Source organism: Staphylococcus sp. HMSC62D11, from assembly GCF_001839145.1.
Classification (GTDB): Bacteria; Bacillota; Bacilli; order Staphylococcales; family Staphylococcaceae; genus Staphylococcus; species Staphylococcus lugdunensis.
The window spans coordinates 74,894-117,856 of the sequence record NZ_KV840176.1; the positions used below are offsets into that span (position 1 = coordinate 74,894).

Consider the following 42,963-nt stretch of genomic DNA (forward strand, 5'->3'; position numbering starts at 1 on the left):
TAAAAAAGCTATACTAATACTTAACATAAAGTAAACCTCATTATATAGATTATGTATTTAATGTAATGGAATTCAAATAACTGCGCAAATATAAAGTTGAAATTTTGTAAATAAATAAGTTTCTTTATAGCCCTATTATTGATAAAATTATTTGAATACATTATTAATTCGGACAAAAGATAGAACATTCAAGGAGCGTATCATGAGTACAATATCAAAAAGTCATATTGATTTTATGAAACAGTTTATCGATGATGTGAACACACTTACAGCTAAATTGTTCAAAGACATTCAAAATGAATACGGTATTTCAGTGGAGCAGTCTAATGTTTTAAGACTATTAAGCAATCATCAGGCATTGACCATTACTGAAATCACAGAAAAACAAGGCGTAAATAAAGCTGCTGTTAGTCGACGCATAAAAAAATTAATCGATGCTAAGCTGGTTTGTCTTGAAAAGCCCAATAGTCATATTGATCAACGCTTAAAATATATCAAATTATCAACAAAAGGACAGCAATATATTGATGAGAGTAAAAATATACTTAGTCGAATTGCCAATGACATGGTCAAAGATTTTTCAAGTAACGAGATTGAACAAGCACTCAACGTGTTGTGCATCATTGACTCAAGAATAAAACAATTCAACAAGCAATTTGATTAAATATAAGATTATGATTATAAACGTGCAATACTATGGAATGACTACATAATAAAACATGTATGTGAAATGATGCTGAAAAGAGAAACGAGGTGACAATATGACTACGTGTCCTAAATGTGGTGAAGAAATAAAGAATGAACAAACCAATCATTGCCCAAACTGTGGTGCAACTATTAACGACAATGGCGAAAATAGCTCAAATCAAGCTTCAAACGAGGCAACAATTCGGCTTAAGAAAATTGTACCGTGGGCAATCGGTGGGTTTATTATCATATTGTTAATTATCGTCTTTGTATTGTTAAAAAATTTTAACTCTCCAGATGCACAAGCGAAAATATTAATAAATGCGATTGATAATGATGATTCGCAAAAGGTCGCTACGATGTTAACTACACGAGATAATAAAGTCGATGAAACAGAAGCACAAACTTATATCAAATACATTAAAAAGGAAGTCGGTATGACAAAATTTATCTTTGATATAAGAGAAACAGTTGAAAAGTTAAATAAAAGCGAGACACGTGTAGCTGCTTATTTACAAACACGTGCTGGGGAAAATGTGTTACGTGTCAGCAAAAATGGTCGACGTTATTTGATTTTCAATAATATGAGTTTTACGCCGCCAACAAAAGAAGTTACGGTTAAACCTAAAGAAGATACGAAGTATGAATTTAAAGATGATGGTCGCAATAAGAAAGTCGTTGCAGAAGCGGATAAAGAAACCACTATCGGTAAATTTATACCAGGAAATTATGCCATTGACGCTAAAAAAATTACCGACAACGGTGTGTTTACTGGCTACTTGAAGTTTGATTTTAAATATGCAAATAGCAATACGGTAGATGTGAATGAAGATTTTAATGAAGCCAAAGTTCACGTTAAGATTAAAAATGGAGAACAATTAAGCCGCAGTTCATTAAAAGTAAAAATTAATGATAGAACTTGGGATTATGGCAACGCCAAAGTATATGGTCCTTATCCGAAGAATAAAGATATTACAGTGTCAGCAACTGGTAAAGTTAAAGGTAAGACATTTGAAACAGAAACAAAGTCAATCAAAGCAGATAAATTAACGGATAATACCGATGTGACAGTGTCATTTGATGATGATGATATTTCAGATTATATAGAGAAAAAGGAAAAAGAAGATAACTCGTTGAAAAATAAACTAGGTAGCTTTTTCAGCAGTTATTCATTATCATTAAATCAAGCCATAGCTCAAAGTGATTTTTCACTTGTTCATTCATTTTTGAAAAAAGGGTCTAGCAGTTATGATAAAGTACGCAAAAATATTGCATCTAACACAAGTGCACGACTCGTGTCACCGATTATCTTAAGCGTAGATCAAACAGGCGACACGATTAAAGCTAAAGTGCAAGGTTTTGGACTCAATGGATTACCTGTTGTGAAAAATTATGTTTTAGAAGAAAGCAAAGATGACTTAGGTTATAAATTAGTTAAAGTAGATTAACAGCGCGGTGAAAGGACAGAAATCTTTTAAATATTAAAGGTTTCTGTCCTAGTTTTATCTTAATTATATTGAGAAACTTAACTATAGAAAGGTGTGATTAGGTGTCATCACAACAACGTGATAAGCAATCATTAATATTTATTATTATTTTAGGTGCACTTACGGCAATTGGGCCATTATCGATTGATATGTTCTTGCCTGGGTTACCAGAAATTAAGCATGATTTTAATACATCGACAGCAATTTCACAATTAACCTTATCCTTATTTATGATTGGATTAGCGCTCGGCAATTTATTTGTAGGTCCTATTTCGGACGCAATAGGTAGAAAGATGCCACTAGTAGTATCGATGTTTATCTTTACACTAGCCAGCTTTAGTATTATTTTTGTCAGTAATATATGGGTGATGATAGTACTACGCTTTGTTCAAGGGCTAACAGGGGGCGCGAGTGCTGTCATTTCCCGAGCAATAGCGAGTGATTTATATAGTGGTAAAGCACTTACCAAATTCCTAGCATTATTAATGTTAGTCAATGGCATCGCGCCGATTATCGCACCAACACTTGGTGGCATTATTTTAAGTGTGTCTATTTGGCGAACGGTCTTTATTGTACTTACTGTTTTTGGCATACTGATGCTGTTAGGTTCAGCCCTAAAAGTTACAGAATCACTGCATATTGAGCAACGTGAGACAAGTGGCATTAAAGTTATTTTTAAAAATTTTGGAAAGCTATTAGCTACACCAAAATATGTATTGCCAATGCTGATACAAGGCGTAACCTTCATCATGCTATTTAGCTATATTTCAGCATCACCGTTTCTTATTCAAAAAATATATGGTCAGTCACCATTTGCTTTTAGTCTTATCTTTGCATCGATTGGTGTTACGCTAATTATCTCAAGTCAATTAACAGGAAAATTAGTAGATTATGTTGATAGACAGCAATTATTAAGAATACTGACAGTAATCCAAATTGTAGGCGTGATTATTGTAGGTTTCGTATTAACTAATCATTGGTCATTTTGGATTTTAATCATAGGTTTGATTGTACTTGTTGCACCAGTTACAGGTGTTGCAACACTAGGTTTCGCGATTGCGATGGATGAGCGTACGACAGGATCGGGTAGTGCATCAAGTTTGCTAGGGTTACTACAGTCATTGCTAGGGGGACTTGTGACACCTCTAGTTAATTTAAAAGGTGAATATAACAGCACACCATATCTTATTATTATTTCTATTGCTGCACTTGCTTTGATGATGTTACAAATAGTTAACTACTTTGTTTTTAAAAAAAGCACAGAATAATAGTAGATACTTCGTAGCGTTTTTATATAAATAGTTGCTGACAAAGAAAATAATTGAAATAAAAAGGGAGCGGGCCAGAATTCATAATGAATTCGTAGTCCCGCCCCGACAAGGTTGACTAGGATTGAAAAAAGCTTGGTATTAGCGTATTTTCAATCCAGTCAACTACTGCCAATATAGAACTCAGAGCCTAAAATATAATTATGTCCCAGACTCTGACGAATGTTAAATATAACAAAATTTATGACTTTTTGGACGAATTTTTTATGCGTATGTTTTTCAAAATGTCGCCTACACCTATCGTCTTCTATGAGCACTGTTTCATTGCGAGTCAGCGTCCCAATACTGTTTAGCCATCCAAAATACGGATGGTTTTTATTTTAGAACTTATAACTCAGACTGTATTCCTATAATTACGATTCTGACCCATATTTGTGTATACTAGCGTTGTAATTTAATCGTATTAGCAAGTAGAATATCAGCAATTTTATGTGGACTTTCTTGACAACCGTCTTTCAGCCAACTTAACAAAATAGCAGTTTGTCCACCTAACGTATAAGTAACAAATGCACTTTTATTCTCAATCGTTGTATTATAGTCTGTTAAAATCTTTTCATACTTCACTTTTGTGAGCTGGAAGTATTCGATGGCAATTTCACGATTGGGATGGGTAATGAATACGGCATGAAAGAAAGCTTTTTTACGTTGTATGTACTTTAAGACAATCACAAAGAATTTATGAATCTTCATATTGTTTGATTTAACATCTTCAAAGTCATTGTACAATGTGTCTAACAAATTGATGTATTTCTTTTTATGGTAATTTTGAATAATATCATATAAATCATATTTATCTTTAAAGTTAGCGTAAAATGTTGAACGGTTTACATTGCTATGTGCACAAATTAATTTTGTAGTAATAGCTTCAAAAGGATATTGTTCAAGTAGATGGACAAAATTAAAAATAATTCTATATTTCGCACGATTTTTCATTTGTAAAGTCACCTGTATTTGTTTTGTTACGAAAAACCAACAATTTTGTTAGATGTGTTGGTGTTTTTTTACTGCTGATGTCTCTATAATAGATAAAGTGAATTTTAAAAGCAAATAGGAGGAAATGTTTAGATGAAAAAATTGATTTTAATCAATGTGATTACAATCGTTGTTTTAGCGGTTATTGGTATCATTGGCTTCCATTTTTATAACAATGCGACAAGCTATGTAACGACTGATAATGCTAAAGTTGACGGTAAACAAATTAAAATTGTAAGTCCAACATCAGGTCAAATTAAATCATTTGATGCTAAAGAAGGGGACAAGCTAAGTAAAGGTGACAAAGTAGCTACAGTCGTTGGAAAAAGCGAAAGTGGCGATACACAATCAATGGATATCAAAATGCCACAAAACGGTACAATCGTAAAAACAGATGGTGCTGAAGGTTCTATGGCACAAGCTGGAAATCCAATCGCTTATGCATACAATTTAGATGAATTATATATTACTGCGAATGTTGATGAAAAAGACGTCAGCAGTATTGAGAAAGGTAACGACGTAGATGTTACAATTGATGCGCAAGGTACAACAGTGAGTGGTAAAGTTGAACATGTTGGTCAAGCAACAGCAAATAGCTTCTCATTAATGCCATCTTCTAATAGTGACGGTAACTACACGAAAGTATCTCAAGTCGTTCCTGTAAAAATTTCTCTTGATTCTACACCATCAAAAGATGTTGTTCCTGGTATGAACGCTGAAGTTAAAATTCATAAAAACTAAGGGGGTCAAAATATGACTACGACCTTCATTATTGGTTATATTGTTGTAGCGCTCATATTTATTGGCCTTATTAACTTTTTCGTGGTTAAATCACGCAAAAAGAATAAAAATAAAGGGCAATTCAAGGAACAACGCAATCTACAAGATTCTAAGAGTCAACAATCTAAATTTAAAATAAGTGATTTAGACAAAGAAGAAATGTCTAAAAATGGGTTTAATCAAAGTAAGTCAAATGACATTGAAGATGATAAACGTAAACATCAATTCAATGATACAACAGAACACATTGCAACGACAGAAACAGGAGATACGTCTGATAAGCTACAACACGCTGATGAAACATCACATGGTGTCAATCAAGGAGATGATGCACATGATGCTATTAATCCGAACTCTGTAGAAGGACGTGTCAATGAACAAATCAAGAATCAAAATGAAGATTTTGTCTTTGGCAAAAATGTTACACGTGCTCAAATTATAGCAGCGATGTTATTTGGTATGTTTATTGCTATCTTAAACCAAACATTATTAAACGTGGCATTACCGCGTATTAATACTGAATTCAACATTTCAGCATCAACTGGTCAATGGTTGATGACAGGATTTATGTTAGTAAATGGTATCTTGATACCTATCAGTGCGTTTTTATTCAATAAATATTCTTATCGTAAATTGTTTATTATCGCGCTTACATTATTTACACTGGGTTCATTAGTTTGTGCGATTTCTACAAACTTCCCAATTATGATGACAGGACGTGTATTGCAAGCCATTGGTGCTGGTATATTAATGCCACTTGGATCTAACGTTATTGTGACAATTTTCCCACCTGAACGCCGTGGTGTAGCCATGGGTACAATGGGGATTGCCATGATTTTAGCTCCTGCAATCGGTCCAACACTTTCTGGTTATATCGTTCAAAACTATCACTGGAATGTGATGTTTTACGGTATGTTCATTCTAGGATTAATTGCTATTATCATAGGGTTTATTTGGTTTAGATTATATCAACGCACAACAAATCCTAAAGCCGATTATCAAGGTGTTGTATACAGTACAATTGGTTTCGGTGCCTTATTATACGGCTTCAGTGAAGCTGGTAACAAAGGCTGGGGCTCAACAGAAATCATCGTGATGTTTATTCTTGGTGCAGTATTTATTACGTTATTTGTTATTCGTGAATTAACAATGAAAGCACCGATGTTAAATCTTGAAGTTTTGAAATCATCAACGTATACATTGACTACAATTATCAATATGGTAGTCATGATGAGTTTATTTGGTGGTATGATTTTATTACCGATTTATTTACAAAACTTACGTGGTTTCTCAGCTTTAGATTCAGGATTACTTATGTTACCTGGTGCGCTTGTGATGGGTGCTTTAGGTCCAGTAGCTGGTAAATTGCTTGATACAGTAGGTCTTAAACCGTTAGCTTTATTTGGTATTGCAGTGATGACTTATGGTACGTATGAATTAACAAAACTTAATTTAGATACACCTTATATGCATATTATGAGCATTTACATTATCCGCTCATTTGGTATGGCATTTGTAATGATGCCATTGATGACTGCGGCAATTAATGCGTTACCACCACGTCTCATTTCACATGGGAATGCATTTTTAAATACGATGCGTCAATTGGCTGGATCAATCGGAACAGCGATATTAGTCACTGTTATGACTACCCAAACAACGCAACATTTTAATGCATTTTCTACAGAATTAGACAAAACAAATCCTGTTGTTCAAGACCATATGCGTGAACTTGCAACACAATACGGAGGAGAACAAGGCGCAATGAAAGTACTATCTATGTTCGTCCAAAAAATATCATCCGTAGATGGAATCAACGACGCATTCTGGATTGCAACAGCACTTAGCATACTCGCATTCATCCTAAGCCTATTCCTAAAAAGCAAGAAAAAAGCAGACGCAGAACACGACAAAATGATGTCCAAAGAACATATATAAGGGCCCCAACAGAGAGAATTTCGATCAGAAATTCCACAAGCAAAGCAAGTTGGGGTGGTGCCCCCAACACAAAGAAATGCAACAAGCATTTCCACGAACAACGCAAGTTGGGGTGGTGCCCCAACAAAAAGACCTTTCCAAAAGAAAGTCAACGAACAACGCGAGTTGGGGTGGCTGAGACGGCACCCTAGGAAAGCGAAGCCATTCAATACGAAGTATTGTGAAAATAGAGAACAGCAGCAAGATATTTTCTAATTGAAAATAATCTTACTGCTGTTTTTCTTAGATTTATGTCCCAGACCCACTCATTTTCATATTTAGTAGCTATATCATAGGTTTATAATCGCTTAATTTGACGTTTACTTCTAAAGAATAAACTTAAGAATATCAATGCTAAACAACAGATAAGTAAAATAATGGCATTATGTGTAGCATCTGCTTCTATGATAACTTGATCCGGCGTGATTTGTACGTAAGCATTATTTAACAACTTTGCTATACGTTGTGCCAAATAATCAATAGCAATCATAAAATATACGACTATTGCCAACATGCTTGCAATAGACAAAAAGTTAAGTAATTTAAGCAATGTACGATTAAATAGTAAAGTTAATATTGTTAATATTAAACTTAAAATGCATAAGCCAAAGAAAATATTGAATAACATGTTTATTTGTTCAATCACTGACTTTAATTGCTCTATATGTTCAGGTTTAATGGATAAGGCTTCTAATTGTTTGGCTATATCACTTAAACCGAGTCCATTTAACTTGGTAACTTGATCCGAGTTAATGCTCAATTCAGTTAAATTTGATAATGATTGCTTAAAGTTTTTGAGCTGTGTATAACCTACTTCTGTATCTTTTAAGCCAAAAATAAAAAGAGGTTGTTTATACATACTATAGCCACTTATGGCGGTAAGCACTAAGACGATAAAATGAATAATGATACTAACCCAAGAACGTTTCTTAGTCGTTTGTAACTGATAATCTGGTTGATATTGTGTACGTTGATACGTTGGGTGTTGTGAACGGGATTGTTCCATTATGATACTCCTTTTTAGTATTTGATTGTTTTCTATGTTGTATTATTTTATACTAGCTTTGATATAATAATAAAATATAACTAAGTTGGTCTTTTTAAATACTTATTTCAAATATATATCATACATTATATCGCTGAAAAAGCACGAAAAAAATTACGATAATATTAAATTCTGCAGAAAATCAGGCAATTTTTAGGGGTTGACATACATGAGAACTTATATGATGAATCGTGTGGTAAATAAGTATTTACTGCATAATCGTTCAATTCAATTTAAGGATGAGGGACAATTTAATCAATTTATGGAGAAAAGAAGAAATGCTAATCGCTTAAAGCATAAACAACCTTCAACATTAAATGTTAAATCAAATTTAGATAAATTAATGTTAGATGATATGCAAGTATTTCGATTCAATTTTAGACATGAAACAGGTAAGAAAATCCTTTATCTTCACGGTGGTTACAATACGTTACAACCCTCGCCATTTCATTGGCGCTTGATGGATAAATTAACATTAGCCACGTTATATGAGGTCGTGTTACCTATTTATCCTAAAGCACCGGAATTTCATATTGATGATACTTTTAAAGCGATACAGGCAGTTTATGTACAATTAGTGGATGAAGTAGGTGCTGAAAATATAGTAGTTATGGGTGATGGTACTGGAGGCGCGCTCGCATTAAGCTTTGTCCAATCTCTTATCAAACAGCAGTTGCCAATGCCACGTAAATTGTATTTATTGTCACCATTATTGGATGCTACATTAAGTAACCCAGAAATTACAGAAAAACTTCAACAACAAGATCAATTTGTTAATCGACAAGGTGTTCATGATATTTTATCAGTGTGGGCAGCTGGAAAGCCTTTGAACAATGCTGAAATATCACCAATTAATGGCAATCTTGAAGGCTTACCACCGATTGTTATGTTTGGTGCAGGAAAGGAAATCTACTATCCTGATATGGAACGCTTGGATTTTTATTTAAGTGAGCACCGACAACCGATTGAGTTCTTTAGATATCCCAAAATGATACATGACTTTTCGTTATTTCCTATTCATGAATCACACAAAGTAGTGAAACAAATTGCACAAACGATAGATAATGATTTGAGATAGGCCTATATAGGCTTATCTTTTTTATTGTTAGTTTAAAAAACGTCAATGCGTGTTTTAATATGCTTTAAAATAGAGCGTTGACCATCTCTATGTGCTTCTTGTGACAATTGTTCAGGCAATTCTTTAGCCATGATAGCCAAATTTTTTACTTTTGAGTCTTGTTCAGTCAACAGATGTAATTTGTCTTCAATTAGCGTCATCAAAGTATGTGAATCTTGAGATTCGACATTGTACTGTAGCCAATCTAGTGCCTGCTTTTGTCCTTGATAATAGCTCATATTTAGTGCTCTACGTAATAACTCTGTACTAGGTCCATTCATAAACATATCTTTAGTTTGATTCATATCTATAAGGTTGAGCTTTAAATCATCATGCAAATCTAAGAGATATGATTTTATTTTTTCTATGCTAGATTTTGTCATTGTGTTCATCCTTTATTCGGTATTCCGATTTGATGCCCTAATTGTTTAGGCCACTGAGATATGTCTTGTGTCTTGTAATATGATGTCATTTCTGTGAAATAAGGTTCTGGGAATGCTGCTGCCTTGCGCGTAGTTGAATCAATACCAAGCATCATAACTTCATTAGTCGCTGCCAAAGTGCCGTTCTCTTTTATTAATTTCAAGAAAAAGTGTATGCGCTTATCGTCATAGTTATATATGAAAAGTTGTATTATATAGTGTTCTCCTAGCGACATTTCGGCTAAATAAGTTGTATGTTCTTCGACAGTAAATATTGTATAATGCAGCGCTTGTCGTTCTGCTAGAGACAATCCGTGAGTGTAATTGAATTGGTTGATTGCATCGCTAAAAATATAATTGTAATCGGCATCATGCATATGTGCATTATGATCAATTTGTGATTGTTGTACCATGCCTTGTACTGTAAATATCATCGCTTATCCTCCATCTTTCTATGTTAGTTCTATCATACTAAATAAAATTAGCACATACACATGATTGAATTCATGGTAAAATAAACAACGAACGTTGCTGAAGTGGGAGGAAATATGTATGAGTATAACGATTAGATACCAAACACCACACACATCATTGACAACAGTACCTGATATTGCAGATGTACCTAAAGATGCAACGATTGTTTGGTATGATTTTGAAGATGCAACTGCCAAAGAGAATGATTTTTTGCGTGAAAATTTTGATTTTAACTATTTAGAAATTGATGATACAATTACGGGCGTCCCACGCGTGAAATATAAAGCATACGACGACTATCAATATATCGTGTTTCATAGTATCAATAGTGATGATTATTCACCACGTGCACTCAATGTCTTTTTAAAAAATAATGTATTAGTGACCTATCATCACAAGCATTTTTCATCATTGATGAAGGTAGCAAAATGGAATGCTTATCATCATGATGGTGAACTAGACTGCGCAGATATTGTTATTCATATATTAGATATGATGGTGGATAAATATTTTGATTTTGTGTATGACATTGAAGAAAAGGTTTATAACTTTGAAGATAAGCATGTGGATGATGCTTTAAGTAAAAAGGTGATGGACAACGTCTTTAAATTAAGATCTGACCTTATAAAAATTAAACGAGTCATGTTTCCAATGCAAGAATTGGTGGAAACAATCAAGAGCGAAGGTAATTTAATTGTAGATAGCAAGCATTCGATGTATATCCAACATATCGATGACCATTTGATTAAACAAAGTAATATTATTCGTACATCGCAAGAGATGACAAATGAAATCAGGGAGAATTATGAATCATATTCATCATTTAGAATGAATAGCATCATGCAAATATTAACCCTTGTATCAGTTATCTTTTCTCCATTAACTTTTATTGCAGGTGTTTATGGAATGAACTTTGATAACATGCCTGAATTAAGATGGCATTACAGCTATTATATTTGTTTAGTTGTCATGCTAGTTATCGCGATTGCATTAATTATCTTTTTTAGAAAAAAACGTTGGTTTTAATAATAGATATTGTACGGTAAACCTTTAATAAAGGATGGTAAATGAATGAGTAATTTTCAAAGAGAACAAAGAAAAAATGAGCACGTAGAAATTGCTATGGCACAACAGGATGCACCGGCGTCAGATTTCGATAGAGTGCGTTTTGTTCATCATTCTATTCCACACATTGATGTAGCACAAGTGAATTTATCGACACACACTTCCAACTTTAAGCTGGATTATCCGCTATATATTAATGCGATGACTGGTGGCAGTGAATGGACGAAACAAATTAATGAAAAATTGGCTACTGTGGCACGGGAAACTGGCCTTGCCATGGCTGTGGGATCGACACACGCTGCATTGCGAAACCCTGATATGATAGAGTCATTTCGAATTGCACGGCAAGTAAATCCTGAAGGTGTCATTTTCAGCAATGTTGGGGCTGATGTACCTGTTGAGCGTGCAGTCGAAGCGGTTGAATTGATGGAGGCTCAAGCATTACAAATCCATGTCAATGCACCACAAGAACTTGTGATGCCAGAAGGTAATCGGACATTCGCAAGTTGGATGGATAATATTGCTAAAATGATTAACCATGTTCCGGTACCGGTTATCATTAAAGAGGTAGGCTTTGGATTCAGTAAAGAAACATTTAAGGCATTAAAAGACATCGGTGTGACTTACGTTGATGTAAGTGGCAGGGGAGGCACTAACTTTGTCTCAATAGAAAATGAACGACGCAGTAATAAAGATATGAATTATTTAGCTAATTGGGGACAATCCACGGTAGAATCATTACTTGAAAGCCAAGCATATCAATCTTCACTCAATATATTTGCTAGCGGTGGTATAAGAACGCCACTAGATGCCATCAAGAGTTTGGCATTAGGTGCTAAAGCAGTAGGGATGTCTCGCCCATTTCTAAATCATGTTGAAAATGAAGGTGTGGAACAAACGATCACTTTTGTTGCACAATTTACAACCCAAATGCAACAAATAATGACGATGTTAAATGCGCCAGACATTGAAGCATTAAAGCAATCACAACTTATTTTTGATCAACAACTTTTATCTTGGATGGAACAGCGTCATATTGATATAGATAGAGGCTTATAGACCATATTAATACGGGGCCATGTATATTAATCATAAAATATAAAATAAAGCGCCATAGCACCTCATTTCAGCGTGTGTTACATGTTGTATGTGTGTGCTATGGTGCTTTATTATGTCAAAAAATCTATTTCCAAGTATCTATCGCTGCACGCATATTCTTTTTAGGTATTCTCGAAACATATGGATTACCTTTAACTGTATAACGTAGAGGTTTTGATGTCCATATACCTTTGTTAGGTATTCCAATTCGTGCACTTGCTTCAATTTCACGTGGATATTTACGATTTTTTGTGTCTATGGATAGGCGTCCGACGTTCAATAGTGTTCCATCAATGGCACGTGGAATATGAAATGCTTTTGTCCATTTTCCAGGTCCATTTGTTAATTCATAGCCGTGCTTACCACGATTTATTTTCATAGCTTCAATACCATCGACAGGTTCAATTGCACGTATGAGCACCCCTTCAGGTACACCCGCTTGTTGTGTGACAAAATTAATTAATAAATGGGTGTGCATGATATGTCCATAAATCGTGCCACCACGTTGGTATAAGGATGTAACCTTAGGAGTTTGTTTACCCCCAAAGCCATGTGCTGCACGATCATCAAAGCCTAAATAAGCTTCTGTTTCTACTATATATCCAGAATAAATTTGGCCATCATCATTATAAATCACTTTGACACCTAATAATGCTTTAGCAGTATCTATGGTACTAGGGACGATGAAATCCATTACATTCTCCTTTTAGTGAATTTGTATTATACCTTTAACTTTACCAAAGTCAGTCATAGAATTGTATTGAAATCGAAGTTTAGCAGTGAATTTGATCTTTTGTTCTTAAAAAGAGACACTTTATGTCAGCAAATGAATTGGTATAGAAACACAAGAAAAAATAGAATTATTCCTTGAAAATGTCATATATATTTGACTTTGGTTCGTCATTTACGTATGATTTAATTAAGAGTTAATGTGAAAGAAGTGGTGACACGCTTGAATAAAGTAAAAGTATATCGTGGTTATTCTAAAATATCTCAACTGGAATTAGCTAGAGCTGTTGGTGTGTCAAGACAAACAATAAATATGATTGAAAATGGCAAATACAATCCATCATTAAAACTATGTGTAAATATAGCTAAAACTTTGGGCACAACGTTAGATACATTATTTTGGGAAAATGATACTTAGAGATATTGTTATATAGTTAATAAGCTGAAAATTTCATTTTATTTAAAAGGCTATGAAAAATTGTAAGTGATTACATCGAAATTTGGAATAGGAAGTTGTAATTTTTTTACTAAAAAACCATGGAAGAATTGCGAATATTGGCGATAATTTGTGGCATATTAAGTAAAAAAGTGTAACAATGTATAAGTGTATAATGGCTTTTCACCATAAAGAAAACGTAAAATTATGAATAATAAGCTAAGTAGATAACGATAGCTCATGTTCTTAGTCACGGAATTATGTGATAAAGATGGGGCTAATTCGTTAGGTTATATTTTAAGGGTATGATTTAAGAAGTCTGATTTTTTAGTTGCAGTATAATTGTAAATTTTAGTTTTAAGTATTACAATCAATCATTTTCAGCATTAGGTAAATGGATGATGCCCAGATATTTATATATCCGCTTTGTTTAACGGGCTTTAATTTTAATACAAAATACAATTTGTATTCTGTGCGTGATGTCATTGCCTAACAGCACTTAGTTGGACATAGTTAAGAGGGAGACGTAAGTAATTATGATAGTTGAAGTAGAAAAGCAAAGACATGGTATCGACCTTATTAAAATTGACAATAATGAAACAAGCATCGTCTTTTCAAATTATGGTGCAAGAATTGTCGCTTGGAAATTTCATGACAATAATATCGTCTTAGGTAATCGTGTAGAAGCTGATGAATTTTATCTAAATAATCCATTGAAATTTGGTGCAACAATAGGTCGTTATAGCGGTCGAATTGAGGCAGGCGCTTTTAAGCTTAATCAAGATCGCTATCAACTTGAACAAAATGATGGGCTTAACCATATCCATGGTGGTTCAAATGGATGTGATCAAGTCCTATTTGACTATGACATCGTTGAAGGAATAAGCGATGTAAAAGTTATTTTCAGGGCAAAATTAAATGCTAGTGATGACGGTTATCCAGGAGATTTAGCGCTTAAAGTGATACATCATTATGATATAGAACATCGTTGGACGATTACTTATGAAGCTGAAACGACGGCTACAACTATATTTAATCCAACGAATCACGTCTACTTTAATTTGAATAGAGATAACAATGTTATTGATAATCATCAAATACATGCGAAAGACTTAAAGATGTATTTATTAAACCGTCAACATTTCTTATTGAATGACACACCTATAAACTTAACATCTCAATTTGGTTCAGACCATATTACATTTCAAGAAATTTTTCAGGCGTATCAAGATGATATTAAGCAACAAATGGAACGTTATCAAGGGTTAGACCATCCATTTGAACTAAGCGAACAAACATTGTCTGTAGAAAATGGAGAGTTCAAATTACAAATAGATACAGATATGCCTTATGTTGTGATATACACGATGAATCATCCAGAAACTTGGGAGAGCCAGTTAAATATATATAAACCGCATTCAGGTTTTACATTAGAAACACAATTTTTACCCAATGATATAAATTATTTTGGTCAACAAGCACCGTCTATTTTAAGAGCTGGCCAACAATTTTCTTCAACAACAAGTTATCAAATTAGTGAGCAATAAGAAAAAGAGCATGATAAGTGTCAACCATCAACAGTTGACACTTATCATGCTCTTTATTCATTTAATAGAATTATATTATTTACAGGCACGATGATATAGGCGAGATAACTTTTCCCGTCTGCTAGGAGATAGATAAGGATTATTTAAAGCATAAGATATACGTGAAATATTTTTTCGATCGTTGTAATAAATATCATTTAACTCATAAACAGATAATCTTGACGCTTTATTTGCTTGAGTAAGTAATTCTAGATTATCTTCTTGAGAAACATAGCCTTCCTGTATCACTCTAAAATAAAATCCTGTCTTTCCTGAAGCTGTCATGCGTTTGACTAAGTCAGGAATTTGATATTTAGCTTGAATTTTCCAGCAAGGTTCACGCATTTCTGAGACTTCTAATATCGCTTCACCTAAACGATATTGATTTCCAAAATAAACATCTCGTTCATCTAAATGCTTTACCGTAACATTTTCCCCGAACATGGCGTAGGTAGGTAACTGTGCTAAATCTTCTTTATACATATCGTAATTTGATTGACTAAAACAGCAAACTGCTTTATGAGGACCACCGTGGTCTTTATATGCTTGTTCATCTTCAGAAAATCCATCAATAGATAGCCACATGCGACCAGTAAATGGTATTTTATCTAACGCTGAAATCATGGGCTTTTTGGTACTATAAGGCAAGTGTTGGATTTTACCAGTAGAAATAGCAACAACAGGTATCATTGTTTGTCTCCTTTTTAAGTTTTATTGACAGCTTACTATAAATGTTCATAAAGTAGCAATGCTTTTAGTGAATTTGTATATATCAACTGTATCTTTTAAAAGTTGTCATGTACAATGAAAGGGAATACAACAATAGAGAAGGGGTTCCAATTACGATGCTAGACACAAAACAATTGAAACTATTAACAACTGATGACGCTGTTGCTCAAATCAAGGATGAAATGATTTTAGGCATTGGTACAGGTAGTACAATAGAACTACTTATTCCTAAAATCGCTGACAAAATTAAACGTGATCATTTAACAATTAAAGGTGTATGTACATCCAATAAAACGGCCATATTAGCAAAAGAGCAGCAGATTGATATTGTCGATATTAATGATATTACATATATTGATTTAGCAATCGACGGCGCAGATGAAGTAGATCCACAGTTGAATTTGATTAAAGGCGGTGGAGGGGCACTGTTCAGAGAAAAGGTGATAGATGAACTAGCAGCACGCTTTGTCGTTTTAGTTGACGAACAGAAAGTTGTAAATTATTTGGGTGAAACATTTCGATTACCAGTGGAAGTAGATAAATTTAATTGGCAATTAATAAAAGCAAAAATAGAAGATTATGGTCATATTCGTACGGAATTACGCATACGTGACGATGTACCGTTTATTACAGATAATGGGAATTATATTCTTGATTGTGAGTTGACAACAGAATTGGATCCTTATCAATTGCATGAATATTTAATTCATCTTACGGGTGTTTTAGAAACAGGATTCTTTTTAGATATTGCGGATCAAGTAATTGTTGGTACGCAACAAGGTGTTAAAATAAAAAATAAATAAAAAAACGGGAAGCCAACGTTTGTGTTTGGCTTCCTGTTTTTAGTTACTTGTCTTGCTCTTTGTCTGTTGCTGTGGGTGAAGCTTTTTGCGCGTCTTGTATTTCTTGATGCGCATCAGCAACGACAGAAGATTGTCGATTATTTTTAGAGTCTGTGTCATTGTTATGTTGTTCAGGTTTAGTATTATCAGAATCAGCTGTTTGTTCAGATGGTGTTTCCTGAACTTCGGTTGCTGTTTCTAAGTTATTATCAGCTTCGTGTTGTTCAGGTTGATAATTAGCTTCTGATTGATTTTCACTTGTTGGCGTTGATGTTGGGGTCTGTTCAATATCGTTCTTCATTTCTGATGATGTTCTACCTTTTTCAGAATCTTCACTTGGTGTTGTAACAGTTGCTGTTTCTTCAGTATCATCGTCTCCAATATGATCTAAATAATTATTGGGATCTACTTCGTCCAGACTTTGATCTGTTGTACGATAAATAAAATATCTGATAATCATAGTGAAGATAATATAGACGATTGCCACGGCTGCTGTTGTTAAGGCAATTACTTTCATTGAGAAAAGGTCTCCCGTTTCTTCACTAAATAGAAAGACAGGAATAAACGTCATCAAACCGTGAAAGGCTGTTGCGATATAAATAGTACGTCCATTTGTATCATGAATCAGCTCACCAACAATCATTGAAAAGGCAAAGGTATATAAAAAGTTATAGCCTGTATACTCTAAATTATATGTTGTATTAATTGTCCAAATTGCATACATTAAACCTACAATGATAGAAGCAATAAACGTATTTACTTTAGATTCTACAACTGTTTGTAAATATGAACGGAAGCCGAACTCTGCAAAGAAAGCCATCATTAGATGACCAATTAATACGGCTAATACAGTTACAGATAAATTTGATGCTTGTAATAAAATAAAGCTATCCGCCATTGTATTAAATATCACCATACCGATGATAAAAATAGCTAAAGGTAAAATAAGAGCTAATAACAGACGATTAATAACTGTTAAACTAATTGTAAATTTTAACCCGGAAAGTTGGGCACGCTTATTTTTAAAGATTAGAATACAGATAACTGCTGAAATAAAAGGTGCTAAACGAGATGCATCAAATAAAAAAGGTTTAACACCAAACATAGGTTGATAATCTCGAAGGATTAAAGTGAGTGCCATCGTAACAATAAAGAATACAAATATTGTTAAAGCCCACTGGAACCCGGAAATTCTATTGTTTTTCATTTATGTAACCTCCAATAGGGTAACCATCCAAATCTCTTTCTTTAACATTATACATATTAAGCCGATAGAAATAAATTATTCCATTAATTTATCATCAAACTGTAATAGTCTTGCATTATTTTACACATTTAAAAGTAAGATACTCAGCATTTGTGAGAATAATTTGACAATTGTGTTAATCTATTATACATAAGGGCAATAGATATGTCACAATCTCGATTTTCATTTTATATTGCACAATGAGCTGGTCAATATGGTCAAAACATTATGGCAGTGTTAGCTTCTGTACGAATTACAATATTTCTAAATACATTTGATAGCAGAACAATCAAATATATTAAAGATGCACCCATGGTTCGGTTAATAGTAATGGGTGTTTCTATAATATTAATTTTAATCACACTTAATTTAGTTATCGGAGTCGTGTGAGGAACAATTATCCATGACGTGATTTACTTTTTTAGAAAGGACGTAGATATACATGCTTAATTATAATGATATTGTTAATTGGCGTCGGATGTTTCATCAATATCCTGAACTTTCTAATGATGAATTTGAGACGACAAAGCGGATTCGCCGCATTTTACAGCAATATGACATCCGCATCTTAGATATACCAATGGCTACCGGTTTAGTAGCTGAAATTGGGCAAGGATTGCCTTGTATAGCAGTTAGAACAGACATTGATGCATTACCTATTGATGAGCAAGTTAACCATGCGTTTACCTCTACAAATGAAGGGGTGATGCATGCTTGTGGACATGATATTCACATGGCATCCATTTTGGCAGTAGCTGTCCAATTAAAAGCACTCGAAACAAGTTTGCAAGGTACCGTACGGATATTATTCCAACCTGCTGAAGAACTGGGTTATGGTGCTAAAGTTTTAGCGCAAACCTCAGCTTTAGATAACGTATCAGCTGTGCTAGGTTTTCACAATTATCCTACGCTGGGGATTAATCAATTTGCGATTAAATCTGGTGCAATGACATCTAATGTAGACCATTTTGAATTTAAAATACTTGGTAAAGGTGCACATGCAGCTAAGCCAGAGCAAGGTAACGATCCTGTTATCGTACTTGGACAATTGATTACCAGCTTACAATCAATAGTTAGTAGAAATATTTCTGCATTTGACAGCGCTGTTGTGACAATAGGTGAAGTATCGGCAGGTAACACATGGAATGTTATTCCTGATGATGCTTATGTTCAAGGTACCGTTAGAACATTTGATACAGCAATCCAAAGTAAAATTGAGCAACGAATGCAAGATATTGCGACTGGTTTAGAAAACTTGTTCCACGTTAAGATAGAATTGAATTACACACGATTACCTGGTGCGGTGTATAATGATGAACATTTGACACTAGAAGCAATAAAAGCAGCTCAAAAAGTAGGCTACGATGTCACAACTCTGGAACTGCCCGTTACGATTGGAGAAGATTTTTCCGGTTTATTAGATAAACGACCTGGTGTATTTGCATTTATTGGTTCTAATAGCGATTATGATCTACATCATCCTAAATATGATCCAGATGAACATATTTTAGAAAAAGCACCTGACTATTTTATAACATTGATTCAACAATTATTAGCTAATGCAGAAGAGTAAGGAATTTTATTGTTCATGATTAACGTGTTATCTAACTTGGGTATAAAACTACTAGCTCATTAATTAGGAGATGACCGTTATGGAACAAAAAGATCCAAGAACGAAATATAAATACAGTCTTTACGAAAAACAAGAACAACCGTTACCCGGATTGCAATCAGAGATGACACCTGAACCAGATTGTGGCGAAACTTCATATGTGGGGCATGGTCGCTTACAAGGATATAATATGCTTGTAACAGGTGCGGACTCTGCGATTGGTCGTGCTGCTGCAATTGCTTATGCTAAAGAAGGTGCAAACGTTGCGTTAAACTATTTACCTAGTGAGGAACAGGATGCGTTAGAAGTAAAGGAAGTAATTGAAAAAGCTGGACAACGTGCGGTTCTTCTGCCGGGAGACCTCAGAAATGAACAATTTAATTATGATTTGGTCGAACAAGCGTATCAATCTTTAGGTAGTTTAAATAATATTACGCTCGTTGCTGGACATCAACAATATCATGACGATATTCATGGTTTTACAACAGAACACGTGAAAGAGACATTTGAAACAAACGTATATCCAGTCTTTTGGACGATACAGAAAGCGCTAGATTATTTACAACCCGGAGCTACAATTATAACGACTTCTTCTGTACAAGGTTATAATCCGAGTCCAATATTACATGATTATGCGGCATCTAAAGCAGCAATTATTTCACTTACTAAAAGTTTCTCTGAAGAATTGGCAGATAAAGGGATACGAGTGAATTGTGTAGCACCAGGACCATTTTGGTCACCATTACAAATTACCGGTGGACAACCGCAAGAAAAAATCCCAGAATTTGGTCAACAAACGCCTTTAAAACGTGCTGGTCAACCCGTTGAATTAGCTGGCACATACGTGTTACTTGCTTCAGAAGACGCGAGCTATATAACAGGTCAAGTATTCGGTGTAACGGGTGGTATTCAAATTAATTAATATTATTAAGCATTGGTTCATTTTCTAAGATAGAAAATGAAAACAGCTTAGTAAGCTCCTTTCAAAGTAAACATGGAGGAAATGTAGACTTTGGAAGGAGTTATTTATGTTGATTGCAATTAGAAATATATTTAGCTATATGCTATTAATAAAGCTATAAATGTATTCAAAGGATGAGTAGATGTCAGCAGAAAATTTAATTAGAGGACTTGCATTCACCTATTTTATGATTGGTTGTGCGATGATGTATATACTTGAATTGGATAGAAAGATGTTAGTATTCTTTGCGGTACCAGCAATACTTACAGTGGTTTTTGCGCAATTATTTGAAGTGAATAAACATATTAATCAAGACCAGATATGGTTAACACCATTTTGGGATAGAGTCATGGCTGTAGTGTCTATAATATGTTATGGTCTGGCGTTTGTGCTAGTGTTTATTGGACCATATCCAAACGTTGCTTTTCAATTAATCTCAATTGTTATTACGATAGCAATTTCACTTTTCTTAGATTCAAAACTTGGTTTGAATCGTAACATATTAAGTCAGGATAGCCAGAAACACAAAAAGCATGTACCTAAAGCACAATATTTAAAAATACGATATTTGGTTATTACAGTAATGGTAGTAAGTGTTGTAACGATTTTAATTTCAGGGTTCTATCGTTGGACCGTAATATTAGGATTAGCATTCACCATGTTATTTATTGGCGTTATTGTGTTTATTATTTTTAATGACCATTATGAACATGAAGATTTCATATGATTTTGATATTTATATTGACGACGAGGTATTTCTCTAGTACGGTAAATGATACCTAAGTATATAATATAGAAGTTTGACAGAAGTTATGTTGTGTTTCTTTAATTGAAATGATATAAGTGGTACAACTGCGGGGGCGGGTACAAGCTAAATTTGGCTTGAATTTTCCGCCCCCATAAAGATGACGAAGAAGAAAAAATATTTGCTCAATACCGCTAAATGTCATAGATGTATGAATAATATCCATGAAATGACGATGTGTTTTTATATGGGAAAGGAAGATAAGTAATGACTAAAGAGAAACAAAATGGTCATGCGTGGGCACTGTTGCCACTATTATTATTTGTTTTATTATTTTTAGGTGTGGGGATTATTTCTGGAGATTTCACTACCATGCCGCTTAATGTAGCTATAACTGTAACCGTCGTTGTGGCACTGCTAATGAACCGTAAAGAACGGTTTGCAAAAAAAATTGAAGTATTTACTAAGAGTGCCGGACATTCTAATATTATTTTGATGATGCTTATTTTTATTTTGGCAGGTGCTTTTTCGACAACCACTGAAAAAATGGGCGGTGTTGCATCGACCGTCAATTTAGGTTTATCACTTATTCCGCAAAACTTAATTATTGTGGGCTTGTTCGTGATTTGTATGTTCGTGTCTATTTCAATGGGGACGTCAGTTGGCACAGTGGCAGCGATAGCTCCAGTAGGATACGGATTTGCGCAAGCTACAGATGTGCCAACCGCGCTTGCAATGGCTACTGTTGTTGGTGGTGCTATGTTTGGTGATAATCTATCAATGATTTCAGACACAACTATTGCTGCAGTGCGTACCCAGAAAACACATATGAAAGATAAATTTAAAGTTAATTTTAAAATTGTATTACCTGGTGCATTGCTAACGATTGTAATTCTATTCTTATTAACACATGGTGTAGCGATAGATTCAACAAAAAATTACGATTATCATTTAGTAAAAGTTATCCCTTATGTATTGGTACTAGTGCTCGCATTGATAGGTGTTAACGTTATTATTGTCTTAATTGGCGGGACTGCATTATCAGGTATCATTGGTTTAATAGATGGTTCGTTTGGATGGAAAGGCTTGCTTAAAGCGATATCAGAAGGGATTATAGGCATGGAAGATATTGCGATGATTGCGCTTTTAATCGGTGGTCTAGTAGGTTTAATTGAACATAATGGCGGCATAAGTTGGCTGCTAAATTTTGTTCGTTCTAAAGTGAAATCTAAACGCGGTGCACAATTTGGTATAGCGAGTTTAGTTAGTGTTGCTGATATCGCAACCGCTAATAACACAATTTCTATTATTATGTCAGGCCCACTTGCAAAAAGTATTGCTGATGAATATGATGTTGATCCTAGAAAGTCGGCGAGTATATTAGATATATTTGGCAGCTGTTTTCAAGGATTATTACCTTATAGTCCGCAAGTGATATCGGCAGCTGGAGTAGCTGGGATTTCACCATTTTTACTTGTACCATACAGTATTTATCCAATATTATTAGGTGTGTGTGGCTTAGCGTCCATTATCTTTTTATATCCAAAACTAAAAGCAAAATAGTACTTGGAGATATGAAAGTATTAAAATCTACTTTGGTAAATTAATATATTTGTGATACAACTATTTTGGTGTGAGTTAAAAATACGTTAAAATAGAATTGAGTATGAAAGTAGGTGTATGGAAAAGTGGCTAAATATAATGTAGAAGATGAGTATGTTCAAATTCATATTGAACGATTATTAAAATATTCGCCTTCCTTAGTTTATCAAGCATGGACAACAGCGTCTTTACTTAAACAATGGTTTATGACGTCTCAGCGTACCAATCAAACATTTGATGTCGACGTAGCAGAAAATGGGAAATATCGAATTGTTGATAAACGCAATGGCAAAGCAAATGTTATAGAAGGAACTTTTGAAGTATTGATAGAGAACCAATATATTAAAATGACTATTGGAATGCCAGGGCTTAGCGATGCTGAAGATATGATTGAAGTTGAATTTGTTGAACGAGAAACAGGGGGTACACAACTCTTGTTTAACTATCAATCTTTAGTGGCACGTGAACGACGCTTAACTAATCTCGAATATAAGCAGAAGAAAAAAGAATATCATGACTCAACGGTTCATGGCTTTGAACTCATGTTTGATAAAATGAATCAAGTGCTTGCGGACTATATTGAAGCATCATCTTAATAAAATAAGCGGAGTGTCAATGAAACTGACACTTCGCTTATTTTAGTTCATGTGCTTCTTTACGCTCGTTGTATTTACGTAGTAATGTTTCAAAAAATATGTGATAACTTATAAAACTAGAATAATCTGTACCATCATATAAATAGAAGGTGTTACTTGATACATAAACATTGTAATTGGCTTTCTGTGCTAACGTATTATCTTTTAATGTAGTGACAGAGATAAAGTATTTCTGGCGTAATTGCAGTAAGTTTGTGATTTCAGGTAGCTGTGTGGTTTCTCCTGATAATGAAATAATAAAGAATAAATCATTATCTTCAGAGCGATTTAACACCATTTTTAGTTCATGTACATCGTGTAAGACGATAATACTATGATGCATAGTTAATAAGATACGCTGTGCTTCTTCAGCAACGTTTTTTTGAGCACGACCAGTACCATACAAGTAAATCGTTGACGCCGCATTTAATTTATCAGTTATAAGATCATAGTCTATACGTTCTAAATAAGAAAATGTATTGTCAATTTCTTGTTTAAACGCATCTATAGAATCACTCGAGTGTTGTTGTTGTATTTCTGTTTCAAATTTCAAAAATGATTTAAAGTCACTATAACCATCAAAACCAAGCTTTCGAGTGAAGCGGTGAATCGTAGCATTTGATGCATGCGTATATTGTGCCAGCTCTTGTATTTTTAAATTTTTACAGTCCTCAATATGTGCGTTGACATAATGGGCAATTTGCAGGTCATTTTCATTTAATTTTGAAAAGTTTTTATTTACTCGTTCGTCTAAAAACATAAATAATCCTCAATTCTTATGAAAAAATTTTCATATAATGAAAACATAATCTGATTATACAAAATACTTTCAAAATAGGTCAACTGCATTGTTTGTATGAAAGCGTTTACTATATATTAAACATATAACCTATTTGAAAACGTTTTAACCGATATTAAGGCGATTGAGAAATCATATTTAGAACATAGTTAAGGGAGGAAGTACAAAATGAACGCAATAAAACGCTTTGGTAGTGCGATGATTGTTCCTGTGCTGATGTTTGCATTTTTTGGGATTGTACTTGGATTTTCTACATTATTTAAAAATCCAACAATTATGGGGAGTTTAGCGGATAGTCATACTTTTTGGTTTAAATTTTGGTCAATAATAGAAGCAGGCGGTTGGGTTATTTTTAACCATATGGAAATCGTCTTTGTAGTAGGCTTACCTTTATCGCTCGCTAAAAAAGCACCGGGCCATGCAGCATTGGCAGCATTAATGGGCTACCTTATGTTCAATACATTTATCAATGCGATTTTAACACAATGGCCCCATACCTTTGGTGCAAATTTAGAAAAAGGCGTTGAAAATGTTACTGGATTAAAAGCTATTGCAGGAATCGAAACGTTAGATACCAATATTCTTGGTGGTATTATTATTTCAGCTATAATCACATGGATACATAATAGATACTATAGTAAACGCTTACCAGAAATGTTAGGTGTGTTCCAAGGGCTAACATTTGTTGTAACTATCTCATTTTTTGTTATGTTGCCTGTCGCTGTAATTACATGTATCGTATGGCCAACTATCCAAAGTGGTATTGAGTCTGTACAACATTTTATTATTGGATCAGGGTACGTAGGTGTATGGTTATATCATTTTTTAGAGCGGGTGTTAATACCAACAGGATTACATCATTTTATTTATGCACCAATTGAAGTTGGACCAGTCGTGGCTAAAGATGGACTTAAGGCAGAATGGTTCCATCATTTAAATCAATTTGCAGAGAACAGTAAACCACTGAAAGAACAATTTCACTATGGCTTTATGCTTCAAGGTAACGGTAAAGTTTTCGGTTGTGTGGGGATTGCATTAGCTATGTACTTTACAACACCTAAGAAAAACCGTAAGAAAGTAGCTGCTTTACTTATTCCAGCAACATTAACAGCAGTTGTAGCTGGGATTACAGAGCCATTAGAATTTACTTTCTTATTTATCGCACCATATTTATTTGTACTACATGCATTATTAGCAGCAACTATGGATACTTTGATGTATCTATTTGGTGTTGTTGGTAATATGGGCGGTGGTGTATTAGATTTCTTAGCCACAAACTGGATTCCATTAGGACAGAAACACTGGATGACATATGTAGTTCAAGTCGTTATCGGATTAATATTCGTAGGTATCTACTTTGTACTATTTAGATATTTAATTTTAAAATTTGATATTCCTTTACCAGGGCGTAGAGACGAAGAAGACGTTAAATTATTCTCTAAAAAAGATTACAAAGATAAAAAAGGAGATAATACAACAAACAGTAAACAGGCAGTAGCTGGTAACGAATACGAAGAAAAAGCAATTTATTATCTGGATGGATTAGGTGGCAAAGAAAATATTAAAGATGTCACTAATTGTACAACGCGATTGCGCTTAACTGTGAATGATCCAGAAAAAGTTGAAGAAAGTGCTTATTTCACACATAATCAAATGGCACACGGTTTAGTTAAAAGCGGTAAAAATGTCCAAGTTGTTGTAGGGATGTCTGTTCCTCAAGTAAGAGAAGCGTTTGAAAATTTAGTAACTATGGATGATAAGTAATATTCAGTTACAAACGGAACCATTTTTAAAAAGTATGTTGGTGAAATGCTTTAAGGAATAGTGCTAGTTGAAGACCAAGGATGAGACAGTACCCTAGAAACGTAAAGCCTTAAAATACGGCGTAAAAAAGCACAAAGATGATTTGAAGTTAAAAATCATCTTTGTGCTTTTTATTTTGAGTAACGAACTGATGGCTTTTGATTATGAAATACGAGATTTATGCATAGCACTTGAACGATAAGATGCTGATAGGACATCAATATTATGTGTTGCGATTGTACGTAATAAGTGTGCGAATGTTTCTGGTGAACAACAAACACTGGCACAATCTGGATTCAAGGTATAATTTATAGCATAATGATTTGAGAATAAGGTCATGATATCAATGACTTTATCTTTAATGAAAGCATCTTGCAAACCATCTATTTTTAAATCAAAACGTTTGGAGGATTGATATAATTTTTCAGAATTAAGAAGTTCGTCTACATGCTTTGGAGGTAAAATTTGATAAATTAAATACTCGTGAAAACTTAAGAAACTAATTACATAAGGTAGTTGTTGTTTAGGTAAGCTAAGCTCTAAGACAAAAATACCTTTTTTCTTAGTTATACTGTATTGAATTGATTCACAAAAGTGAATTTGTTTACAAATTTTAATTAGTTGTTTACGCGTTGAACGTGATTTCAAACCTGCGATATTTAAAATGTAGGTTTCAAATTTATCTATCAACATGTGATGTCCTCCTCTAAAATTATATTTTTAAATAATGTAACGAAATTGAACGATATATTATCATATACGCTTATGTGACAGCGTCTTACCAAATTGTGTGAAGATGTGTTGCGTGGATAAGTAAAATAGCTACGTTCTCTTATTCACACTGATTGTATCATTCTTTGAGAATATTATCACTAAGACTTTTGAATGAACTTAAATTTAATTGAATTGTCATATGATTTTTACGTTAACTATACAAAAGTGATGATCTATTTTAAAGATTCAAGTAGCAGTATCATGATAATGATAGACAAACTATTAAATTTTGATTACAAAATAGACGATAAATAGTATGTTAAAATATAAGCATTACAGAGAAAAAGAGGGGAATATTGATGTATAAAGCAGTTGTTTTTGATTTTGATGGAACAATTATTGATACGGAGGAACATTTATTTTCATTAATAAATAAACATTTGACTAGTCACAAATTATCTCCAATATCAAGGTCATTTTATCGTAGCAATGTTGGTGGGAAAGCACAGCCTCTGCATGACTATTTAACAGAAGCTTTAGGCGTTGATGATAAACAAGCAATTTATACAGAACATAATGACACAAGTAAGCATTTAGAAGTAAAAGAAACAATTGCGCAGTTGATGCGCTACTTGAAACAGCATCATATACCTATGGCCATCGCTACGAGTAGCTATCGACAAGATATTATGCCAACAGTGCACCAATTAGGGCTCGATGCTTATGTCGATGTCATAGTCGGTCGAGAAGATGTCGATGATATTAAACCGAATCCAGATCCTTATTTAGTAGCAGTACAGAAACTTAATTATGCACCGGGACATTGTTTAGCTATTGAAGATTCAGTTAATGGTGCGACTGCTGCAGTAACTGCAGGATTAGATGTAATTGTAAATACAAATGAAATGACTAAGCAACAAGATTTTTCAGCTATTTCATACATTGGTAAAGATATGGATTTTGATAGTATTGTCACAGCATGCTTCGAACGAGGAAAGGAGCACTAACACATGAATTGGAATATCCTTCTATTCTTTATAGCAGGGCCCATTATCATTGGCATTATCAATCTTATTATTGCGCCAAAGCTTAACCAACACTTACCTCGACGTAAACATACACGAAGATTCTTTATCAATACTTTCATCTATCTCATCATCGCTATTATCATCTACAAAATAATACTCGAGCCCCAACAATAAGAAACTCCAAATAAAAACATACAATCAAAGGAAGCTTGGGATTCCAGCTTCCTTTGATTAGAAATCTATTAAAACGTGAGTATAAAACGAAAAGGTATAATCTTAAAAAATGAAGCTAGAATTATGTCTTGCTTTCACGTATTATAGTGATGTTTACGACATACTTTTAATAATTAATGTTGTAATTATTAAAAGTAGCAAAATTGCATCAATACCAACCATAAACATAAAGCGTGTTGCACTTTGATTATCTGCTTGTTGTCGTTTCATCGCAATATAATTTGGTATAAGGCTAATAATAAGTAAAATTATAAGAATAATACCAATAATAATGGTGCTCATCGCACTCTACCTCCTCTTTTATTATGTATTAATTCCCAAATGGCTCCCGCAAGAATACCGACGATTAGACCTATGATAAGTCCAATTTTTACCGTGAAAAAGAGCCCTCCTAATAAAATAAAAATAACAAGTGATATCGAGAGTGTCGTACTATATATAACCTTGCGCATTTCAGAATTGAAGATAGCGAATAAGCCTACATAGAGAACAAAGAAAGATAGTATAGCTAAAATCGTTCTTATACTTAAAGCACTAAGTGATGAACGCGTGCCACTAAAATAATTAAGAATAAAAAATAAAACGCCAAATATAATTGAAAATTTTAACCCACGTAAACTAAGTTCTTTAATCATAAATAATCTCCTTTATTATTAATTGAAAGTATAACATAAAACGAAAGAAATACGTGTATGCTTTATATCATAATGAATATAAAAAATAACCATTTTGAAAGGTGAAAAAGCTTAATTTTAGTAAATTTTATAGCTTGCAAAAGCTTGTAAAATCAATGTTGTAACCGATTTCAAAAAACTGTAAAATTTTTGTACCATTTTGTTCAAATTATAGTATAATAACCTACATAAGTTTTTTCAGAAAACTTAGAATAAACAGAGATGGGGTTTGGTTATGAGTAACAATGAATTACACAGATCTCTGAGTGCACGTCAAGTGAGAATGATCGCACTCGGGGGCACGATTGGTGTAGGTTTATTTATGGGAGCTACAAGTACAATTAAGTGGACTGGGCCATCTGTGATTTTCGCTTATTTAATTGCAGGGATTTTTTTGTTCTTAATTATGAGAGCAATGGGAGAAATGATTTATTTAAATCCTACTACAGGATCATTTGCAACCTTTGCAAGTGACTACATTCATCCTGTTGCAGGTTATATGACTGCCTGGAGTAATATATTTCAGTGGATAGTCGTAGGTATGAGTGAAGTGATTGCTGTTGGAGAGTATATGAATTTTTGGTTTCCGAATTTACCACAATGGGTTCCTGGAGTGATTGCAGTAGCCTTATTATTAACTGCAAACTTAGCAACAGTTAAAGCATTTGGAGAATTTGAGTTCTGGTTTGCGTTAATCAAAGTTATAACAATATTATTAATGATTGTTGCCGGATTAGGTTTAATCTTCTTTGGTATTGGTAATGGTGGTCATCCTATTGGTATATCTAATTTATGGTCACATGGTGGTTTTCTACCTCATGGCTGGATGGGCTTCTTCTTTGCCTTATCCATCGTTATTGGTTCATATCAAGGGGTAGAACTTATCGGTATAACAGCTGGAGAAACTAAAAATCCAAAGAAAAATATTAAGAGTGCGATTAATGGTGTTATTTGGCGTATTCTTATCTTCTATATTGGTGCAGTGTTTGTCATTGTGTCAATCTATCCTTGGGATCAATTGGGCGATATTGGTAGTCCATTTGTAGCCACTTTTGCAAAAATCGGTATAACATTTGCAGCAGGATTAATTAACTTTGTAGTATTAACAGCAGCATTATCAGGATGTAATTCAGGTATTTTTAGTGCTAGTCGAATGATTTATACGTTAGCACAAAAAGGTCAAATGCCTAAAGTATTTACTAAAGTAATGAGAAATGGTGTGCCATTGTATGCTGTATTAGCAATTTCTATCGGCATATTAGTAGGAGCATTGTTAAATGTTGTATTACCAGTGTTTATAAAAGGCGCAGATAGTATTTTTGTGTATGTTTATAGTGCGTCTATTTTACCTGGTATGATTCCGTGGTTCATGATATTAATTAGTCATTTACGTTTTAGAAAATTACATCCGGAACAATTAGAAGGGCATCCATTCAAAATGCCAGGCGGTTCATTCGCGAATTATATCACTATTGCATTTTTAATTATTGTATTAATTGGTATGTTAATCAATAAAGAAACGGTAGTGTCTGTGCTGATTGGGATTGTCTTTTTAGTGGCTGTTTCAATTTACTATTTTATTCGCGGACATCATAAAGCCGAACGTCAAAATTAAATCATTAATAACTCAAACATTTAAAGTTCGGTAACATAATGAATAGTTAATCTATGATTATGAAAAACAAATTACGATTAAAAAGTGCGGACGGGATTAATGTCAATAATGACTTTAATCTCGTCCGCTTTTATTCGTAATTAATGTCTAAACTCAATATTTGATAGATGCTTGCGATAGTTGTCTAGAGCCATTTTAGATTGCGTGATGAAATCTAGTGAATCTTGATAATTTAATGCAATATATCTGTAGAATAATGTATCAATCGTATACATTTGTGCAAATAATGAGGTTGTAGCACCCATTCTTAATTCGTTTTCATCACTGTTACCATAAACTAAGACAACCTCTGATGCTTGTGCTACTGGATTGTGCTTATGACTTGTTACTGTCATGATAGGAATATGATAATCTTTAATCACTTTGACCAAGGCTTGTAATTCACTTTGATCACCATTGTTTGTGATAAATAAGATGCAATCACTTTGACTATGTGTAGACAATTGTGTCGTTAACATATGCGTTTCTTGTACGACTTGCACGTTTAATCCTATGCGTGAAAATTTTTGATAGATATCGAGTGCACATACGTAAGATGCACCGTAGCCAAAGACATATATGGTCTTTGCGCGCTTAAGTTGTTTACACATTTGATCAATCGCATAAGGTTTAATTGCTTGGGTACTTTTATTAATAGCATTTGCAGCACGTTGATGCAATTTATTTTTAATTTTATCAACACTATCGTTGGCTAAAATTTCGATATTATAGGGTAATGATTGTTTTGGGAAGATTTGTTGAATATTTATTTTGAGTCCTTCAAACCCATCATCATTAAATTGATAACTAAATGCATCAATCTTAGTAACATCAATATTAAGCGTTTTCGAAAGTGATTCCACACTCATGTTAATGATGTCGTACGGATGGTTCAATATAAATTGAGCAATATACTGTTCTGTCGTTGTCATATATTCATATTGATCATCGATCGCGTTTAATATATTTGGCATAATTTAACCACCTAATTGCGTTGAATTTCGCATTGATTTCGTTGTACCAAAGAAATAGGTAAGTATAAAGCCACCAATGTAAGCTGAAATAAGTCCTATAAGGTATCCAAGATACATATGATTTGATATTAGTGGAAGTAATGATAATCCACTAGGTCCAATTGCACGAGCACCAATATGCCCGATACCTCCAATTACGGCACCGCCAATACCTCCCCCTAAGCAAGCGGTAAAGAATGGTCTTCCCAATGGCAAGGTTACTCCATAAATTAATGGTTCTCCTATTCCAAGAAAGCCTGCAGGTAAAGCACCTTTAATGACATTAGCTAATTGTTTATTACGTTTACAGCGCATCCATAAGGCAAGGGCAGCACCAACTTGACCTGCGCCTGCCATTGCGGCGATAGGTAATAAATTAGTAGCACCGGTTTGATTGATGAGTTCGATATGGATAGGTGTGAAGATATGGTGCAAACCTAACATGACTAAAGGCAAGAATGATGCACCAATAATAAAGCCACTAAAGATACCACCAATATCAATTACCCAGTTGACTACAATCACTAAACCTGATGATATAAATCCTGCTAATGGCATGATTACAAATATCGTTAGCAAACCTATTATTAATAGCGTTAAAGTAGGAGTTATAATTATGTCAATGGCATTTGGAACTATTTTATGCAATCTTTTTTCAATTAAACTGAGTAACCAGACAGCAATGATAACACCAATAATACCACCTTGACTAGGTAAAAGTGGCTCCCCAGTAAAAATATTTACAATTGGATTTTTATCACTTATACCTGTTAGTAATGTCGTACCACCGATGACGCCACCTAAACCTGGAGTTGCTCCAAAGACTTTGGCAGCATTTATTCCAGTATAGATAGCTAAATAAAAGAACATACCATCTTTAATGACATTTAAGACAACAACCATTTGTTTTACCCAATCCGCAGTTAAATCACCGGCTTGGATAAAATTATTTAAAACTGCTGCTATACCACCGATTAATCCTGCACCAACAAAGGCTGGTATTAAAGGAATAAAAATATCTGCTATGGTTCTAAGTACTTTATTCCAACGTTTATTAGAATTTTTATGCTGTTTATTTTCAGTTGGCTGCGCAGGTGAGGATGTGGTTTTGTGTTGTTTTTCTATATATTCTGTCACTTTGTCCACTACACCTGGGCCTAACACGATTTGTAAACGGTCATCATCAATGACCCCAAGTACACCTTTAATTGATTTTAATTCAGTGTAATTGACGTGTTGCTTATTATTCAACTTTAGGCGAATACGTGTCATGCAATGAAGAATATCGTTTATATTTTCAATGCCACCGACAGCATGTAATATTTGCTCAGCAAGTTGTTGTTCATTTTTCATAAGAAACGCCTCCTTAAGATTGAATCGCTTTTTTAATGACTCCATTATGCTTTGTTAATCTTAGTTGGGCATCGTTTCTAGAAGTGTCACACATATGCATGACAACTGCTACTTTAATATCATTATTAGCTTGTTGATAAAGATGTTGTGCTGTTTCATGATCAATACTACATATATCTTCAATTATATGAATTGAACGTTGTTGTAATTTGGTGTTTGTTGGTTTCAAGTCGACCATCAAGTTATCATATACTTTACCGATGCCAATCATAGTCATTGTCGATATCATATTAAGCACTAACTTTTGTGAAGTACCGGCTTTTAAACGCGTTGATCCAGTTAATACTTCGGGACCAACGTTAACTTCTAGTGCATAATCTGCAAGTTGACTTATATCACTGTTGACATTACAAGATAAGGCAACGGTTTTAGCTTCTAATTGATTCGCATAAGTGAGTGCACCTATGACATAAGGTGTACGACCACTGGCTGAAATTCCTACAACCACATCTTGTTTATTAAGATTGATATTTTTTAAATCTTGTTCTCCTAATGATGCACTGTCTTCAGCTCCTTCAATGGCTGTTGTCATTGCACCTTGTCCTCCAGCAATTAGACCAATAACTTCACCTGGTGATGTATTGAATGTTGGTACACACTCTGCAGCATCGAGCACACCTAAACGTCCACTTGTGCCTGCACCGATATAAATGAGTCTGCCACCTTTAGAAAATTGATGAATGATTGTTTCAATGGCTTTACTTAATTCCGGTAAAATTTGCTGAACTGCTATTGCTACTTGTTGATCTTCGCTGTTAATTGTTTTTAATGCTTCTAAAATAGGCATGTCATCCAGGTGCATCGTACGTTTGTTTCTACGCTCTGTCATTAAATGTTTCATTGATTTACTCCTTTATCTTCAATAAATTCAAATGTATCATTTGGTTGGATGAGTGGTAGTAAGACTTGGTCCTCTGCAACAATTGTAGCAAGATAATTAACATGTGAATGTGTCGGTAAAGGAGTTCTAACAATTTGAATTTCACCTTCATAACGCCCATTTAAATGATTATCTATCGTTACATGGCCACAACTTCTAATATCGAATGGGTAAGGCTGTGACGTGATATGTTGCTGGCATCTAGAGCGAGATTCCGATGAGCGAATCACATGTTCTGGTGCATCAGGCCGTGATGTATGTTGTTGTAATAATAATTGTTGATAAGAATGTTCCAGTTTGGTCACCTTAAGCTTGAAATGTCTATCTCGTAACATAAATATAAGTTGTTCAGCATGTTTGGCAGTCATGTATGGATCGCTAATAATAATATTATTGATGCCACTATTCATAAGTTGAGTTGCAGCTAATAAAGGATTGTTTGTTCTATGCTGCTCTATTGTAGGTAGTCCGCAATAAAGTGGTCCACGAAATTCTGATCCTGGTATAAAAGCAAAAATAATGCTATTTGAATCAAACTGTCGAATTAAGTGATTTTGTGCGCTGACAAAATCTGTTGATAAACCAGTATCAGGCCGTGGATAATAATTATGACAGTAGTATATAGGTTGTTTAGTAGGAAGTTGCTGCAATATTGAAGCATCAATGGTACTTGCGTTTAAACAGCATTTTAAACCATGATTTTGCAGTTCTTCGATCATTGAAATTTGAAGCTGATTATCTATTCTAATAATAAAATTCCCTGTCGAAATATTATTGAAAAATGTAAAAAAGTCATGATTAAGCAAGTCAGGATGGACATCTATTACATAAGTCATATTGACGTTACGCAAAAGCTCACATAACTCTCCCAAATATGCAAGTTGTTGACGTAGCGATAACTTAGATAACTGCAAGGATGTGAATATCATGTCATAACCAAGCTGAGTCATCTTGTGTATGTATGTCTTGTTTAAGGTTGTTCCTAGATATACTGAAAATCCAACCATGGTAAACCTCCTTTAATGCTATAATCATATTTATTATAAACGTTACGTAATCAGTTTACAATTTACCTATAAAATATTTTTATATTTAATTTAGAAAACAATAAAATGATATTGATTTCAGCACGATAATTGTCTGTTTTTAAACTTAAAAAACCCGACAGAATACAGTTAATCTGACGGGTTTAAAAATTGTGTATAATTATCAATTGTTATATCATGCGTGTTTAAAGTCTTTTCGAAAGAATAGGAAATATCATGGATTGCTAATATAGGTAATTCTCGTGTACAACCATGCCCAATATCAAAAACAATCGCAAGCCACTCAGCGTTTTTACATAAAATACCGATAAAAATAACATTTTGAGCAGCCATTTTATTATCGCTAACAAAATCGACAGACATTACGTTGCGTTCGGCACTGTATATGAGAATGTCTGAAAACAACTTAGGTAATGGTGTCGCTTCAATTGTGTCGAATTTAATATATTTGTCCATACGTTTAAGCAGCTTTCTTACGCGTGTATTTGGCAACTTTAAACATTGCTGAATAATTTCTTGTATTTCTTGTTTATAAGGTAATGAAGAATACGATTGACTTTCATTTAGTGTAAGAAAAAGTGCAAGTAGTTGCTCTTCTGAGATGGAAAGTGCCATTTTTGATTGAGACTGTTGAATTTGAAAACCGCCCAATTTACCATGCTGTGCAAATATCCTTACACCTTGTTCTTCTAACTCGGCGATATCACGCGAAATGGTACGTTTAGACACATTTAATGCTGTTGCTAATTCAGAGGCTGTCATTTTACGATTCTGTTGTATTACATGGATGAGTTGATTTTGTCTTTCAGCTTTATTCAAATTAGACACCACCTAATGTTACATATTACTTTAATTATAACATATAAGTGACAATGATGACATTTGTATATATGTAAAGTGTTTTGTAACTAAAAAAAATTAAAAAATATTTGGAAAACGCTTACATTTTCTTAATAATTGTGCTATTATAATAATTGTAACAGGGGAGAGCGATTACAAACAAAGGGGTAAAGCTATGTAACAGATAGCTTAAAATAATCGTTCACGTTACATCGAAACATCTTCAATATTTATTACTTACTTTCCTTTCTATTTGTCGGCTAGCATATGACTAGCCGTTTTTTTCGTTTGAATTTAATTATAAATCAGCTATACGTTAATATAGGAATACGTTAAAATAAAGTAAAAAAAGAAATGAGGTGACTCATTTAATGCATAAGCGATTAGAAGAAATTGATCAGCTTATTGAGAGATGGATACAACAGCTTGATGTAATCATTCCTCAGTTATTGGCTAAATTAGATACAGATATAAAGCAAGATAGATTTGATTTGGTAACAAATGTAGATAAAGCCTTACAGCAGCATTTTAGTGAATTGTTACATGAGCATCTTCCAGGACATCAATTGGTAGCTGAAGAGAAAAATAATGACACGATAAGTGCACATGAAGGACATGTGTGGTTGTTAGATCCAATCGACGGTACTGCAAATTTAGTAAAACAACAAGAAGATTATTGTATTATTATCGGTTATTTTGTTAATGGAAAGCCTAAGTTATCATACATATACGATTATGTTCATCAAAAGCTCTATAAAGCAATGGAACATCGAGGGGCCTTTGAAAACAATAATCCTTTACCCAAACCACCCATACTTAGTTTACAAGATGCGATGATTTCATTTGATGCGCAGTATATACCAGTAGATGTATCCAAAGCATTGCGTGAAGCATGCTTTGCTAATCGCAACATTGGCTCATGTGGTTTAGATTCAATAAAAGTAATAAAGGGACAATTTGGTGCATATATTAATACGAATCCTAAGCCTTGGGATATTGCAGCACAACATTTATTTGCCAAGGAATTAGGACTGAAGATGACATGTTTGACTCGTGCTGCTCTAAATATTGCTGAAGCAGGTCCGTTTATTATCAGTAATGAAGGTTGCTATGACGAGATTATTAATATTTATCAGCGCTATAGTTAAATTTTAAATAATAGTGAAACATTTTAGCAAAATTCTAATAAATAAGGCTAAAGATGTATTCAAAAATAATGTTTTATGGATATAATTGATGTGACTAATAGTGAATGGAGTGGTTTGTGTGCGACGGTCAGAACGGAAAAAAATGAATTTACCGTTAAAAATCTTTTTATGGATGTTTGGAATACTAGTATTATTGGCAATTATAGCAGTTATATATGTCGCTGCGAAAATTTTTATTACAGGGGATAAAATACATAATCCTCTTGATCGCAGTCATTCAGCATTAAGAAGTAAAAATGTCAATTTAAGTAAAGGAGAACCTTTTACGATTGCGTTATTTGGTGTTGATTCTGATGCCAAAAGAAAACAAGCAAATGATGGACAAAGAAGTGATACCATCATGATTCTATCAATAAACCCTAGCAAACAAAAAACGGATATAGTCAGTATTCCAAGGGATACAAAAGCAGATATTGTTGGTAGAGGAACAACTGAAAAAATCAACCATGCATATGCTTATGGTGGTGCCAACATGGCTGTAAAATCATTAGAAAAATTGATGAATGTTCCAATCGATCATTATGCTACGATTGATATGGATGGTTTACATGATATGATTGATGCATTAGGTGGCGTTGATGTTGTAAGTAATGACACCTTTACCATTAATGGCACACACTTCGTTCATGGTGAAAAAACACATTTAGATGGCGATAAAGCAATGAACTTTATCAGAAGTCGTAAAGAAGAAGGCGCAGGTGGCGATTTCGGTCGTCAAGAACGACAGCAAATCATTTTACAAGCAATGGCCAATAAAATGGTAAGTAAATCTTCTATCACGCATTTCAATAGTTTATTGTCTGAAATACAAAAAAATGTTAAAACAGATTTGAGTTTAAGTGAAATGAATCAAATTCGCAGTAATTACAAAGGTGCGAATAAAACAGTGAATCGCTATCAATTAGATGGTCAAGGTGGCATTCAAGATGATGGATTATACTACTTTATTCCAAGCGAATCATCTAAAAAAGACAGCACAGACATTATAAATAGTAATTTAGGCCTATAATAAAAGGTATTATAAACAAATTAGCCAGTAAATGAAGTTACAAAAACGTATTTACTGGTTAATTTTTTTATGTGCCAGTTTCTTTAATTATTAACAATAAGATGCTCATATTACTTTTAATGAAAACGTATGCAGGAAAAAAGAATTGATTTTTTTAAATGTTATTAAAGTCTTAACATTCTAGTCATTAAGTTATACAATTAAGATGATTCTATTATCGATATATTTATATGTGGGGTATTGATGTAGGATATAGAGAAGTCTTTTAAGAATTAAATAAATATAAATGGGGTGAAGGTATGCAGGAACATTTAATTGTTACATTAGATGGCACAGATTATCTTGTTGAACCTGGAACAAACTTACTTGAGTTTATTAAGTCAAGAAATACGTTCGTACCTTCAATTTGCTATAACGAATCAATGGGACCAATCCAGACATGTGATACATGTATGGTTGAAATTGATGGGCAAATTGAGCGAGCGTGTAGTACGACAATTGATCGTCCAATGACGGTTAATACTGAAAATAATGAGGTTAAATCAAGCCAAAAAGAAGCGCTAGATAGAATTTTGGAAAAGCATATGCTGTATTGTACTGTTTGTGATTACAATAACGGTGATTGTGAAATTCATAATACGATGGACGAGTGGGGATTACAACATCAAACTTATGAATATAAAGAAAAACCATACGAGAAAGATTATGGTCCATTTTATCGATATGACCCTAATCAATGTATTTTGTGTGGGCGTTGTGTAGAGGCATGTCAAGACATTGAAGTAAATGAAACCATTCGCATTGACTGGGATAGAGAACATCCACGTGTCATTTGGGACAATGATGTACCTATCAATGAATCTTCATGTGTATCGTGTGGTCAATGTGCTACAGTGTGCCCGTGTAACGCTATGATGGAAGTTAATATGGAAGGTAATGCAGGTTATATGACTGATACAGAGCCAGGTTCTCTAGCAGCTATGATTGACTTAACAAAAAAGGCTGAACCAGGTTATGGTCCATTATTTGCGATTTCTGATTCAGAAGCAGAAATGCGTAAAGAACGTATTAACAAAACGAAAACCGTATGCACATATTGTGGTGTAGGTTGTTCATTTGAAGTATGGACGAAAGATAGAGAAGTATTAAAAGTTCAACCTTCACATGATTCTCCAGCCAACAAGGTTGCAACATGTGTTAAAGGTAAATTCTCATGGGGACATATCAATTCTGATCAGCGTTTAACGAAACCTCTAGTTCGTAAAAATGGTGAATTCCATGAAGTTGAATGGGATGAAGCTTTGAAAGTTGTTGTAGATAACTTTAGTCAGATTAAAAATCAATATGGTGGCGAAGCTTTAGCCTTTATTGCGTCATCTAAAGGAACCAATGAAGAATCGTATTTAATGCAAAAGTTATCACGACAAGTTTTTGGATCTAATAACGTTGATAACTGTTCAAGATATTGTCAGGCACCAGCAACAAAAGGTTTATTTAGAACAGTAGGACATGGTGGTGACTCTGGTTCTATAGAAGATTTAGAAAAAGCAGCAATGGCTGTGCTTATAGGTACAAATACGGCAGAGGCTCATCCGGTCATTGCATCACGTATGAAACGTGCTCAAAAGTTATTCGGGCAACGCTCACATGTCTTTGATATACGCAAACATGAAATGGCAGAACGTGCAGATGAATTTTACCAACCTAAACCAGGAACGGATCTCGTATGGTTAGGTGCAGCAACAAAATATATCATCGATCACGACTTACATGATAAGGCATTCATTGATGAATGGGTAGATAACTTTGATGATTATTATGCATCATTAGAACCATTTACAATGGAATTTGCTGAAGAAGCTACTGGTATACCAAAAGAAAGACTTATTAAGTTTGCTGAAGAAGCAGCTAAAGCAGAAACTGTAGCTATTTGCTGGGCTATGGGTATTACGCAACAAGATATTGGTAGTGACTCTAGTACAGCAATTTCCAATTTCTTATTAGCCACAGGCAATTATCGTAAACCTGGCTCAGGTGCCTATCCATTACGAGGACATAATAATGTTCAAGGTGCAAGTGATATGGGAAGCATGCCAGATCAATTTACTGGTTATCAAAGAGTTGTAGATGATGATGTGCGTGCTAAATTTGAAAAAGAATATGGTGTAACATTAAATCCAACACCTGGACGAGATAATCATCAAATGATGGAGGGTATCCATAATGATGAAATACATTCACTTTACTTATACGGTGAAGATACAGGTATTGTAGATTCAAACATTAATTTTGTACAATCTGCATTAGAAAAAGTAGACTTTTTAGTGGTACAAGATGAATTTCTAACTTTCACAGCTTCATATGCAGATGTCGTGTTACCAGCCAGTCCATCACTCGAAAAAGATGGAACATTTACGAATACAGAACGTCGTATTCAACGCATTAATCAAGCGTTAACACCTTTAGGAGATTCTAAACCTGACTGGGTCATTTTCCAAATGATTGCTAAAGAATTTGGATTTGACTGGAATTATAATTATCCTGGTGACATTATGGATGAAATTGCGCGATTAACACCTCTATATGCAGGTGTAAGTTATGATCGATTACAAGGCTTTGACAGCTTACAATGGCCAGTGCATGAAGATGGTACAGACGAACCATTACTCTACTTAGAAGGTTTTAATTTTGAGAATAAAAAAGCAAAATTCTATCCTTTATCATTTGATAACTTCTTTAAAGAAGATGAAGTATATGACTTACATGTTAATAATGGTCGTTTACTTGAACATTTCCATGAAGGTAATATGACTTATCAAACAGAAATGATTAAGTACAAAATGCCAAATACCTTTGTTGAAATATCACCAGAATTAGCAAAAGACCGTAATATTCACGAAGGTGCTGAAGTTAAACTGATATCTACAACGGGTGAAGCAAAACTAATTGTACATGTCACTGACCGAGTAAAAGGGAAAGAAATTTATATACCATTAAATAATGATGCGATGGTACACGGTGATATGGGTGCGATTAACTTATTGACAAATAGTGATGTTGATCAATATACAGATACACCATCCTACAAACGTACAAGTTGTCGTATGGAAATCCTTTCTCGACGTGGCAAGTCACCATTGAATCCAACGAACTTCCGCGTAGATAAACAACGTCATCCGCAATATAGTGTGCAGGTTCAGAAAAAATGGGAACGTCAGGACTACGTTTTCCCAGGAAATAAAGGTGATCAATAATGGCTGAAAGAATCACAAATATCAAACGTCTAAAAAAATCAGACGAGCAGATTAAGTTAGAAAACCTTACTGAAGTAACAGACGCGATTGCTGATAATAAAGATAGTATTTTAAAGGCGATCAAGTTAATAAAAGTATTGGATGATGCGAAACTCTTAGATGCATTAAATGGTGCTATTAAAGGAAGACAAGTTATTATCAACAAATTTGCAGTTGAATTAAATAAGGACATATATACCGGTTTGTTATCTAATATGGCATCGCTTGTATTTTTATTAGGTGATTTGGAAGTTAAAGATTTAAGTGCCTTTTTAGCTAAAGTGAACAAAGGGTTACATGTTGCGAACCAAGCTAGTCCTAATGCCAAAACATCAATTAGACATTTATTAGGTGTATTAAAAGATGATGATATGAATCGCAGTTTAACTTATATGTTAAATATGCTAAAAGGTATGTCTAGAGAACATTAGCCATAATTAGTTCATAGAGCGTATTATTCATATTTAGATATAAACGATAGGACAGAAAACAAAGTTATATTTGACTTTGTTTTACTGTCCTCTTTTTATGTAATAAAGCGCACAATAGGTTAAGGATATGGTATGGTGTTATATAGGTAAAATTGAGAGGATGAAGACTTATCGAATCAAAAATGATTAAGCGTATTATGATTGCATCAAATCTTTGCTTAGTTGCTGGGCTGATTTGTTTGTTTATCATGCAGTTTATGTTAGCAATAAGTATGTTTGCCATTTCTTTAACGATGAGCTTAGTACTATTTAATGTCTTACTTAGAGAGCGCAAAGGTTTAAAATGGGCAATCAATGGTTCATTTCTTTTTGTGGTGTTAGTAATTGTTGTAGCATATTTTATTATGACAAAGTGAAGATTGTGAGTATAGATCATTGAGGAAGAAGCGTAAAAAATTAAAAAAACATTATATTATAACTATATTAGCCATAACTAGCATCTTATTGTTATATAAAGGACAGTTATTTTTTATAAGCAATCAGCAGGTAACATTTGACGAGGCAGTGAGGTTACAAACTAGTTCAGAAATGATAAATACCATTAACAATAACGGTGAGTTTACTGCTGCTAATCGTCATCAAGTCGAAAGTGCTATGCGGATTTCTTTTCGAGATACAGAATTTAAGTATATGGAACTGACGCATCCCATTAAGATGTCTGAAAAAGAAGTAAATCAAATGCTTCATAATAAAGGCATACTCGATGGCCATGGGCAACAATTTTTAGAAGCACAAAAGCAATATAAAATTAATGTTATTTATTTAGTAAGCCATGCGCTGGTTGAAACCGGGGAAGGACAATCCACGTTAGCCAAAGGTATTACAGATGGGCAGCAACGCTATTATAATTTTTTTGGCATTGGTGCATTTGACAGCAATGCCATTCAAACAGGTAAAAGTTATGCCAAAACGCATCATTGGACTTCTCCCAATAAAGCGATTATAGATGGTGCATCTTTTATTCGCTCACACTATTTTGATCAAGGACAAGTTTCCTTGTATCAAATGAGGTGGAATCCGGCAAATCCAGCACATCATCAATATGCCACGGATATATATTGGGATGAACAAATTGCTAATTATATGGCGCATTTTTATAAACAATATGGTATTAAGAAAGATCGTATTCAGAGAGACTTTTATCGTTAATATAAAATAAATAGAGTGTTTCATTGATGCTATTTATTACATATTAAGTCAATTTGGGACATAAATACAAAGTATTAAAATTGTAATGTTAAAATCTTTTCTTCGGTATGATTTTTACAATATAATTTGAAGTGATTAAA

The 42,963-nt window shown here is 33.9% G+C and carries 43 protein-coding genes (1 of these 43 running past the window's edge); 26 read left to right on the forward strand and 17 right to left on the reverse strand.

Annotated elements, in window-relative coordinates:
- Window positions 1-27 carry the 5' end (the start) of a YdcF family protein gene (locus tag HMPREF3267_RS00720; RefSeq protein ID WP_002460176.1) on the reverse strand. Its footprint begins 927 nt before the window's first position, so only the first 27 of its 954 coding nucleotides appear in the window; its start codon is at window positions 25-27; its stop codon lies off the left edge, out of view.
- A gap of 175 nt (window positions 28-202) precedes the next feature.
- On the opposite strand from HMPREF3267_RS00720, the gene HMPREF3267_RS00725 reads away from it, so the two are divergent.
- From HMPREF3267_RS00725 to HMPREF3267_RS00735, 3 genes are all read left to right on the forward strand, one after another.
- Window positions 203-664, forward strand: a complete 462-nt coding sequence (locus tag HMPREF3267_RS00725; RefSeq protein WP_002460174.1) for a MarR family transcriptional regulator TcaR — start codon at window positions 203-205, stop codon at window positions 662-664.
- A 97-nt stretch (window positions 665-761) separates the two neighbouring features.
- Window positions 762-2,135, forward strand: a complete 1,374-nt coding sequence (locus tag HMPREF3267_RS00730; RefSeq protein WP_012990757.1) for a membrane-associated protein TcaA — start codon at window positions 762-764, stop codon at window positions 2,133-2,135.
- Between the two features lie 101 nt (window positions 2,136-2,236).
- Complete coding sequence (locus HMPREF3267_RS00735) at window positions 2,237-3,442, forward strand: putative multidrug effflux MFS transporter TcaB (RefSeq protein ID WP_037545156.1); 1,206 nt, start codon at window positions 2,237-2,239, stop codon at window positions 3,440-3,442.
- 441 nt (window positions 3,443-3,883) lie between these two features.
- On the opposite strand, the gene HMPREF3267_RS00740 is transcribed toward HMPREF3267_RS00735, so the two are convergent.
- Window positions 3,884-4,435: a TetR/AcrR family transcriptional regulator gene (locus tag HMPREF3267_RS00740; protein ID WP_002478772.1), complete on the reverse strand. Its 552-nt coding sequence runs from the start codon at window positions 4,433-4,435 to the stop codon at window positions 3,884-3,886.
- A gap of 132 nt (window positions 4,436-4,567) precedes the next feature.
- Between HMPREF3267_RS00740 and HMPREF3267_RS00745 the strand changes: the two genes are divergently transcribed.
- Both HMPREF3267_RS00745 and HMPREF3267_RS00750 read left to right on the forward strand, forming a co-directional pair.
- Window positions 4,568-5,215 (forward strand): HlyD family secretion protein, encoded by a 648-nt coding sequence (locus HMPREF3267_RS00745; RefSeq protein ID WP_070823814.1) that lies wholly within the window; start codon window positions 4,568-4,570, stop codon window positions 5,213-5,215.
- Between the two features lie 12 nt (window positions 5,216-5,227).
- A complete protein-coding gene (locus tag HMPREF3267_RS00750; RefSeq protein WP_002478773.1) occupies window positions 5,228-7,192 on the forward strand; it encodes a DHA2 family efflux MFS transporter permease subunit in 1,965 nt (654 codons plus the stop codon).
- 337 nt (window positions 7,193-7,529) lie between these two features.
- On the opposite strand, the gene HMPREF3267_RS00755 is transcribed toward HMPREF3267_RS00750, so the two are convergent.
- Window positions 7,530-8,237 (reverse strand): hypothetical protein, encoded by a 708-nt coding sequence (locus tag HMPREF3267_RS00755; RefSeq protein ID WP_002460164.1) that lies wholly within the window; start codon window positions 8,235-8,237, stop codon window positions 7,530-7,532.
- A gap of 208 nt (window positions 8,238-8,445) precedes the next feature.
- On the opposite strand from HMPREF3267_RS00755, the gene HMPREF3267_RS00760 reads away from it, so the two are divergent.
- Entirely contained in the window at window positions 8,446-9,354 is a 909-nt protein-coding gene (locus HMPREF3267_RS00760) for an alpha/beta hydrolase fold domain-containing protein (RefSeq protein ID WP_062077975.1), read from the forward strand.
- A gap of 32 nt (window positions 9,355-9,386) precedes the next feature.
- On the opposite strand, the gene HMPREF3267_RS00765 is transcribed toward HMPREF3267_RS00760, so the two are convergent.
- Both HMPREF3267_RS00765 and HMPREF3267_RS00770 read right to left on the reverse strand, forming a co-directional pair.
- Window positions 9,387-9,776, reverse strand: coding sequence for a hypothetical protein (locus tag HMPREF3267_RS00765; RefSeq protein WP_002478776.1), 390 nt, complete (start codon window positions 9,774-9,776; stop codon window positions 9,387-9,389).
- Window positions 9,777-9,781: 5 nt separating this feature from the next.
- The gene (locus tag HMPREF3267_RS00770; RefSeq protein WP_002478777.1) at window positions 9,782-10,249 is read right to left on the reverse strand and encodes a thioesterase family protein; all 468 of its coding nucleotides are present in this window, start codon (window positions 10,247-10,249) and stop codon (window positions 9,782-9,784) included.
- 118 nt (window positions 10,250-10,367) lie between these two features.
- Between HMPREF3267_RS00770 and corA the strand changes: the two genes are divergently transcribed.
- A complete protein-coding gene (gene corA, locus HMPREF3267_RS00775; protein WP_002478778.1) occupies window positions 10,368-11,315 on the forward strand; it encodes a magnesium/cobalt transporter CorA in 948 nt (315 codons plus the stop codon).
- Window positions 11,316-11,360: 45 nt separating this feature from the next.
- The gene (gene fni / locus HMPREF3267_RS00780) at window positions 11,361-12,413 is read left to right on the forward strand and encodes a type 2 isopentenyl-diphosphate Delta-isomerase (RefSeq protein ID WP_002460158.1); all 1,053 of its coding nucleotides are present in this window, start codon (window positions 11,361-11,363) and stop codon (window positions 12,411-12,413) included.
- A gap of 124 nt (window positions 12,414-12,537) precedes the next feature.
- Here the strand turns inward: fni and HMPREF3267_RS00785 are convergent, their stop codons facing one another.
- Window positions 12,538-13,146: a DNA-3-methyladenine glycosylase gene (locus tag HMPREF3267_RS00785; protein ID WP_002492246.1), complete on the reverse strand. Its 609-nt coding sequence runs from the start codon at window positions 13,144-13,146 to the stop codon at window positions 12,538-12,540.
- Window positions 13,147-13,383: 237 nt separating this feature from the next.
- Here HMPREF3267_RS00785 and HMPREF3267_RS00790 point away from each other — a divergent pair, with 237 nt between their 5' ends.
- Entirely contained in the window at window positions 13,384-13,599 is a 216-nt protein-coding gene (locus HMPREF3267_RS00790; RefSeq protein ID WP_002460156.1) for a helix-turn-helix transcriptional regulator, read from the forward strand.
- A gap of 554 nt (window positions 13,600-14,153) precedes the next feature.
- Window positions 14,154-15,164, forward strand: a complete 1,011-nt coding sequence (locus HMPREF3267_RS00795; protein WP_062077973.1) for an aldose epimerase family protein — start codon at window positions 14,154-14,156, stop codon at window positions 15,162-15,164.
- A gap of 75 nt (window positions 15,165-15,239) precedes the next feature.
- Here the strand turns inward: HMPREF3267_RS00795 and HMPREF3267_RS00800 are convergent, their stop codons facing one another.
- Window positions 15,240-15,893, reverse strand: a complete 654-nt coding sequence (locus tag HMPREF3267_RS00800) for an MOSC domain-containing protein (protein WP_002478781.1) — start codon at window positions 15,891-15,893, stop codon at window positions 15,240-15,242.
- Between the two features lie 155 nt (window positions 15,894-16,048).
- On the opposite strand from HMPREF3267_RS00800, the gene HMPREF3267_RS00805 reads away from it, so the two are divergent.
- Window positions 16,049-16,735, forward strand: coding sequence for a ribose 5-phosphate isomerase A (locus tag HMPREF3267_RS00805; protein ID WP_002478782.1), 687 nt, complete (start codon window positions 16,049-16,051; stop codon window positions 16,733-16,735).
- A gap of 43 nt (window positions 16,736-16,778) precedes the next feature.
- Here HMPREF3267_RS00805 and HMPREF3267_RS00810 read toward each other — a convergent pair whose 3' ends face one another.
- Window positions 16,779-17,981 carry a peptidoglycan release complex CPBP-like subunit SdpC gene (locus tag HMPREF3267_RS00810; protein WP_062077971.1) on the reverse strand — a complete coding sequence of 401 codons (1,203 nt, stop codon included), beginning with the start codon at window positions 17,979-17,981 and terminating at the stop codon, window positions 16,779-16,781.
- A 481-nt stretch (window positions 17,982-18,462) separates the two neighbouring features.
- Between HMPREF3267_RS00810 and HMPREF3267_RS00815 the strand changes: the two genes are divergently transcribed.
- The 5 genes from HMPREF3267_RS00815 to HMPREF3267_RS00835 all read left to right on the forward strand — a co-directional run bounded on the left by HMPREF3267_RS00815 (window position 18,463) and on the right by HMPREF3267_RS00835 (window position 23,536).
- Window positions 18,463-19,593, forward strand: coding sequence for an amidohydrolase (locus tag HMPREF3267_RS00815; protein ID WP_062077969.1), 1,131 nt, complete (start codon window positions 18,463-18,465; stop codon window positions 19,591-19,593).
- A 79-nt stretch (window positions 19,594-19,672) separates the two neighbouring features.
- Entirely contained in the window at window positions 19,673-20,554 is an 882-nt protein-coding gene (locus HMPREF3267_RS00820) for an SDR family oxidoreductase (RefSeq protein WP_002478785.1), read from the forward strand.
- A gap of 181 nt (window positions 20,555-20,735) precedes the next feature.
- On the forward strand, window positions 20,736-21,320 hold the full coding sequence (locus HMPREF3267_RS00825) for a hypothetical protein (RefSeq protein WP_002492285.1): 585 nt from the start codon (window positions 20,736-20,738) through the stop codon (window positions 21,318-21,320).
- Between the two features lie 285 nt (window positions 21,321-21,605).
- The gene (locus HMPREF3267_RS00830; RefSeq protein ID WP_002460143.1) at window positions 21,606-22,901 is read left to right on the forward strand and encodes a Na+/H+ antiporter NhaC family protein; all 1,296 of its coding nucleotides are present in this window, start codon (window positions 21,606-21,608) and stop codon (window positions 22,899-22,901) included.
- A 125-nt stretch (window positions 22,902-23,026) separates the two neighbouring features.
- Window positions 23,027-23,536 (forward strand): SRPBCC family protein, encoded by a 510-nt coding sequence (locus tag HMPREF3267_RS00835; protein WP_002492215.1) that lies wholly within the window; start codon window positions 23,027-23,029, stop codon window positions 23,534-23,536.
- Window positions 23,537-23,573: 37 nt separating this feature from the next.
- Here the strand turns inward: HMPREF3267_RS00835 and HMPREF3267_RS00840 are convergent, their stop codons facing one another.
- Complete coding sequence (locus HMPREF3267_RS00840) at window positions 23,574-24,335, reverse strand: MurR/RpiR family transcriptional regulator (RefSeq protein WP_002460141.1); 762 nt, start codon at window positions 24,333-24,335, stop codon at window positions 23,574-23,576.
- A 207-nt stretch (window positions 24,336-24,542) separates the two neighbouring features.
- On the opposite strand from HMPREF3267_RS00840, the gene HMPREF3267_RS00845 reads away from it, so the two are divergent.
- A complete protein-coding gene (locus HMPREF3267_RS00845) occupies window positions 24,543-26,138 on the forward strand; it encodes an alpha-glucoside-specific PTS transporter subunit IIBC (RefSeq protein WP_062077967.1) in 1,596 nt (531 codons plus the stop codon).
- A 201-nt stretch (window positions 26,139-26,339) separates the two neighbouring features.
- On the opposite strand, the gene HMPREF3267_RS00850 is transcribed toward HMPREF3267_RS00845, so the two are convergent.
- Window positions 26,340-26,870, reverse strand: a complete 531-nt coding sequence (locus tag HMPREF3267_RS00850) for a hypothetical protein (RefSeq protein WP_002460138.1) — start codon at window positions 26,868-26,870, stop codon at window positions 26,340-26,342.
- A 380-nt stretch (window positions 26,871-27,250) separates the two neighbouring features.
- Between HMPREF3267_RS00850 and HMPREF3267_RS00855 the strand changes: the two genes are divergently transcribed.
- Window positions 27,251-27,898 (forward strand): HAD-IA family hydrolase, encoded by a 648-nt coding sequence (locus HMPREF3267_RS00855; protein WP_002460137.1) that lies wholly within the window; start codon window positions 27,251-27,253, stop codon window positions 27,896-27,898.
- 3 nt (window positions 27,899-27,901) lie between these two features.
- Window positions 27,902-28,093, forward strand: coding sequence for a hypothetical protein (locus tag HMPREF3267_RS12210; protein WP_002460136.1), 192 nt, complete (start codon window positions 27,902-27,904; stop codon window positions 28,091-28,093).
- 153 nt (window positions 28,094-28,246) lie between these two features.
- Here HMPREF3267_RS12210 and HMPREF3267_RS00860 read toward each other — a convergent pair whose 3' ends face one another.
- Together HMPREF3267_RS00860 and HMPREF3267_RS00865 are read right to left on the reverse strand one after the other, a co-directional pair.
- Window positions 28,247-28,435 (reverse strand): hypothetical protein, encoded by a 189-nt coding sequence (locus HMPREF3267_RS00860; RefSeq protein ID WP_002460135.1) that lies wholly within the window; start codon window positions 28,433-28,435, stop codon window positions 28,247-28,249.
- Window positions 28,432-28,788 carry a hypothetical protein gene (locus tag HMPREF3267_RS00865; RefSeq protein ID WP_002460134.1) on the reverse strand — a complete coding sequence of 119 codons (357 nt, stop codon included), beginning with the start codon at window positions 28,786-28,788 and terminating at the stop codon, window positions 28,432-28,434. The genes HMPREF3267_RS00860 and HMPREF3267_RS00865 overlap by 4 nt, the downstream gene beginning before the upstream one ends.
- A 274-nt stretch (window positions 28,789-29,062) precedes the next feature.
- Between HMPREF3267_RS00865 and HMPREF3267_RS00870 the strand changes: the two genes are divergently transcribed.
- Complete coding sequence (locus tag HMPREF3267_RS00870; protein ID WP_002460133.1) at window positions 29,063-30,442, forward strand: amino acid permease; 1,380 nt, start codon at window positions 29,063-29,065, stop codon at window positions 30,440-30,442.
- A gap of 140 nt (window positions 30,443-30,582) precedes the next feature.
- Here the strand turns inward: HMPREF3267_RS00870 and HMPREF3267_RS00875 are convergent, their stop codons facing one another.
- The 5 genes from HMPREF3267_RS00875 to HMPREF3267_RS00895 all read right to left on the reverse strand — a co-directional run bounded on the left by HMPREF3267_RS00875 (window position 30,583) and on the right by HMPREF3267_RS00895 (window position 35,652).
- Window positions 30,583-31,455 carry a MurR/RpiR family transcriptional regulator gene (locus HMPREF3267_RS00875; protein ID WP_002460132.1) on the reverse strand — a complete coding sequence of 291 codons (873 nt, stop codon included), beginning with the start codon at window positions 31,453-31,455 and terminating at the stop codon, window positions 30,583-30,585.
- A gap of 3 nt (window positions 31,456-31,458) precedes the next feature.
- Entirely contained in the window at window positions 31,459-32,847 is a 1,389-nt protein-coding gene (locus HMPREF3267_RS00880) for a PTS transporter subunit EIIC (protein WP_002492282.1), read from the reverse strand.
- Between the two features lie 13 nt (window positions 32,848-32,860).
- Window positions 32,861-33,748: an N-acetylmuramic acid 6-phosphate etherase gene (murQ, locus tag HMPREF3267_RS00885; RefSeq protein ID WP_062077965.1), complete on the reverse strand. Its 888-nt coding sequence runs from the start codon at window positions 33,746-33,748 to the stop codon at window positions 32,861-32,863.
- Window positions 33,745-34,794 carry a MupG family TIM beta-alpha barrel fold protein gene (locus tag HMPREF3267_RS00890; protein ID WP_002460129.1) on the reverse strand — a complete coding sequence of 350 codons (1,050 nt, stop codon included), beginning with the start codon at window positions 34,792-34,794 and terminating at the stop codon, window positions 33,745-33,747. The genes murQ and HMPREF3267_RS00890 overlap by 4 nt, the downstream gene beginning before the upstream one ends.
- A gap of 168 nt (window positions 34,795-34,962) precedes the next feature.
- Complete coding sequence (locus HMPREF3267_RS00895; RefSeq protein ID WP_002478793.1) at window positions 34,963-35,652, reverse strand: helix-turn-helix transcriptional regulator; 690 nt, start codon at window positions 35,650-35,652, stop codon at window positions 34,963-34,965.
- 392 nt (window positions 35,653-36,044) lie between these two features.
- On the opposite strand from HMPREF3267_RS00895, the gene HMPREF3267_RS00900 reads away from it, so the two are divergent.
- The 6 genes from HMPREF3267_RS00900 to HMPREF3267_RS00925 all read left to right on the forward strand — a co-directional run bounded on the left by HMPREF3267_RS00900 (window position 36,045) and on the right by HMPREF3267_RS00925 (window position 42,823).
- Window positions 36,045-36,821, forward strand: coding sequence for an inositol monophosphatase family protein (locus HMPREF3267_RS00900; protein ID WP_037545130.1), 777 nt, complete (start codon window positions 36,045-36,047; stop codon window positions 36,819-36,821).
- Between the two features lie 118 nt (window positions 36,822-36,939).
- On the forward strand, window positions 36,940-37,890 hold the full coding sequence (locus tag HMPREF3267_RS00905) for an LCP family glycopolymer transferase (RefSeq protein WP_002460126.1): 951 nt from the start codon (window positions 36,940-36,942) through the stop codon (window positions 37,888-37,890).
- Window positions 37,891-38,189: 299 nt separating this feature from the next.
- On the forward strand, window positions 38,190-41,144 hold the full coding sequence (fdhF, locus tag HMPREF3267_RS00910) for a formate dehydrogenase subunit alpha (protein ID WP_070823813.1): 2,955 nt from the start codon (window positions 38,190-38,192) through the stop codon (window positions 41,142-41,144).
- The gene (locus HMPREF3267_RS00915) at window positions 41,144-41,614 is read left to right on the forward strand and encodes a helical membrane plugin domain-containing protein (RefSeq protein WP_002460124.1); all 471 of its coding nucleotides are present in this window, start codon (window positions 41,144-41,146) and stop codon (window positions 41,612-41,614) included. The genes fdhF and HMPREF3267_RS00915 overlap by 1 nt, the downstream gene beginning before the upstream one ends.
- A gap of 182 nt (window positions 41,615-41,796) precedes the next feature.
- The gene (locus HMPREF3267_RS00920; protein ID WP_002460123.1) at window positions 41,797-42,030 is read left to right on the forward strand and encodes a hypothetical protein; all 234 of its coding nucleotides are present in this window, start codon (window positions 41,797-41,799) and stop codon (window positions 42,028-42,030) included.
- A gap of 19 nt (window positions 42,031-42,049) precedes the next feature.
- Complete coding sequence (locus HMPREF3267_RS00925; protein ID WP_062077961.1) at window positions 42,050-42,823, forward strand: N-acetylglucosaminidase; 774 nt, start codon at window positions 42,050-42,052, stop codon at window positions 42,821-42,823.
- Window positions 42,824-42,963: the final 140 nt, after the last annotated feature.

Excerpts from the sequence above, each read along its gene's own strand:
- HMPREF3267_RS00725 (WP_002460174.1), top strand. The coding sequence starts at position 203 with ATGAGTACAATATCAAAAAGTCATATTGATTTTATGAAACAGTTTATC.
- HMPREF3267_RS00730 (WP_012990757.1), top strand. The coding sequence starts at position 762 with ATGACTACGTGTCCTAAATGTGGTGAAGAAATAAAGAATGAACAAACC.
- HMPREF3267_RS00740 (WP_002478772.1), bottom strand. The coding sequence starts at position 4,435 with ATGAAAAATCGTGCGAAATATAGAATTATTTTTAATTTTGTCCATCTA.
- HMPREF3267_RS00745 (WP_070823814.1), top strand. The coding sequence starts at position 4,568 with ATGAAAAAATTGATTTTAATCAATGTGATTACAATCGTTGTTTTAGCG.
- HMPREF3267_RS00750 (WP_002478773.1), top strand. The coding sequence starts at position 5,228 with ATGACTACGACCTTCATTATTGGTTATATTGTTGTAGCGCTCATATTT.
- HMPREF3267_RS00755 (WP_002460164.1), bottom strand. The coding sequence starts at position 8,237 with ATGGAACAATCCCGTTCACAACACCCAACGTATCAACGTACACAATAT.
- HMPREF3267_RS00760 (WP_062077975.1), top strand. The coding sequence starts at position 8,446 with ATGAGAACTTATATGATGAATCGTGTGGTAAATAAGTATTTACTGCAT.
- HMPREF3267_RS00765 (WP_002478776.1), bottom strand. The coding sequence starts at position 9,776 with ATGACAAAATCTAGCATAGAAAAAATAAAATCATATCTCTTAGATTTG.
- HMPREF3267_RS00770 (WP_002478777.1), bottom strand. The coding sequence starts at position 10,249 with ATGATATTTACAGTACAAGGCATGGTACAACAATCACAAATTGATCAT.
- corA (WP_002478778.1), top strand. The coding sequence starts at position 10,368 with ATGAGTATAACGATTAGATACCAAACACCACACACATCATTGACAACA.
- fni (WP_002460158.1), top strand. The coding sequence starts at position 11,361 with ATGAGTAATTTTCAAAGAGAACAAAGAAAAAATGAGCACGTAGAAATT.
- HMPREF3267_RS00785 (WP_002492246.1), bottom strand. The coding sequence starts at position 13,146 with ATGGATTTCATCGTCCCTAGTACCATAGATACTGCTAAAGCATTATTA.
- HMPREF3267_RS00795 (WP_062077973.1), top strand. The coding sequence starts at position 14,154 with ATGATAGTTGAAGTAGAAAAGCAAAGACATGGTATCGACCTTATTAAA.
- HMPREF3267_RS00800 (WP_002478781.1), bottom strand. The coding sequence starts at position 15,893 with ATGATACCTGTTGTTGCTATTTCTACTGGTAAAATCCAACACTTGCCT.
- HMPREF3267_RS00805 (WP_002478782.1), top strand. The coding sequence starts at position 16,049 with ATGCTAGACACAAAACAATTGAAACTATTAACAACTGATGACGCTGTT.
- HMPREF3267_RS00810 (WP_062077971.1), bottom strand. The coding sequence starts at position 17,981 with ATGAAAAACAATAGAATTTCCGGGTTCCAGTGGGCTTTAACAATATTT.
- HMPREF3267_RS00815 (WP_062077969.1), top strand. The coding sequence starts at position 18,463 with ATGCTTAATTATAATGATATTGTTAATTGGCGTCGGATGTTTCATCAA.
- HMPREF3267_RS00820 (WP_002478785.1), top strand. The coding sequence starts at position 19,673 with ATGGAACAAAAAGATCCAAGAACGAAATATAAATACAGTCTTTACGAA.
- HMPREF3267_RS00825 (WP_002492285.1), top strand. The coding sequence starts at position 20,736 with ATGTCAGCAGAAAATTTAATTAGAGGACTTGCATTCACCTATTTTATG.
- HMPREF3267_RS00830 (WP_002460143.1), top strand. The coding sequence starts at position 21,606 with ATGACTAAAGAGAAACAAAATGGTCATGCGTGGGCACTGTTGCCACTA.
- HMPREF3267_RS00840 (WP_002460141.1), bottom strand. The coding sequence starts at position 24,335 with ATGTTTTTAGACGAACGAGTAAATAAAAACTTTTCAAAATTAAATGAA.
- HMPREF3267_RS00845 (WP_062077967.1), top strand. The coding sequence starts at position 24,543 with ATGAACGCAATAAAACGCTTTGGTAGTGCGATGATTGTTCCTGTGCTG.
- HMPREF3267_RS00850 (WP_002460138.1), bottom strand. The coding sequence starts at position 26,870 with ATGTTGATAGATAAATTTGAAACCTACATTTTAAATATCGCAGGTTTG.
- HMPREF3267_RS00855 (WP_002460137.1), top strand. The coding sequence starts at position 27,251 with ATGTATAAAGCAGTTGTTTTTGATTTTGATGGAACAATTATTGATACG.
- HMPREF3267_RS12210 (WP_002460136.1), top strand. The coding sequence starts at position 27,902 with ATGAATTGGAATATCCTTCTATTCTTTATAGCAGGGCCCATTATCATT.
- HMPREF3267_RS00860 (WP_002460135.1), bottom strand. The coding sequence starts at position 28,435 with ATGAGCACCATTATTATTGGTATTATTCTTATAATTTTACTTATTATT.
- HMPREF3267_RS00865 (WP_002460134.1), bottom strand. The coding sequence starts at position 28,788 with ATGATTAAAGAACTTAGTTTACGTGGGTTAAAATTTTCAATTATATTT.
- HMPREF3267_RS00870 (WP_002460133.1), top strand. The coding sequence starts at position 29,063 with ATGAGTAACAATGAATTACACAGATCTCTGAGTGCACGTCAAGTGAGA.
- HMPREF3267_RS00875 (WP_002460132.1), bottom strand. The coding sequence starts at position 31,455 with ATGCCAAATATATTAAACGCGATCGATGATCAATATGAATATATGACA.
- HMPREF3267_RS00880 (WP_002492282.1), bottom strand. The coding sequence starts at position 32,847 with ATGAAAAATGAACAACAACTTGCTGAGCAAATATTACATGCTGTCGGT.
- murQ (WP_062077965.1), bottom strand. The coding sequence starts at position 33,748 with ATGAAACATTTAATGACAGAGCGTAGAAACAAACGTACGATGCACCTG.
- HMPREF3267_RS00890 (WP_002460129.1), bottom strand. The coding sequence starts at position 34,794 with ATGGTTGGATTTTCAGTATATCTAGGAACAACCTTAAACAAGACATAC.
- HMPREF3267_RS00900 (WP_037545130.1), top strand. The coding sequence starts at position 36,045 with ATGCATAAGCGATTAGAAGAAATTGATCAGCTTATTGAGAGATGGATA.
- fdhF (WP_070823813.1), top strand. The coding sequence starts at position 38,190 with ATGCAGGAACATTTAATTGTTACATTAGATGGCACAGATTATCTTGTT.
- HMPREF3267_RS00915 (WP_002460124.1), top strand. The coding sequence starts at position 41,144 with ATGGCTGAAAGAATCACAAATATCAAACGTCTAAAAAAATCAGACGAG.
- HMPREF3267_RS00920 (WP_002460123.1), top strand. The coding sequence starts at position 41,797 with ATGATTAAGCGTATTATGATTGCATCAAATCTTTGCTTAGTTGCTGGG.